The sequence below is a fragment of the Streptomyces ochraceiscleroticus genome, from assembly GCF_000720485.1.
In the GTDB taxonomy this organism is placed as follows: Bacteria; Actinomycetota; Actinomycetes; order Streptomycetales; family Streptomycetaceae; genus Streptomyces; species Streptomyces ochraceiscleroticus.
Window position 1 is genome coordinate 1 of the sequence record NZ_JOAX01000014.1, and the last position, 57,671, is coordinate 57,671.

The window sequence follows — 57,671 nt, forward strand, 5'->3', positions numbered from 1 at the left end:
TATCAGATCCTTGCGGGCCCGATTTTCGCCGGTGCGTTTCGGCCTTTCGGCTTCTTCGCGGTTCCAACCTTACCAGATCCTTTTCGGTGATCCGGCCCCTGTTGGAGCGGGGTTGCTTTCCGGTCCGGCCCTTTCGGGCTTTCCCTTTCGGCGTTTCCGACTTTACCAGATCCTCGTCCGGTCCGTTTCCAGTCCGAATTTGTTTCCGAGCCCTGTCGGCGGGCCCGCCGTGTCAGCGGCAGAATTTCTCTGTCGCGTTTCCGGCGTGTCCACTACTTTAGCGGTTTCCGCTGCCGGTTCATAATCGAGCCGGTCGGTTGAATTTCGGCATGCCGAAATTGTTCCCGAAGGAAGGCCGTGCAGTAATGGGTTGCCGCCGGGCGGCGTGAGTGGCTGCCGGGAGCTGGTTGGCTCCGTGGCAACTCGGAGGACACTACACGAGGCTCCGAGTTCGTTCAAACCCGTGCCTGGCGGCGGTCTGGACAGTACCGTGAGGGCCATGCATACGCGTGCGCTCGTACAGCAGTGGTGGCCCGCCTGACGGCGGCCGACCACAGCGCATGCATGATCACGGCCGCCGCCTCCGGCGGCCGTTCGCGTTTCTCCCTCCCGCAGCCGGCCGGTCGGATCGGTGCGGCGGTCTCCACGTACGCGATCGACTGACAGGTCGTGAGCGACCGAGCAGGCAAGGGGACCGGAAATGACGCGGATCTTCAGTGGTGTGCAGCCGACGGGGCACCTGACGCTGGGCAATTACCTCGGGGCGATGCGGCGCTGGGTCGCGGAGGACCAGTACCGGGCGGACGCGCTGTTCTGCGTGGTCGACCTGCATGCGCTGACCGTCGACCACGATCCGGCGCGGGTGCGGCGGCTCACTCGGCAGGCGGCGACGTTGTTGCTGGCCGCCGGGCTGGACCCCGAGCGGTGCACGGTATTCGTGCAGAGCCAGGTGGATGAGCACGCGCGGCTGTCGTACCTGATGGAGTGCACGGCCACGGACGGCGAGATGCGGCGCATGATCCAGTACAAGGAGAAGGCCGCGCGGGAGCGCGAGCGGGGCGGGAGCGTACGGCTGTCGCTGCTGACGTATCCGGCACTGATGGCGGCGGACATCCTGGCGTACGGGACGGATGAGGTGCCTGTGGGTGAGGACCAGGCGCAGCACGTGGAGCTCACACGGGCTCTGGCGGTCCGGTTCAACCAGCGGTACGGGCAGACGTTCGTGGTGCCGAGGGCGACGCTTCCGGCGGTGGCGGCGCGGGTGATGGATCTGCAGGAGCCGACGGTGAAGATGGGGAAGTCGCGTGCCCGGACGGCGGGGATCATCTATCTGCTGGATGAGCCGGAGGCGGTGCGCAAGAAGGTGATGCGGGCCGTCACGGATGCGGGCAGCGATGTCGTGTACGACCGGGAGGAGCGGCCCGGGATCGCGAATCTGCTGGATGTGCTGGCGGCGTGTACGGGTCGCGATCCGCGGGGGCTGGCGGAGGAATACGACTCTTACGGTGCGCTGAAGAAGGACACGGCTGAGGCGGTGGTGGAGGTGTTGCGGCCGGTGCGGGAGCGGCATGCGGGGTTGGCGGCGGATCCGTCTTATGTGGACGGGGTGCTGCGGGCCGGCGCGGAACGGGCGCGGGGGATGGCTCGGCCGCGGGTGGATGCGGCGTATCGGGCGGTGGGGTTGCTGGCGTAGCGCGGGCGCGTGGGTGGTGGGCGTAGCGGTGCTCGGCTTCCCGCCGGTGGGGGTGCCGCTGCGCCCACCCGTGCCGCCCTGCGGCACGATTGCCCGCAGCTAGGGGGGTAGAGGCGGCGCGGTTGTCCGCAGCGGTGGGGTGGGTCAGCCGTTGCCCGACGCCAGTTCGCGGCTGCGGTCTCGGGCTGCCTCCAGGGCGGCGATGAGGGCGGCGCGTACGCCGTGGTTCTCCAGCTCGCGGATGGCGTTGATGGTGGTGCCGGCCGGCGAGGTGACGTTTTCGCGCAGCTTGACCGGGTGCTCGCCGCTGTCGCGGAGCATCACGGCGGCGCCGATGGCGGCCTGCACGATCAGGTCGTGCGCCTTGTCGCGGGGCAGGCCGAGGAGGATGCCGGCGTCGGTCATGGCCTCGACGAGGAAGTAGAAGTAGGCCGGGCCGGAGCCGGAGAGTGCGGTGCAGGCGTCCTGCTGGCTCTCGGGGACGCGGAGCGTCTTGCCGACGCGGCCGAAGATCTCCTCGGCGTGGGCGAGGTGTTCGTCGGTGGCGTGGGTGCCGGCGGAGATGACGGACATGCCTTCGTCGACGAGGGCGGGGGTGTTCGGCATGACCCGTACGACGGCGGTGTCCGCGGCCAGCCGCTCCTCGAAGTAGGAGGTCGGGATGCCGGCGGCGCCGCTGATGACGAGGCGGTCGGCGGGGACGTGCGGGGCGAGCTCGTCCAGCAGCGTGCCCATGTCCTGCGGCTTGACCGTGAGGATGAGCGTGTCGGCGGCCTTGGCGGCCTCCGCGTTGCTGACGGTCTCGACGCCGTACTTCTCGCGGAGCTGGGCGGCGCGCTCGGGGCGGCGGGCGGTGACCAGGAGGTCGGACGGGGACCAGCCGCCGCGGATCATTCCGCTGAGGAGGGCTTCGCCGATCTTTCCTGTACCGAGTACTGCGACCTTCTGGGTCATGGTGCGGTTCACCTCTACGCTGCGCCGGGCCTGGGCCTTGTCCGTACGGTCATCGTCGCATCGGGCGGGGCGGGCGTGCGGGGGTGTTCCACGTTGTGGGCGAGTGGGCGGCCAGGGGCGGGGCCTGTGAGGGCTGTGGTTACTGGGACGGGAGCGGAGTCTTGGTGATGCGGAAGAGCTGGTTCGGGCGGGTGGCGCAAGGGGTGAGTACGGCCTCGGTGCCCGCAACGGCTTCCGCGGATTTCCCGGATTCACGGGATTTGGGGGTGGCGGGGGCATTGATGGTCAGGCAGCGGTGGGTGGCTTCTGCGCGGAAGGCGTAGGCGGTGCTGCCGTGGGTCGGCGCGTGCTCGGCGTGGAGGCGGGTGGCGCCGCCGCAGTCGTTCTGGGGTTCCAGCAGGCCGGCGGCGGGGCCCTCGTAGCGCGCAGCCAGGCAGCCCTTGCCCTGGTCGGGGCGGAACCATTCGATCCGGTACAGCCCGCCGCCCGCCGGGATCAGCCTGGTCCGCTGCGGGGCCACCTCGTCGCACGGCCGCTGCACGGCCACGAGGGAGTCGTACCGGCCGTCCGGGACGTGCCCGTCGGTCAGGCACAGGTCCGGAGCGCTCAGGGGGTGGAGGAGTACCGGGCCGGTGGGGAGGGGCGGGGCGGCGGTGCCCGGCGCCCGGTCGGAGGAGGCCGGCGTCCAGACGGTGGCGATGGTGAGGGCGGCGGCGGTCAGCAGGGCCGTGAGGGCAAGGAGGGCGGGGGTGCGTCGGGCTGCGCGCCATGCGGTGCGGAGACCTGGCTTCGGGGACGGTGGTGGCGGTGGGGACGGCGCTACCGGCGAGGGCGGCGTGCCGGTCCGGGAGCGGTCGGCGAGCAGGTTCCGGGCCCGGGCCCAGTCCGCGGCCCGGTCGCCTTCCCCGCAGGCCCGGACGAAGGCGGCCAGCAGTTCGGGGCGTGGCAGCGACCGGCCGGTCAGCGCGTTGGCCAGGGTGCTGCGCGGCAGGGGTTCGCCCTGGCCTGCGGCCTTCTCCTCGAGCTGGCGGTAGGTCAGGCCGGAGCGTTCCTTCAGGCGCCGCATCGCTTCGCTGAACTCGGCCGCATCCTGCGCCGCGTACGGCGCTGAGCCCTCCCCATTACCCATGGCGTCATAGTGCCCGGGACATGACGACTGGCCAATGGTCCCGTGGGTTCTGCTTGATTCCGTTGGATCAGCGCGTCCGGCGGCGGAGGGTGGCGGCGCCCAGGGAAAGCACCAGGAGGGCGCAGCCGGTGACGATCGCGGCGTCGCGGAGGAAGGCGCCGGTGGGGTCGGAATGGCGGAGTACTTCATTCATGGCGTCGACCGCGTACGACATCGGGAGGACGTCGGAAAGGCCGGAGAGTACCGGCTGCATTTCGTCGCGCGGGGTGAAGAGGCCGCAGAGCAGGAGCTGCGGCAAAAGGACCGCCGGCAGGAATTGGACGGCCTGGAATTCGGAGGCGGCGAAGGCCGAGACGAAGAGGCCGAGGGCGGTACCGAGGAGGGCGTCCAGGACGGCCACCAGGAGCAGGAGCCAGGGGGAGCCGGTGACGTCCAGGTCCAGCAGCCATACGGACAGGGCGGTGGCGAGCGCCGATTGGACGACGGCGAGCAGGCCGAAGGCGAGGGCGTAACCGGCGATCAGGTCGGTCTTGCCGAGCGGCATGGCGAGGAGGCGTTCGAGCGTGCCCGAGGTGCGTTCGCGCAGGGTGGCGATGGAGGTCACCAGGAACATCGTGATCATCGGGAAGATGCCGAGGAGCGAGGCGCCGGTGGCGTCGAACGTGCGGGGGTTGCCGTCGAAGACGTAGCGGAGCAGGGCGATCATCGCGCACGGGACGACGAGCATGAGGGCGATGGTGCGGGGGTCGTGACGGAGCTGGCGCAGGACGCGGGTGGTGGTGGCCGCGGTGCGGGATGCGGAGGCCGCGGGGTGCGCCGCGGGGGCGGGGTGCGGGTGGGCAGGAACGGCGTCACTGGACGCAGCAGGCACAGCCGCGGGAGCGTCAGCCGTGGCCTCGTCCACCAGCCTCAGGAAAGCCGCCTCCACCGACGGAGTCCCCGTGCGGGCGGTCAGTTCGTCCGGGGAGCCGTCCGCCAGGATGCGGCCCTCGCGCATGAGGAGGAGGCGGTCGCAGCGTTCGGCCTCGTCCATGACGTGGGAGGAGACGAGCAGCGTCACGCCGCGGTCGGTGGCGAGGGTGTGGAAGAGATTCCAGAGGTCGCGGCGGAGGACGGGGTCGAGGCCGACGGTCGGCTCGTCCAGTACCAGCAGTTCCGGGTCGCCGAGGAGCGCCACCGCGAGGGAGACGCGGCTGCGCTGGCCGCCGGAGAGGTTCCCGGCGAGTACGTCGGCGTGCGAGGCCAGGGCCACGTCGTCGATGGCGCGGTCGACGGCCGCCCGGCGCGCCGCGCGGGCGGTCCGCCCGGGGTGCAGGATCTCGGCGAAGTACGCGAGGTTCTGGCGGACGGTGAGGTCGTCGTACACGGACGGGGACTGGGTCACGTAACCGATCCGGGGGCGCAGCGACGCCTCGCCGGCGGGCCGGCCGAGGACGTCGAGCGTGCCGGTGACGTGTGCCTGGGTGCCGGCGATGGCGCGCATGAGCGTGGTCTTGCCGCAGCCGGAGGGGCCGAGGAGGCCGGTGACCTGGCCGCGCGGGACGTCGAAGGCGAGCGCGTCCAGGACGGTCCGGCCGCCGCGGACCACTGAGAGCCCGCGGGCGCGTACAGCGGGGAGGGCCGGGACGCCGGCTTTTCCGGCCTCGGTGGCCTCGCTCGTCCTGCCGGTCCCGCCGGTCTCACCGGACGCGTAATTCACCATGTGTTGAATATGCGCCTGTCCGGAACCGGGCGTCAACCCCCGCTCGCGGGGAACCTGCCGTGGGAGGCGGACGTTCGGTAAAGGTGCACGTTGTGTCACTGGCTGGGGCCGCCGAGCGTTCGACGGGTCCGGCGTGCGGTGGTTCGGGGCGTTCTCCGGCGGCCGCCGGAGCACTCGGAGAAGATCGTTCCGCTCCGATAACACCGCGTTAACCTGACGGTTACACGCCGACTTGCCCTGGGGCAGCCGTCTTTGGACACAATGGAATTGACTGTCCACGGGCGCCGGAGGAGGCGACGATGGGGAAGCCGGGTACCGCGATACGCCCTGCCCTGGCCATTCTCATTGCCGCACTGCTGGCCCTGCTGACCACGGCCGGCTTCGCCTTCGCGGAGCCCGCGCAGAACGGCACCGGGACACGGGCGGCCGCGTCCGCGAACGACGGCTCCATACCCGGCACACCGGCCGCGCCGGCCACCCCCGCCGCCGAGCCCAAGCACACCGCCATGAAGGGCGGGAGCGAGGGCGAGGTCGGCCCCGAGACCGCTCACCTCCGGCGGGCCGTCCGCATCTCTGCCGGACCGCCCACTCCCCCCGATCCGCGTGCCCTGTGCGTGTGCTGCCGCACCGTACCGGCGGACGAACACGAACCGACCGTTCCGCTCACCCGCGCGCACGCCAAATCACTGCAGAGAACCGGTCAAATACCCCTCACTCTCTGTGTTTTCCGCTGCTGAGGGATGTCAGAACGGGCTTCCCCCCTGCCCGCGCACCGCACCACACGGGCGTACCCGCCACAGCACGGCTGACCGGAACCGGCTCCTGACCGGTCCCGGTGTCGGCCGCTGACCTGGCGTACCCACGCCCGCTCGTACGGATCCAGCCATCCATCCGCAACAGCTCCTGCCTGCAGCACGCTCTGCCGGCGGGTACCAGCTGGAGGCATCCTCATGCGCAATTTCGTCCAACGGATCTCCCCCTCCCGTCTCGGCCCCCCGGGCGCCGACGGACCGCCGGGCGACCCCGCTCCCCGGCGCGGCACCTTCCGCGCGGACTTCACCGCCTCGCTCGTCGTCTTCCTCGTCGCCGTACCGCTCTGCGTCGGCGTCGCCGTGGCCTCCGGCGTACCCGCCGAACTCGGCCTGGTCACCGGCATCGTGGGCGGTCTGCTCACCGGCTTCCTGCCCGGCAGCAGCCTCCAGGTCAGCGGCCCGGCCGCGGGCCTGACCGTGCTCGTCTACGAGGCGGTGAAGGAGTACGGCGTCGGCGCGCTCGGCATCATCGTCCTCGTCGCCGGCCTGCTCCAACTGGCCATGGGCGCACTCAAGCTCGGCCGGTGGTTCCGCGCGATCTCGGTCGCGGTGGTGCAGGGCATGCTCGCCGGCATCGGTCTGGTACTGATCGCGGGTCAGGTGTACGCCCTCGCGGACGCGAAGGCGCCCGGCAGCGGCCTCGCCAACCTGGGCGGGCTGCCCGACCTGTTCATCGACACGGTCGGCTCGAACTCGGCCCTGGCCGCGCTCGCGATCGGCGTCGGCACGATCGCCGTCCTCGTCCTGTGGCCCCGCTGGAAGAAGGGCGCGAAGATCCTGCCCGCGCCGCTCGCCGCGGTCGCCCTCGCCACGCTCGCGGTCTTCGCGTTCGACCTGCCGGTCGCCCGCGTCGAGGTACAGGGCCTGCTGGGCGCCATCCAGCCGCCGGGCGCCGACGACTTCGCGCGCGTCGCGCAGTTCGGCGTCATCGGTACGGTGCTCGCCTTCACGCTCATCGCGTCCGCCGAGTCGCTGTTCAGCGCGGCGGCCGTGGACCGGCTGCACGACGGGCCGAAGACGGACTACGACAAGGAGCTGATGGCCCAGGGCGCGGGCAACGCGGTCTGCGGTGTGCTCGGCGCGCTGCCGATGACCGCGGTCATCGTGCGCAGCTCCGCCAATGTGTCGGCCGGCGCGAAGACCAAGCTCTCCCGCATCCTGCACGGCGTCTGGCTGCTGGTGTTCGCTGCGGCCTTCCCGGCCGCGCTGGGCGTCATCCCGGTGGCGGCGCTGGCCGGTGTCCTGGTGCACGCGGGCTGGAAGCTGATGCCGCTGAAGGAGATCCGTCCGCTGTGGCGTGAACACCGTGGCGAGGCCATCGTGCTCGCGACGACCGCCATCGCCATCGTGGTCACCAACATGTTCGAAGGCGTCCTGATCGGTCTGCTCATGGCGGTCGCGAAGACCGCCTGGGAGACCTCGCACGTGCACCTGGAGGTGTCCGGCGACGGCGTCGACGGTGGTCCCGGCAGCCAGGCCCACAGCCTCGTGGTGGCCAAGTCGGTGCAGGGCGGCGGTTCCGTCGCGGCCCCGGTACTCGACGAAGCGGAGCCCGCGACCGCCACGGCGGCGGGACCGGTCCGCGTACGCGCCGTCGGCAACGCCACCTTCCTGCGGCTGCCGCGCCTCCTCGACCAGTTGGAGGCGCTGCCCGCCGACCGCGAGATCCAGCTCGACCTCTCGGGCCTGCGTCACCTCGACCACGCCTGCGAGGCGGCGCTCCTCGGCTGGGCCGAGCAGCGCCGCCGTGAGCTGACCGAACCGGCCGGTGTGAGCATCGACCACATGCCGGTGCGCGGGGCCGTCTCCTGACCCGCCACCGCTGAAGCAGGGCCCTCGACGGCCCTCGTCCTGGGTCGTCCCCCTGGTGGCGGAACGCGTTCCCGCCGCCAGGGGGATACAGGAATCCGTATGACCTCATAAGGTCAGCGCAACCTCTCCTGTCCCCCACACCACCCCAGGACTCTCCGTGAAACGCCGGCCCCTGCGCGCCTGCGGCGCGACCGCCGCCCTGTCCGTGGCCCTTCTGCTGTCCGCCTGCACCCACGACCTCGCGGCCGGCCCCGCCGGTACCACGGCCGTGGACGGCCGGGACACGCTCGGCGACCCGCTCTTCCCCGCCCTCGGCAACGGCGGCTACGACGTACGCCATTACGCGCTCGGCCTGGACTACGACGTCCGGCACGGCAGCCTCGACGCCACCGCCCGCCTCACCGCGAAGACACGGCAGCGGATGGCCTCCTTCTCCCTCGACCTGCACGGCCTGAAGGTGACGGGCGTTCAGGTGGACGGCGAGCGGGCGGAGTTCTCCCGCCGGGGCGACAAGCTGCGGGTCCGGCCCGCGAGCGCGCTGCCGAAGGGGCGCGCCTTCCGGACGACGATCGCGTACGAGGGGCACCCGACGGACTTCGCCGACCCCGACGGGTCGAAGGAGGGCTGGGTCCGCACGGCGGACGGGGCGTTCGTGGTGGGCGAGCCGGCCGGGTCGCAGACCTGGTTCCCCGGCAATCACCACCCGAGCGACAAGGCCACGTACGACATCACGGTCACCGTCCCCAAGGGCTACACCGCCGTCGCCAACGGTGAGTTGAAGGAGCGCGCGGCGGCGAAGGGCGGGGCGGCGCGGACCTTCCGCTGGCACAGCGGGGAGCCGATGGCGTCCTACCTCGCGACCGCCACCATCGGGAAGTTCCGCGTGCGCACCGGCCGTACGAAGCAGGGCGTGCCGCTGTACGTGGCCGTGGACCCGAAGGAGGCGGCGAAGAGCGCCGGGCCGCTCGCGCGCCTGCCGGAGATCGTGAGCTGGGAGAGCAAGGTCTTCGGTCCGTACCCCTTCTCCTCCGCCGGGGCCATCGTCGACCACCCGCCCCGGAGCGTCGACTACGCCCTGGAGACGCAGACCAAGCCGATCTACTCCGGGGCGCCGGACGAGGTGACCGTGGTGCACGAGACGGCGCACCAGTGGTTCGGCGACTCGGTGACGCCCAAGACCTGGCAGGACATCTGGCTCAATGAGGGCTTCGCGACGTACGCGGAGTGGCTGTGGGCGGAGCGCGACGGGGGCAGGTCACCGCAGCAGCAGTTCGACGCGCGCTACCGGCTGCCCGCGGGCGACCCGCTGTGGGACTTCCCGCCCGGCCGCCCGGGCAAGGCCGAGAACGTGATGGACACCCCGGTGTACGAGCGCGGCGCGATGGTCCTCCAGCAGTTGCGGAACGCGGTCGGCGACCGGACGTTCTTCCGCATCCTGAAGGAGTGGCCCGCCGCGCACCGGCACGGCAACGCCGGGTCGAAGGACTTCATCGCCTTCTGCGAGCAGCACGCGCACAAGGACCTGACGGGTCTGTTCGACGCCTGGCTGTACGGGGAGGGGAAGCCGGGCCGGACGTACTGACCGCTCACCGCTGGGGCGGTCAGCGGCGCTTCTTGCCCTTGGAGCCGGCCTTGGCGCCGCCCTTCGCGCCCTGTTTGCGGGCCGCGGGGTTGCCCGTACGGGCGGTGCGCCGACGGGCGTGGCGCTCGCGGGCCGCCTCGTACTCCGCGCGGTGCAGCTTCTCGCCGGGCGCCTCGACGATCGCGCGGCAGAAGTAGGCCAGCAGCGAGCCGATGAAACCGATCAGCATCAGGCTCTGCGCGGACTTCTCGGCCTTCTCGGCCGCGCGGTCGGCAGCCGGCTCGCGGCGCCGGACGAACCCCTCCCACGTACGGCGGAAGGCGAGCGCGCTGCACACCGCGAAGCAGACCACGATCAGGACGTTCACCAGCGAGCCGACCTCGGCGACGGCCAGGCCCTCGAAGGCGAAGCGCAGTACGAAGGCGCCGAGCGCGGCGAGCACGAGCGCGCCGAGGGCCACGCCCGCGCGGCGCAGCGCGTAGCCGCCGTCGTGGTGGACCCAGGTCGTGCCGAAGAACCGGATGGCGACCGGCTCGGGGCCGGCCGGCTCGTCGGCCGGGCGCTTGTGCTCGTCGCTCATGCCTCGATTATCCCCGGCGGCCCCTCGGGCGGGCCCGCGCCCCGTCCGGCGGCCGGCCCGTCCGTCGGCCCGCGTCCCCGCCTTCGGCGGTCAGCTCGTGCAGCGCTGGGCGACGAAGCCGTCGCTCCCGGTCTGCACGTACGCGTCCGAGACGTACTCGCCGCTGCCGATGCAGTCCCAGATGTCGCTGCTGCCGTACGGGCCGCTGACCCGCTCGCCGTGGCGCTGGCAGCGGATCGGCACCGAGGAGCCGGCCTGGAGCGTGCGGACGACCGCGGCGCTGGTGCTCGGGCCGCTGCGGACGTTGAGGCGGTAGCCCGGCGCGACGGGATAGCTGCGGTAGGCCGCGACGGTGCCGGCCGCTTCGGCCGCGCTCTCGGCGGTGTTCTCCTGTGTGCTCATGGCGCACTCCCCCCGTGAAATGTCATGTGAATACGGGGCTCAGGCTAGCAAGCCGTACCCGGGCCGTAACCGGCGTCCACCGGGTATCCACTAGGCTCCGAGCGTCGCATCTGCGGCCGATTGCGCGGCCGAATACACGGGGGTGGGGAGATGCCGCCGCTGCGGAGTTCCGGCGCCGGACCGGAAGCGGAACATCCGGAATACGCGGGGAACTACCGGCTGGAAATGCCGCTCGGTTCGGGCGGTATGGGCGTGGTGCACCTGGCGCGTTCGGCGTCCGGGCTGCGGCTCGCGGTGAAGGTCGTGCACGCGGAATTCGCCCAGGACCCGGAGTTCCGGGGCCGGTTCAGGCAGGAGGTGGCGGCCGCGCGGCGGGTCAGCGGGGCTTTCACGGCGCCGGTCGTGGACGCCGACCCCGACAGTGAGCGGCCGTGGATGGCGACGCTCTACATTCCCGGGCCCACGCTTTCCGCGCATGTGAAACGGAACGGCCCGCTACCGCTGGACGAGGTACGGAAACTGGGCGCCGGACTGGCGGAAGCGCTGCGCGACATCCACCGCGCCGGCGTGGTGCACCGCGATCTGAAGCCGAGCAATGTCCTGCTGGCGGCGGACGGCCCGAAAGTCATCGATTTCGGCATTTCGCGACCGTCCGACAGCGAAATGCGGACGGAAACCGGCAAATTGATCGGGACGCCGCCTTTCATGGCGCCCGAACAGTTCCAGCGGCCGCGGGAAGTCGGCCCCGCGGCGGATGTGTTCGCGCTGGGTTCGGTCCTGGTGCACGCGGCGACCGGCAGCGGCCCTTTCGATTCGGAGAGCCCGTATCTCGTCGCGTACCAGGTCGTGCACGACGAGGCGGATCTCGCGGGCGTGCCGGAGGAGCTGGCGCCGCTGCTGCGGAGCTGCCTGGCGAAAGACCCGGCGGACCGCCCGACGCCGAGCCAGCTCATGGCCCGGCTCCGCGTCGACCTCCCGACGGAGCTGCACCTGGAGCCGTTGAACGCGCCGGCGGCCGCCGTGCTCGCGGCGCCCGCCACGGGTTCCGGCCCCGCGACGGACCCGTCCGTGGGCCCGGAGTCGCTCCTGGAGCCCGACTCGACGCTCGACGGGCCCGAACCGCGGACCTGGGACGCACCCGCGCCGCGCATACCGTCCCAGCGCGGGCCCGCCGAGGCCGTGCCCACCCACGTGCGCGCGAGGCCGCCCGCAGCCCCGGCCGACGTCCCCACGCCCCGCAGCCGCCGCCGTTGGGCGGTCTGGGCGGCGGTCGCGGCCGTCGTCGTCGGCGGGGGCGGCTTCCTCGGCGTACGGGCGCTGCTCCCGGAGGACGGCCCGGTGCGGCAGTCCGGCCGTACGGAAGCGGCGGAGCCGTTCCACCCCTGGCGCACGGCACTGCTCGAACGTTCCGCCGGGCACCCCGCCGAGATGCCGTTCTGCTCCTTCGCGCCAAAGGGCGCAGCGTCCGCGCCCGCGCTCTTCTGTACCCAGCGCGGCGTACGGGCCGCTCGCCTGGACCCGGAGCACGGCGCGGTGAAGTGGCGGCTGCCCTCGGGGCCCGCCTCCGACACCGACCTGCCGCCCGCCGCGCCCATGCTCTCCGGCGGTCTGCTGTACGCCCTGTCCCCCGACGGCAAGCGGCTGGACGCCTTCGATCCGGCGGCGGACGGCAAGGGCGCCCGCCGCTGGAGCAGGGACGTCTCCGCGTACCACGGGCAGGTCGCCGTCGTGGGCGACGCGGTGCTGCTCACCGCGGCGGACGGAACCGTGACCGCGCTGGACAGCCGGACGCACGAGCAGCGGTGGAGCCGCCCGTTCCCCGGGCACGCGCTGCCCCGCTTCCACGCGTACGGAGCGGCCACCGGCACCGCGTACACGGTCACCGCGCAGAACGGCGGCCACACCCTCGTCACCGCGGTCGGCCTCGCGCACGGCACGGTCCGCTGGGAGAAGCGGCTGCCCGGGACGCTCACTCCGGCCGGGACCGGCAGCGGCGGCGCACTCTTCCTGACCTCGGCGGCGCTGGACTCCCGCACCAAGGCGGTAGTGCGGTACAACCCCGGCAGCCGCGCGGTGCGGACGTACCGGCTGGCGGCGCCGCTGGACGACGCGCTCGCCACCGTGCGGGACGACACGGTCTATCTGCTCGCCTACGGGGGCACGCTGCAGGCCGTCGGCGCGCGGACGTGGTCGGTGGAGACCTCGGTCAGCCGTGGCTCGCAGCCGGTGGTGGACGGCGACCGGCTGTACTTCAGCGCCGCCGACGGGCGGCTGCTGGCCGTGCACACCCGGCGCGGGGCGCTGCTGGGGCAGACCCGGCCGCGGCTGGCCACGGGGCGCGGCGGCTTCCTGGAGACCGTGCCGGCGCCGGTGGTCGACCCGGGCACGCGCCGGATCTTCGGGTCGGCGCCGGACGGCACGGTCTTCGGAGTGGACGCGGAGGACCCGGGCCGCTGGTAGCGGAGGAGGTGCGTACGTACGCGAAGGACCCCGGCCGCTGGCAGCGGGCCGGGGTCCTCGATGTCGCTGGTGCGGTGGTCAGCCGAGCTTGCTGACGTCCCGGACCGCGCCCTTGTCGGCGCTGGTGGCCATCGCCGCGTACGCGCGCAGCGCCTGCGAGACCTTGCGCTCGCGGTTCTTCGGCGCGTACACGCCGCCCAGCGCCTCGCGGCGGGCGGTCAGCGTGGCCTCGTCCACGGCCAGCTCGATCGTGCGGGACGGGATGTCGATCTTGATTAGGTCGCCGTCCTCGACGAGCGCGATGGTGCCGCCGGAGGCCGCCTCGGGGGAGGCGTGGCCGATCGACAGGCCCGACGTACCGCCGGAGAAGCGGCCGTCGGTGACCAGCGCGCACGCCTTGCCGAGGCCCCGGCCCTTGAGGAAGGAGGTCGGGTACAGCATTTCCTGCATGCCCGGGCCGCCCTTGGGGCCCTCGTACCGGATGACGACCACGTCGCCCTCCTTGACCTGCTTGTTCAGGATGCGCTCGACGGCCTCCTCCTGGGACTCGCAGACCACCGCGGGGCCCTCGAAGACCAGGATCGACTCGTCGACGCCCGCGGTCTTCACCACGCAGCCGTCCTCGGCGAGGTTGCCGCGCAGCACCGCCAGGCCGCCGTCCTTGGAGTAGGCGTGCTCCAGGGAACGGATGCAGCCGTTCTCCGCGTCGGTGTCGAGCGAGTCCCAGCGCTCGGACTGCGAGAAGGCGGTCGCCGAGCGCTTGCAGCCGGGCGCCGCGTGGAACAGCTCGACCGCCTCCGGGGAGGGCGAGCCGCCGCGGATGTCCCACTCCTTGAGCCAGTCGGCCAGGGAGGCGGAGTGCACGGAGGACACGTCCTCGTTGAGCAGCCCGGCACGGTACATCTCGCCCAGGATGGCCGGGATGCCGCCCGCGCGGTGCACGTCCTCCATGTAGTACGTGCCCTGCGGCGCGACGTTCGGCGCGACCTTGGACAGGCAGGGGACGCGGCGGGAGACCTCGTCGATGTCGGTCAGGCCGAAGTCCTGGCCCGCCTCCTGGGCGGCGGCCAGCAGGTGCAGGATCGTGTTGGTCGAGCCGCCCATGGCGATGTCCAGCGCCATGGCGTTCTCGAAGGCCGCGCGGGAGGCGACGTTACGGGGCAGGACGGTCTCGTCGTCCTGCTCGTAGTGGCGCTTGGTGATCTCCACGACCGTGCGGCCGGCGTTCTCGTACAGCGCCCGGCGGGCGGTGTGGGTGGCGAGCACGGAGCCGTTGCCCGGCAGGGCCAGGCCCATGGCCTCGGTCAGGCAGTTCATCGAGTTGGCGGTGAACATGCCGGAACAGGAGCCGCAGGTCGGGCAGGCGTTGTTCTCGATCCGGAGGATGTCCTCGTCGGAGACGTTCTCGTTGACCGCGTCGGAGATCGCGTCGACCAGGTCGAGCTTGCGGACCGTGCCGTTGACCAGGGTCGCCCGGCCGGCCTCCATGGGGCCGCCGGAGACGAAGACCGTCGGGATGTTCAGCCGCATCGCGGCCATCAGCATGCCCGGGGTGATCTTGTCGCAGTTGGAGATGCAGATCAGCGCGTCCGCGCAGTGCGCCTCGACCATGTACTCGACCGAGTCGGCGATCAGGTCGCGGGAGGGCAGCGAGTAGAGCATGCCGCCGTGGCCCATCGCGATGCCGTCGTCCACGGCGATGGTGTTGAACTCCCGGGCGATGCCGCCCGCCTCCTGGATCGCCTCGGAGACGATCCGGCCGACCGGCGCGAGGTGGGTGTGGCCCGGCACGAACTCGGTGAAGCTGTTGGCCACCGCGATGATCGGCTTCCGGCCGATGTCCGCGCCCGCTACGCCCGATGCCTGCATAAGGGCACGGGCACCCGCCATGTTGCGGCCGTGGGTAACGGTGCGGGACCTCAGCTCAGGCACGATGGTCACTCCCTTGGGGTTCGTCGGACTCGCCGCCACGCCGGCGCCTCGCGGGGCCCTGCGCCGGGCCTCCGGCCTACGGCGCAGTCACGTCTCGGCAGTCACATATCAGCAGATCCGAGACTACGCCTCCGATCCAGGATCTGGACAGCCCCGCCGGAATGTGAGACGCGCGATCGCCATGCGGACGCGGCGTGCCACGCCCCGGAGCGCGGCGGGTCACGCCTTCGCTCACGCCTCCGCTCACACCTCCGCGAGGTACCGCTGCAGCGTCGGCGCGACCATCCGGACGATGTCCTCGGGATCGGCCGAGGACAGCGGCTCGACCTGGACGACGTACCGCAGCATCGCGATGCCGACGAGCTGGGAGGCGGCCAGCTCGGCCCGGAGGCGCGGCTCCGGGACCGCCAGCTCCGCCGCCACCCGCTCCAGCATCCGCCGCAGCACGAAGCCGCGCAGCACCTTCGCCGCGGTGTCGTGGGTCATCGCGGAGCGGATCACGGCGATCAGCGGGGCGCGGGTCGCGGGGTTCTCCCAGATGCCGAGGAAGTACCGCGCGAACCGCTCTCCGATGCCGTCGGCGCCGTGCGTCAGCAGGTCGGGGAGGTTCAGCGCGGGCTCGAAGGAGACCTCGATGGCCGCGCCGAAGACCTGCTCCTTCGTGCCGAAGTAGTGGTGCACCAGCGCGGGGTCGACCCCCGCCGCTCTCGCGATGCCGCGGATGGACGCCTTGTCGTAGCCGCGTTCGGCGAATTCCGTACGGGCCGCGGCGAGAATCCGCTCCCGCGCGCCGGGGCCGACCGTGGCCTCCGTACGCGCGGGGCGGCCGCGCCGGCGCGGGGCGGGCCCGGAAGCGCCCGTCCCGGGCGCGCTCACGACCCGTACACCCGGTTCGGCGAGGCCAGGTGCAGGCGCGTGAAGGCGAGGGCCTCGGCGAGGTCGGCCTCGCGTTCGGCGGCGGACATCGCGCGGCGGGTGTTGACCTCGATGACGATGTGCCCGTCGTAGCCGGTGGCGGCCAGCCGCTCCAGCAGCTCGGCGCACGGCTGCTTGCCGCGCCCCGGGACCAGGTGCTCGTCCTTGTTGGAGCCGTTGCCGTCGGCGAGGTGGATGTGGGCGAGCCGGTCGCCCATCCGGTCCACCATGTGCAGCGCGTCGCTCCGGGCCGTCGAGGTGTGCGAGAGGTCGACCGTGAAGTGCCGGTAGTCGTCCTTGGTGGGGTCCCAGTCCGGCGCGTACGCCAGCATCTCGCGGTCGCGGTACCGCCAGGGATACATGTTCTCGACGGCGAACTTCACGTCCGTCTCGCCCTCCATGCGCCAGATGCCGCGCACGAAATCCCGGGCGTAGTTGCGCTGCCACCGGAACGGCGGGTGCACCACGACCGTGGAGGCGCCGAGCTTCTCGGCGGCGTTGCGGGCGCGCTGGAGCTTGGTCCACGGGTCGGTGGACCACACGCGCTGCGTGATCAGCAGACACGGCGCGTGAATGGCCAGCACCGGCACGCCGTGGTAGTCGGACAGCCGGCGCAGCGCCTCGATGTCCTGGCTGACCGGATCGGTCCAGACCATGACCTCGATGCCGTCGTACCCCAGGCGCGCGGCGATCTCGAAGGCCGTCGCGGTCGACTCCGGATACACCGACGCCGTGGACAGGGCGACCTTCGCATCCGGGATGCGCACCACTGGCTCCGTCACGAGGGACAGGGTACGGGCCCGTGCGGTACCGGGGGCAGGCGGTCCGCTATGTCGGACGCGCCCATGACGCACTCATGACGGACTCATGACGCGTTACGGGCGCTCCGCCGGGCGGTTCACGGGCGGCCCGCGGAGCGATCACGGCGGCCTGTACTCACTCCTGCTCGCCGTTCGGCAGATGGTCCAGCCGCCGCAGGATGACACCCTCGCGCAGCGCCCACGGGCAGATCTCCAGCTCGTCCACCCCGAAGAGGTCCATCGCCGCCTCCGCGACCAGCGCCCCGGCCAGCAGCTGGCGGGCGCGCCCTTCGGAGACCCCGGGCAGCTCGGCGCGTTCCTCCGCCGTCATCGTGGCGAGCTTCGGCACCCACTCCTCCAGCGCCTTCCGGCTCAGCCCGCGCTGCACGTACAGCCCCTCCGCCGAGCGGGCCGCGCCGGCCAGCCTGGCCAGTTGCTTGAAGGTCTTGGACGTGCCGACCACGTGGTCCGGCGTGCCGAAGCGTGTGAAGTCGCTCACCACCCGCGCGACGTCGGCCCGCACGCGGCGGCGCAGCGCCCGTACGTCCTCCGGGTCCGGCGGGTCGCCGGGCAGGTCGGTGTTGGTCAGCCGGCCGGCCCCGAGCGGCAGCGAGACCGCCGCGTCCGGGTCCTCGTCCAGGCCGTACGCGATTTCCAGCGAGCCGCCGCCGATGTCCAGGAGCAGCAGCCGCCCGGCGGACCAGCCGAACCAGCGGCGGGCCGCGAGGAAGGTGAGCCGCGCCTCGTCCTCCCCGGAGAGGACCCGCAGGGTGACGCCCGTCTCCTCGGCGACACGGGCCAGCACGTCCTCGCCGTTGGGTGCCTCACGTATCGCCGAGGTCGCGAACGGCAGCACGTCCTCGACGCCCTTGTCCTCCGCCACCTGCATCGCCTCACGGACCGTGGCGACGAGCCGGTCGACGCCCGGACCTGCGACGTTGCCGTCCTCGTCGAGGAGTTCGGCCAGCTTCAGCTCCGCCTTGTGGGAGTAGGCGGGCAGCGGGCGCGCGCCGGGGTGCGCATCCACCACCAGCAGGTGGACCGTATTCGAACCCACATCGAGGACACCGAGTCTCATACACAGAAAACTACTGCGGCCACCTCGCGCCTTTACGCTGGGGACGTGGCGAAGACCAAAAAGGCGAAGCAGGAAAAGGCCCGCAAAAAGATGGAAAAGCAACAAGCGCGCGGGGCGGCGCCCGACGAGGTGACCGACGAGGTCGGCCTCGACTTCGCCCGCGCCTGGGTCACGTTCCCCGACCCGGCCGACGACGAGCAGATCTTCCGGTGCGACCTCACCTGGCTCACCTCCCGCTGGACCTGTGTCTTCGGGAACGGCTGCCAGGGCATCGAGGCGGGCCGCGCCGACGACGGCTGCTGCACGCTCGGCGCGCACTTCTCCGACGAGGAGGACGAGCAGCGGGTCGCGGAGCACGTGGACCGCCTCACGCCCGACATCTGGCAGTTCCACGACGTCGGCACCACGACCGGCTGGGTCGAGGAGGACGAGGACGACGGCGAGCGCCAGACGCGCCGCTGGAAGGGCTCCTGCATCTTCCAGAACCGCCCCGGCTTCGCCGGCGGCGCCGGCTGCTCCCTCCACATCCTGGCCCTCCAGGAAGGCCGCGAACCGCTGGAGACCAAGCCGGACGTCTGCTGGCAGCTCCCGGTCCGCCGCACGTACGACTGGATCGACCGCCCCGACGACACCCGCGTGCTCCAGATCACCATCGGCGAGTACGACCGCCGCGGCTGGGGCCCCGGCGGCCACGACCTGAACTGGTGGTGCACGTCGGCAACCTCCGCCCACGGCGCCTCGAAGCCGGTGTACGAGTCCTACGCCCCCGAACTCATCGAACTGATGGGCAAGGACGCCTACACCCACCTCGCGGAACTCTGCGCGGACCGCCTGGCAACGGAACGCCCGATGGCCCCGCACCCGGCGGACCCGGTACTACTGCCGATGCCGGTGGTACGGGAAAAGACAAGCCCGTTCGGCGCTTGAGGGCCGGGGTCCGGCTTTTCCACAGTCGGCCCGTACCCGACAAAATCCAGCCCGTCCGGCGCTTGAGGACCGGAGGCCCGGGGGCAGCGCCCCCGGTTTCGGGAAGGGGCGGGGCCGGGGCAGCTTCCCTCCCGGCCTCAGCCCGACGGGCCGGCCGTGTCCGACGGGGACGGTGACGGTGTCGGGTCGCTCGGCGGCGGGTCGGACGGTGTCGGAGTCGGCGACGGCGGCGGATCGGATGGCGGCGGATCGGACGGTGACGGGTCGGACGGTGACGGCGTCGGCGTAGGCGTCGGGGAGCTCGGCGGAGCCGTCGGCGTGGGGCGGGGCCCGCCCGGGGCCGGCCGCGTCGCGCCGCGGCCCTCGATCGTGATCACCGCCCCCGCCGGCTCCACGGAGACCCGCGCCCGCCAGTACCCGGCCGGCTCGCGGTCATGGTCGACGTACACCCTGATCGTCGTCGTCTCGCCCGGCTGCAGCACCCCGGCGGTCGTACTGAACTGCAGCCACGGCGCCCCGGTGTGCGCCGCCCAGCGCACCGCCGTCCCGCCGGACGCGGCCAGCGTGATGAGCGTGAGGTCGCCGCTCGGCTGCGCCGCGACGGTCAGCCGCCCCGGCCCGGAGCGGGACCGCGAAGGGCTCGGCCCGGCCTCCCGCAGCCGCTCCCCCCGCGCCCCGATCACCTCCACCGAGACCTCCGGCGTATGCGTACCGGTCCGGGACCGCGGGTCGGGCGTCATCTGCGCGCTGCCGGCCTTCTCGTACGGGCGTCCGCCGATCCGGTCCCCCTCGCTGTCGCCCGCGGTGACGGCCGTGCCGTCGGTCTCACCGGTCACCGGCGCACCCCGGTACGCCGCCCAGAGCGCGAGCACGGGCGCCGCGACCACAGTGGCCACCACGGTCGTGGTCAGCGCCCGGCTGCGCAGCCGGGCGTTACGGGCCGCCCGGTCCTTGGGACCGAGCGGGAACCCGCTGCGGTCGTAGCGGGGTGCAGAACCGTTTACGCCGACCGCCCGTTTCGTGCGCCCCTGCGCCCCCTTCTCCGGCGGCTCCACCGCCCGCCCCGTACGCGACCGCAGCGCCGCCCGCATCGCCACGCGAGCCGCCGCGCGCGGCGCGGTGACCAGCGGGAGCGGCCCCTGCGCCACCGGCTCCGCGCCGGGCCAGGGCCCGTCCGCCGTCGCCCGCTCGGCCGTACGACGGCACTCGTCGCAGCCGTCGACGTGCCGCACCAGCTCCCGGAGCAGGGCGGTGCTCAGCAGCATCCGGCCGTCCCCGGCCGGCCGCGCCACCTCGGGGCAGCGGCCGGTCTCGGCCACGAGGAGCGCGGCGCGGGTGCGCTCCACCTCGCAGGCGGCGGTGGACAGCAGCGCGCGGGCCGCGACCGGCTCCATGCCCAGTACGGCGGCCAGCTCCCGGGAGCCCAGCCCGTGCCGGACGGACAGCTCCAGGGCCTCGCGCTGCTCGGGCGTGGCGCCGGCGGCCTCCGGCCAGGCCAGCGCGGACAGTTCGCGCCGCCGGTCGGACTCCTCGGCGACCGCGGGCCCCTGGGGCGCGCCGGGGTCGGCGAGCCGGCGCAGACAGGCCCAGCGGGCCAGCGCGTACAGCCAGGGGCGGTACAGGCCGGGGTCGGGCGGGCGGCGCCCGTGCTGCCGCTCGGCGAGCGCGAGCACCTCACCGAGCACCTCGGTCGCCGCGTCGTGCTCGCACAGGACGGAGAGGCAGTACGTGAACAGCCCGTCGATATAGGGCTCGTAGCGCTCGGGGGACGGGTCGTGGCGGTCGGGCCCGGCGGTCCGGCCGCCGCGACCCGCCCGCTGTGCCCGCTCCGCGCGGCCGGCGGGGGGCGGGGCGGTGGTGGTGTGCGTGGGGTGTCCGGGCCTGCTGCTCATCACCCGGCGACGGTAGACAGATGGCGCGGACCGGTCAGAGGCGCTCGGCCGGTTTTAATTCTTTCGGGTGACGATCTCCCTCAAAAGGGGACAGGAGTCCGATCCGACCCCTCCCCCACACGCGTACCTGCCGTCCCGGCCCCCCGTGCCCCCTCTCCCATCCCGCACCCCAGGAATGGGCCCTCGGTCCGCCGCCCGGCCGCGTTGTCAGACCCCATGGCTACGGTGGCTTCCATGGCAACCCGTAAATCCCCGGCGAAGGACCGCCCGTCGTACCGTTGCACGGAGTGCGGCTGGACCACCGCGAAGTGGCTCGGCCGCTGCCCCGAGTGCCAGGCGTGGGGCACGGTCGAGGAGGCCGGCGGCAGCCCGGCCGTGCGGACGACCGCGCCGGGCCGGGTCACGACCGCCGCGCTGCCGATCGGCCAGGTCGACGGCCGGCAGGCCACGGCCCGCTCCACGGGCGTGGCCGAGCTGGACCGCGTGCTGGGCGGCGGCCTCGTCCCCGGCGCCGTCGTGCTGCTCGCCGGCGAGCCCGGCGTCGGCAAGTCCACGCTTCTGCTGGACGTCGCGGCGAAGGCCGCGAGCGACGACCACCGCACGCTGTACGTCACGGGCGAGGAATCCGCGAGCCAGGTGCGGCTGCGCGCCGACCGCATCGGCGCCCTCGACGACCATCTGTACCTCGCCGCCGAGACCGACCTCTCCGCGGTCCTCGGCCACCTGGACTCCGTCAAGCCGTCGCTGCTGATCCTGGACTCCGTCCAGACCGTCGCCTCGCCGGAGATCGACGGCGCGCCCGGCGGCATGGCCCAGGTCCGGGAGGTCGCCGGGGCGCTCATCCGCGCGTCCAAGGAGCGCGGCATGTCCACCCTCCTGGTCGGCCACGTCACCAAGGACGGGAACATCGCGGGCCCCCGCCTCCTGGAGCACCTCGTCGACGTCGTGCTCAGCTTCGAGGGCGACCGGCACGCCCGCCTCCGCCTCGTACGCGGCGTGAAGAACCGGTACGGCGCGACGGACGAGGTCGGCTGCTTCGAGCTGCACGACGAGGGAATCACGGGCCTCGCCGACCCCTCGGGCCTCTTCCTGACCCGCCGCGACGAGCCCGTGCCGGGCACCTGCCTGACCGTCACCCTGGAGGGCCGCCGCCCGCTGGTCGCCGAGGTACAGGCGCTGACGGTGGACTCCCAGATTCCCTCCCCGCGGCGCACCACCTCCGGCCTGGAGACCTCCCGGGTCTCGATGATGCTGGCCGTACTGGAGCAGCGCGGCCGGATCTCCGCGCTCGGCAAGCGGGACATCTACAGCGCGACGGTCGGCGGCGTGAAGCTCTCCGAGCCGGCCGCCGACCTCGCCGTCGCGCTCGCCCTCGCCAGCGCCGCCTCCGACACGCCCCTGCCGAAGAATCTCGTCGCCATCGGCGAGGTCGGGCTCGCCGGCGAGGTCCGCCGCGTCACGGGAGTGCAGCGCCGGCTCTCCGAAGCCGCGCGGCTGGGCTTCACGCACGCGCTGGTGCCGACCGATCCGGGCAAGATCCCGGCCGGGATGCGGGTCCTGGAGGTCGCGGACGTCGGCGAGGCGCTGCGCGTGCTCCCCCGCCGCCCGCGCCGCGAATCCCCGCGGAAGGAGGCGCCCGCGGAAGAGACATCCGGGTCCCCGCTGAGCGGCCGCTGAGCCCCGGAGGCTGCCTCCGGTGTGCCGCCCCGCGCCGCCCGCGCAGGACTCCCCTAGGTAAACGGCGCGTCGCCGGTAGACTTTGCCCTGGTCTCGCCCGTCAACGCAGTCCTGCCGCAGATCGCGTCCGCGACGTACGTACGCGGCCAAGGCAACTCCGGGCGGGCTGCGGCACCGACAGACCTTGCGACGGAGGAGTGCAGTGGCAGCCAACGACCGGGCGTCGTCCCCCGGAAGGTCCGGCGGTAGCTCCGGCGGTGACAGTCTGATGCGCGCCTCGCTCAGCGCGGTCGCACCGGGCACGGCACTGCGCGACGGACTCGAACGCATTCTCCGCGGCAACACCGGCGGTCTCATCGTCCTCGGCTTCGACCGGACCGTGGAATCGATGTGTACCGGCGGCTTCGTCCTCGACGTCGAGTTCAGCGCCACCCGCCTGCGCGAGCTGTGCAAGCTCGACGGCGCGCTGGTCCTCGACAAGGACATCACCAAGATCCTGCGGGCGGGCGTCCAGCTCGTGCCCGACGCCTCCATCGCCACCGAGGAGACCGGCACCCGCCACCGCACGGCGCAGCGGGTGTCCATTCAGGCCGGCTTCCCGGTGGTCTCGGTCAGCCAGTCCATGCGGCTGATCGCCCTCTACGTGGACGGCGAGCGCCGCGTCCTGGAGGAGTCCGCCGCGATCCTCTCCCGCGCCAACCAGGCGCTCGCCACCCTGGAGCGGTACAAGCTCCGTCTGGACGAGGTCGCCGGCACGCTCTCGGCCCTGGAGATCGAGGACCTGGTGACGGTCCGCGACGTCTCCGCCGTGGCCCAGCGGCTGGAGATGGTCCGCCGTATCGCCACCGAGATCGCCGAGTACGTCGTCGAGCTCGGCACGGACGGCCGGCTGCTCTCCCTCCAGCTCGACGAGCTGATCGCGGGCGTCGAGCCGGAGCGCGAGCTGGTCGCCCGGGACTATGTCCCCGAGCCGACGGCCAAGCGCTCCCGTACGGTCTCCGAGGCGCTCGCCGAGCTGGACGCGCTCTCCCACACCGAGCTGCTCGAACTGCCCATCGTGGCGCGCGCGCTCGGCTACAGCGGCTCCCCCGAGACCCTGGACTCCGCGGTCTCCCCGCGCGGCTTCCGCCTCCTGGCCAAGGTCCCGCGGCTGCCCGGCGCGGTCATCGACCGCCTCGTCGACCACTTCGGCGGCCTGCAGAAGCTCCTGGCGGCCAGCGTCGACGACCTCCAGACGGTCGACGGCGTCGGCGAGGCCCGCGCCCGCTCCGTCCGCGAGGGCCTCAGCCGCCTCGCGGAGTCCTCGATCCTGGAGCGGTACGTCTGACCCCGCGGCCGCTGAGCGCGGCCGTGCTCAGCGCCGGGGCGTCTCTCAGTCCTTCGCGAGGACGAAGGACGTGCTGTCCGGCTTCAGGCCCGAGACCGTGGCCTCGGCGAGGTAGGTGCCGGGCTTGGCGGACTTGGCGGCGGGGGTGGCGCACTCGGGGGCCGTGGGCTTGCGGTCCCATTCGACGGTGCGGGTGACGGCGGACCCGGCGGGGACCTTCACAAAGGCGCTGCCGGTGTCCGGCGGGCAGTCGTCCGAGGCGTACACATGCGCGTCGCTGTCGGTGTGACTGATCGTCAGCACCGCGGCCTTGCGGCCGAGGTCGACCTTGCAGTCCGCGTCCGAGGTGTTCTTGAGAGTCAGCTCGAAGCGCGGCTTGGCGTCCGGGCCGTACGAATTCTTGACGCTGCGCAGGGCCAGCCGTGTCCCGGAGCCGGTGCAGTCGGCGAGCGCCGAGCCGCCCGGCACGAGCACGCCGCCGCCGCTGCCGGCCCCCGCGCCGGAGCCGGAGCCGGTACCCGCACCGCCGCCTTCGCCGATCGGCGTGCCGGTGCCGGAGCCGCCCGAACCGCCGCTGCCCGCGCCGCCGGAGCCCGCGTCGGCGCCGCCCGTACCGCCACCGTCGCCGGACTCGTCGCGGCCGCCCGGCTTCTGGCTGATGCCGGAGTCGGTGGCGTTGGGTCCCGGGGTGATGGACGTGGCGGGGCCGCCGGCCGAGCCCTTGCTGTTCGAGCTGCCGTCACCGCTGGTGTTGCCCATGTTGACGGCCCACACCACCAGCAGCACGAGGAGCGCAAGGATCGCGCATGCGACCGCCCTCCGCCGCCAGTAGATGGAGGAGGGAAGCGGCCCGATCGGATTGCGCAGAGATCCCACGCGGAAACTGTACGAGAGATCAGCCCGGATGCCAGCCAGTACCCGCCGACGGACCACCGGCTTTTCCCATCATCTGCCCGGTTCTTCCTGGTCAGGAAGGAGAATTGGCCCGGACGAGCGACCGCGGGGCGTCAACCGGCCAACGTGCCCCGTGACTTCACGCGGTCCACTCCTCCTTGTGGCCGAAGCCACGGGAGTTGTCGATCAGACGGAGCCAGGTGGGGCGCAGCTCCCAGAAGGCGGTGTGGTCCATGGCGCCGCGGAGCTTGGGGCTGAGCGCGACGTAGGGGAAGCGGTCGGCGTACGCGCGCCACGCGCGCCGGCGCTCCCCGCCGTCCAGCCGGCGGCACACGCCGCGCCCCTGTACGCCCGTCAGGCCGCTCCAGTCCTGGCCGTCGCGCTGGGCAGTGAAGGCGACCGGTGCCGCCGGCTGCGCGGCGGACAGCGCGCGGCCGTGGCGGGTCGACTCGGAGGTGACGAAGAGGAGGGACGGCGCGGGGTCCTCGGGTCCGGCCTCGGAACCGGCGTCATCCCCGGTGTGCAGCGCGTACAGGACGGCGCACGCCTGGGGGCCGTCGCCGTCCGTGTAGGCGAGGGTCATGGTGGTGTGGTCGGCGAGGGCCTGCAGGATGCCGGGCGGGGGCGTGCTGTCGCTCATGACAGCATCCTCGCGCGCCGGCCGGACGCGCCGCGCGGCGCCCCGGGACGCTCCGGCCCCGCCGCCCCTGGACGCCTCGATCCCGTCCTCCCCGGCGGCCCCGCGCACGCCCCGTTGCAGCAGTGCGGGTACCACGTGCAGGTGCACAACGGGCGGCACGGGCCCGGCGCGTTTCACCGTCGCGGGGCCCCGTGTCAGGATCGGCGGTGCCATGACTTCCACTCCTGCCACCGCCCAGTCCGCCGGCGACGCCGCCGTGGAGCCCGCCACCGGACGCCCCGCCGGGACCCCGGCGCCGCGCCCCGCCGACTCCGCCGCCGCCTCCGCCCCTGCTGCCGCATCCGTCACCGGTGCCGCCACGGATGCCGCCGACGCCGCCGACGCGGCCGGCCGGCGGCTGCACGCACCCGTCAACGACTGGTTCGACGAGCACGCCCGCGATCTGCCGTGGCGCCGCCCCGAGGCGGGTGCCTGGGGCGTGATGGTCAGCGAGTTCATGCTGCAGCAGACGCCCGTCAACCGCGTCGTGCCGGTCTACGAGCAGTGGCTGGCCCGCTGGCCCCGCCCGGCCGACCTGGCCGCCGAGCCGTCCGGCGAGGCGGTGCGCGCCTGGGGCCGGCTCGGCTACCCGCGGCGCGCGCTGCGGCTGCACGCCGCCGCCTCCGCGATAAGGGAGCGGCACGGCGGCGACGTACCGCGCGAGCACGCCCAGCTGCTGGCGCTGCCCGGCGTCGGCGAGTACACCGCCGCCGCCGTGGCCTCCTTCGCGTACGGCCAGCGGCACGCGGTCCTCGACACGAACGTCCGCCGGGTCTTCGCCCGCGCAGTCACCGGCCGCCAGTACCCGCCGAACGCCACCACCGCCGCCGAGCGCAAGCTCGCCCGCGCGCTGCTGCCCGAGGACGAGGCGACGGCCGCGAAGTGGGCCGCGGCCACGATGGAGCTGGGCGCGCTGGTGTGCACGGCGCGCAGCCCGGAGTGCGTGCGCTGCCCGGTCGCCGCGCAGTGCGCCTGGCGGCTGGCCGGCTCCCCCGAGCACGAGGGCCCGCCGCGGCGCGTCCAGACATACGCGGGCACCGACCGCCAGGTGCGCGGCAAGCTGCTGGACGTGCTGCGCGAGGCCGTCGCGCCGGTGCCGCAGGCGAGGCTGGACGCGGTGTGGCACGAGCCGATCCAGCGGGCCCGCGCCTTGGACGGCCTGGTCGCCGACGGCCTGGTGGAACCGCTGCCGGACGGCCTGTACCGGCTCCCGCTGACCTGACCCGTCCTGCCTACGCCCGCCTTGGCGTGCCCGCCCGGCCGGGCCCCGCGGCCCGGCCGGGCGGTGGTCAGCGGGGCGTGACGGCGATGCCCTCCGGCTCGTGCCCGGCGGGGAGGGTGGTCCGGTCCCGCAGTACCGCCGGGTTGATGACGGTCACGGTGTCGGAAGCCTCGTTCGTGACCCACACCCGGCGTCCGTCCGGGGTGATGGCCACGCCCTGCGGGTTCACGCCGACCGGGACCCTGGCCCGGACCCGGCCGCGGGCGACATCGGTGATCACCAGCCGGTTCGCGCCGGAGTCGGCGGCGTACAGGGTGCCGCCGCTCGGACTGACGGCATTGCCGACCGGTGCCTCACCGGCCGGCAGGACGTCGGTCACCCGGTTCGAGGACGTGCTGATCACCGAGACGGTCCCCGACCCCGTGTTGGAGACGAAGACCCGGTCGCCCCTGGGGGTGGCGCTGATCCCGCTGGGGAAGTCCCCGACGCGGATGACGTCGCTGACGCCGAGGCCGGGGCTGATGACCGACACGGTATTGGAGCCGTTGTTGGTGACGTACGCCTTGCCGCCGGGGATGGTGGCGATGCTGTGCGGCATGTGGCCCACGGGCACCTTGGCGATCACCCGGCGGCGCGGGACGCTGACCGCGGTGACGGTGTCCGCGCCGAAATCGGCGGTCAGCACGCGGGCACCGTTCCTGCTGGGCATGGCGGCGTAAGGCCGGTCCCCGACCGGCACGAGGGCGCGCACCCGCCGGCTCTCGGTGCCCACGAAGGCCACGGTGTCGTCCTTGCTGTTGGCCACGTACACGGTGTCGCCGTTCGGGGCCGCCCCCACTCCTGTCGGGCCGTCGCCCACCTGCGAGGCGCCCAGTGGCCGTTCCAGCCGGGCGTCGTACGCGGAGAGCGAGTCCGAGCCGGTGTTGGCCGCGAACGCCAGGACGCGTACGGGGTACCGCGGGTCGCCCGCGCTGCGCGCCTCGGCCGCGCCCCCGGCCTCCTTCACCCCGCAGGTGGCCGTCGGCACGGCCGCGAGCACGAGGAGGACCACGCACCACCGCCTCGGTGTGCGGCGCCGACGGCGGCCCGGCGGTCCGGGTCTTCTCGGGCCCTCGATCGCTTCACCGGTCGGGGGGCTGTGGGCGGCGGCGAGGCAGCGCATGACAAAGCGCATCCTTTCGGGCATAGCGGTATAGGTCTCTGTCATGCGACCACAGATACCGACAATGGCATATGCCCATACCGCCGAATGCCGCGTTCGGTGGAACCCCCCTCCCAGGAGGCCCGTCCTCCCCCTGGAGGAGGACCTCGCCGCCGCTCCCGTCCCCCGTAAGGAGGAGCGCGGCGCCGCTGTTACACAACCGACGGATTTCCGTGCATCCGCTGTGCGGCAGCCGCACATGGTGCCGCAACACCCCCTCCGTAGCTTCGTCTTCGTGCTGGAGACGGACCACCGTGTGCCGAGGCGCTCGGCCGGTCCACGACCACCCGGCACGGACAACGTGGGGAACGCAGGCGGAGATCGGAGGCGTCGGCATGGCGACCAGCGGCGGCAAGGTACTGGACTTTGAGGAATACGTGCGCACCCGGCAGGACGCCCTGCTGCGGAGCGCCCGGCGTCTGGTGCCCGACCCGGTCGACGCGCAGGATCTGCTGCAGACGGCCCTGGTCCGCACGTACGGGCGCTGGGACGGCATCGCCGACAAGTCGCTCGCCGACGCCTACCTGCGCCGCGTCATGATCAACACGCGGACCGAGTGGTGGCGGGCGCGCAAGCTCGAGGAGGTGCCGACCGAGCAGCTCCCGGACGCGAGCGTGGACGACGGCACCGAGCAGCGCGCCGACCGCGCCCTGCTGATGGACATCCTCTCGGTACTGGCTCCCAAGCAGCGCAGCGTTGTCGTCCTGCGACACTGGGAGCAGATGAGTACGGAGGAGACCGCGGCGGCGCTGGGCATGTCCACGGGGACGGTCAAGAGCACGCTGCACCGGGCGCTGGCCCGGCTGCGCCAGGAGCTGGTGAACCGCGAGGCCGACGCGCGCGTACTGGAGCGTGACGACCAGGAGCGGGAGCGGTGCGCGGCCTGACCGGCCGCGGAGCCGCGGGTCCCCGGGCCGGCGGCGGGTGACAGGCATGGTGAGCAGGAGCGGTGTGACCAGAGGCGGCGGAGCCGACGGCGGACCGGCCGAGGGGCGGCCGGCCGCTTCCTCGCGCCTGCCCGGGGGCTGGTGGCGCGCGGCCGGTACGGCCCTCGCGGGGACCGCGGCGGTGGCGCTGCTGATGGCCGGGTGCGACGCGGCCGGTGACGGGGTGCGGTCGGAGGGCTCGGCGAGTGACAACCCCGTGCCGTCCCGGGCCCGCAGCGCGACGCCGACGCCCTCCCCCTCCTCCTCCGTGGCGTACAAGAAGGTCGACGCGCGGGCGCTGCTGCGCAAGGACCCCACGGTCGGCGCCGAGGTGAAGAAGACCCTGGCCAAGCCGTGCACGGCGGACGAGTATCCGATAGACGTCACCTACGCCTCGCTGACCGGCGGGCAGAGTGCCGACGTCATCATCAACGTGATGACCTGCGCGGACTCCGTCGGGATCGGCTCGTATGTGTACCGCAAGGACGACAAGGGCTATGAGAACGTCTTCAGCAACGAGCAGCCGCCGGTCTACGCCGGGGTGAGCAAGGGCGAGCTGGAGATCACCAGGCAGACGTACGACACCGGTGACGCGGTGTGCTGCCCCACCGGCGAGGATGTGCTGACGTACCGCTGGGCGAAGCACCGCTTCAGCGAGTACTCCCGCTACCACACCGACTACAGCAAGACCGTGGACGGCAACGAAGCCAGCGCCACACCATCGGAGGACTGAGAACCGGCATGGCCGAGACCCATGTGCTCTTCGTCGAGGACGACGACGTCATCCGGGAGGCCACCCAGCTCGCGCTGGAGCGCGACGGCTTCCGCGTGACGGCGATGCCCGACGGGCTGTCGGGCCTGGACGCCTTTCGCGCGACCCGGCCCGACATCGCGCTGCTGGACGTGATGGTGCCGGGCCTGGACGGCGTCAGCCTGTGCCGGCGCATCCGGGACGAGTCGACGGTCCCGGTGATCATGCTGTCCGCGCGGGCCGACTCCATCGACGTGGTGCTCGGCCTGGAGGCGGGCGCCGACGACTACGTCACCAAGCCGTTCGACGGCGCGGTACTGGTGGCCCGTATACGGGCGGTGCTGCGGCGCTTCGGACACGCCAGCGGCCCGGACAGCCGCAGCAATGCGGGCAAGGACGCGGCGGCGCCCGCGGCCGACGGGCCACTGCGCTTCGGTGACCTGGAGGTCGACACCGAGGGCATGGAGGTACGCAAGGGCGGCGCGCCCGTGGCGCTGACGCCGACCGAGATGCGGCTGCTGCTGGAGTTCTCCGACGCGCCGGGCACGGTGCTCTCCCGCGACCGGCTGCTGGAGCGGGTGTGGGACTACGACTGGGGCGGCGACACCCGGGTCGTGGACGTCCACGTCCAGCGGCTGCGCGGCAAGATCGGCCAGGACCGGATCGAGACGGTCCGCGGCTTCGGCTACAAGCTGAGAGGCTGACCCGCCGGTGGTCGGCCTCGCCCTGCGTACGGGACTGCGCTGGAAGCTCAGTGCGGCGATCGCGCTCGTCGGCGCGCTGGTCGCGATCGCGCTGAGCCTCGTCGTGCACAACGCCGCCCGCGTCTCCATGCTCGACAACAGCCGCGACGTGCAGATCGAGCGGCTGAACTTCACCCAGCGGATCTACGAGACCACCAGCCGGCTCCAGTTCGGCGCCCGCATCGACGACCCGAAGCTGCCCAAGGCGCTGCGCGCCGAGGTCGCCGAGGGCCGGCGCGCCACCTACCTGGAGGACAACGGGGAGGCCGCGCCGGAGGTGTGGGCCGCGGCGCCGCTGGACGACGGCCGGGTGCTGTCCCTCCACAACGACTACCCCGACCGCTTCACCGTCCTGGACGACCTGGACCAGGCGCTGTTCATCGGGTCCATCTCGGTCGTCGCGGCGGGCTGCGCGCTGGGCGTGCTGGTCGGCGGCCGGCTCTCGCAGCGGCTGCGAAAGGCGGCAGCGGCGGCCCGCAAGCTCGCCGAGGGCGACACGTCCGTCCGCGTACGGGACGAGATCGGCGGCCGGGTACGGGACGAGACGGACGAGCTGGCGCATGCCATGGACGCCATGTCGGACGCGCTGCAGACCCGTATCGAGGCCGAGCGGCGGGTCACCGCCGACATCGCGCACGAGCTGCGCACGCCGGTCACCGGGCTGCTCACGGCGGCCGAGCTGCTGCCCCCGGGCCGCCCCACCGAGCTCGTACGGGACCGGGCGCAGGCCATGCGGACGCTGGTGGAGGACGTACTGGAGGTGGCCCGGCTGGACGGCTACGCCGAGCGGGCCGAGCTGCAGGACGTGGACCTCGGGGAGTTCGTCCGGCGGCGGGTGCGCGCGCTGGGGCCCGACATCGAGGTCGAGATCGTGCGGGACGCGGAGGTCAGCACCGACCCGCGCCGACTGGAGCGGATCCTCGGCAACCTCATCGCCAACGCCTCCCGGCACGGCAGGCCGCCGGTCGAGGTCACGGTCGAGGGACGGGTGATCCGGGTCCGCGACCACGGGCCCGGCTTCCCCGAGGCGCTGCTGCGCGAGGGCCCGAGCCGCTTCCGTACGGGCAGCAGCGACCGGGCGGGGCGCGGCCACGGCCTGGGCCTGACCATCGCGGCGGGCCAGGCGCGGGTACTGGGCGCGCGACTGACCTTCCGCAACGCGGAGCCCGCCGTCGACGGCACGACCGGCGCCGTCGCGGTCCTCTGGCTCCCGGAGAACGCTCCGACGGCGACGGGCAGCTTCCCGGTGATCCAGCTCCCGGGCCCGCCGGACTGACCGGCGGGCCGGGCCGGGGCATCAGACGCCCTGCGGCTGCTTCGCGTCGTCGGCCGGCGCGGCGTCCTGCGGCGCGTCCGCCGGCTTCGCCGGGCCGCCGCGCAGCGGGACCTCCTTGAGGAACCACGCCGCGGCGAAGCCGATGACGCTGATGGCAGCGCCCCACAGGAAGACCAGGTGGGTGCCGTCGGCGACCGCGTGCAGGTACGCGTCCTTCATCTGGACCGGGAGCTGTGCCAGGCCCTTCGGGTCGAGCTGCGCACCGCCCGCCATGGCGTTGCCGCCGGCCGCGCCGACCCGCTCGGTCATGGTGCTCTGCACCTGGTGGGTGAAGAGCGCGCCGAAGATCGCCACGCCGAAGGAACCGCCGATCGTGCGGAAGAGCGTGGCGGAGGACGAGCCGACGCCCATGTCCTTCATCTCGACGCTGTTCTGCGCGATCAGCATGGTCGTCTGCATCAGGAAGCCCATGCCGGCGCCGAGGACGGCCATGTAGGCGCCCGAGGTGAAGCGGCTGGTGCCGGTGTCCATCAGGGACAGCAGGAAGAGGCCCGCGGTGATCAGTGCGCCGCCGCCGACCACGAAGATCTTGTACCGGCCGCTGGTCGTGGTGACCCGGCCCGCGACCAGCGAGACGGCCATCATCGCCAGCAGCATCGGCAGGAGCAGCAGTCCGGAGTTGGTGGCCGAGGCTCCCTGGACGGTCTGCTGGAAGAGCGGCAGGAAGGTCATCGACCCGAACATCACGAAGCCGACCAGGAAGCCGATCACGGTGACGAGTGAGAAGTTACCGTTGCGGAAGATGTGCAGCGGCAGCACCGGCTCGCTGACCTTGCGCTCCACCAGGACGAAGGCGGCGAGAGAGACCACGCCGAGCGCCCCGAGGCCGATGATCTGCGCCGAATCCCAGTCGTACTCCGTGCCGCCCCAGGTGGTGATCAGGACGAGCGCGGTGATGCCGACGGTGAGCAGCGCGGCGCCGACGTAGTCGATGCGCGCCTGGGTGCGCTTCTTCGGCAGGTGCAGTACGGCGGTGACCATGGCCAGGGCTATCGCGCCGAGCGGCAGGTTGATGTAGAAGCTCCAGCGCCAGCCGAGGTGGTCGGTGATGGTGCCGCCGACCAGCGGTCCGCCGATCATGGCGACGGCCATGACGCCGGCCATCATGCCCTGGTACTTGCCGCGCTCGCGGGGCGGGATGAGGTCGCCGATGATCGCCATGACGCCGACCATCAGTCCGCCGGCGCCCAGGCCCTGCACCGCGCGGAAGGCGATGAGCTGGCCCATGTCCTGGGCCATGCCGGAGAGCGCCGAGCCGATCAGGAACAGCACGATGGACGCCAGGAAGACGCCCTTGCGGCCGTACATGTCGCCGAGCTTGCCCCAGATCGGGGTGGAGGCGGCGGTGGCGAGGGTGTAGGCGGTGACCACCCAGGAGAGGTGGTCGAGGCCGCCGAGCTCGCCGACGATCGTCGGCATCGCGGTGCCCACGATCATGTTGTCGAGCATCGCGAGCAGCATCGCGATCATCAAGGCGAAGAGCACCACGCGCACGCTCGCGGGCTGTTTCCCGCCGCGCTCGGTCGGTGCGGTGGCCTGGGTGGCGGCCATCGTTCCCCCGTTCGTTTACTTACTTGCCGCCCGGCAAGTTTGGTTTACGATCAGGAAGGTAAACGGTAACTAGCCGGTCGTCAAGTAAGTTAAGGACGGGGCGGGGCTGACCAGGGATAGCCTGCGGGGGCGCCAGTACCGACGACGTAGGAGAGCACCATGGGCACAGCACGCGCGCGCAGGGGCGACACCCGGCAGCGCATTCAGGACGTGGCCCTGGACCTCTTCGCGCAGCAGGGGTACGACAAGACCTCGCTGCGGGAGATCGCCGAGCACCTCGACGTCACCAAGGCCGCCCTGTACTACCACTTCAAGACCAAGGAAGACATCGTCATCAGCCTCTTCGAGGACCTGGCCAGGCCCTGCGACGAGCTGATCGCGTGGGCCGCCGACCGGCCGCGCACGCTGGAAACGAAGACGGAGGTGCTCCGCCGCTACAGCGAGGCGCTGCGCGACGCCGCGCCGCTCTTCCGCTTCATGCAGGAGAACCAGGCCACCGTCCGCGATCTGAGCATCGGCGAGTCGTTCAAGGCGCGGATGCTCACGATGGTCGGGCTCCTCAAGGAGCCGGACGCCGAGCTGACGGACCAGGCCCGCTGCGTCACCGCGCTGGTATCGCTGCATTCGGGCATGTTCGCCATGCAGAACGTCGAAGGCGACCCCGAGGAGAAGCGCAGGGCCATCCTCGAAGTCGCCTTGGAATTGGTCACCGCGGCGCATGGGCCGGGCGCACCTCAGAAGTGATTCACCGCACTCGGAAGTGATTCACCGCACTCGGTCTCACATGTGCAGGTGCTCGCCCTGCAGGAACTTCATCGGCTCGATACCGGTGCCGTAGTCCGCGCCGGTACGGACCTCGAAGTGCAGGTGCGGGCCGGTGGAATTACCGGTGCTGCCGGAAAGCGCGATCTGCTGACCCGCGGACACCTTCTGGCCCACCTGGACCTGGATCTGCGAAAGGTGCGCGTACTGCGTGTACGTCTTGCCGCCGTGCTTGATCACAATGGCATTGCCGTACGCGGGGCCGTCACCGCCGCCGTTCGGGCCCGCCTTCACGACGGTGCCCTCGTGCGCGGCCTTCACCTTCGTACCGGTGGGCACCACGAAGTCCTGACCACTGTGCTTGTGCGACCAGTGGCTGCCGGCCAGGCCGAACTTCTCGCCCATGCCGTACTTGTCCACCGGCTTCTCCCAGCCGTTGGTCTTCTGCAGCTGCCGCTCGGCACGCTCGTGCCGGTCGGCGGCGGCCTTGGCGCGGTCGGCCACGGCCTTCTTCTCCGCGTCGATCGCCTTCTTCTGCGCGTCGGCCTGCGCGCTCACCGTGCTGCCCACGTCCGTGGAGAGGCCCTGGAGCGATACCGCGCCGCCGTCCATCGCCGAAGCAGCACCGGCACCCAGCGCGAGGGAGGCGCCCATTCCGGCCACGAGAACAGTGGCACGGGTACGCAGGGCGGGCTTCTTCGAATACCGGGTGAGGGAGAACTTCGACATACGGGGATTACCTCCGAAAGAATTGACTCCCGGCCGGGACCAACCGGGATCGCTATTCATTGGTAACCGCCGCTCGCGGGCCTGCCAAGAAGCCTTTCTACTACCTCACCCCGTATTGAAAGCCACGGGAATCAGCCCCTTGCGCTACCCGGCTCCGCCGCCCCAAAACATCCCCGTCCGGCCTGCGCGAAAGCCGATTCACTAGCCGGGATTCGGTCGCCACCAGTCATTTCCTTGATCCTCGACTTCCCGGGCGCAGGTCCCGCCCACCCCCCTGCCAAAAGTCCCGGGTCCCCGGGGAAACGGGTCCCGCAGTACTGTCCGGCGCCTTTCCTATGGCCTTTAGTAGGCCCGGAATCCGCTGTGCGGCATGTCACCGAACCCCCCGTTCCGTCCGCTTTGCGCGAGGCCCTTGGTATGTCCGTTTCGGGACCAAGGGCCTGTGATCCCGGTAACGTAATAGGCCGCATCCGGCCCGGCGGAAAGAAGGGGGAGGGCCTGGTATGGACCCCTCGGCACTCGGCGCGCGGCTGGCGTCGTCCATCGTCGCGCCGCTCGTGAAGCGGCTCTTCGTGAAGGAGGGGCCCGGCGCGGGCCTGGCGGAGAAGCCGGTACGGGTGTCGGCGCTGGTGTCGTTCACGGGCGAGAAGCGCACGCTCACCGAGGGCGATCTGCGGAAGATCGCCGAGGAGCTGGTCACACGCGCGGTGCGCGCGGCCGGGCCCGGCGAGCGGCCCGTCCCCGCCGACGAGGAGAGTGCCGTCGCCGACGCGCTCGCGCGGACCCTGTACGGCCTGGGCGAGCTGGCCATGGACGACGTACAGGCCGTCCAGCTCGGCGCCCCCGCGCTCGCGGAGCGGCTGCGGCGGGCCAACGGGGCCCGGCTCGACGCGCTCTCCCGGGACGCCGGACTGCTGCACGACGCCCTGCTCGGCGTGGCCTGCCTGCACATCGTGCACTTCTTCACCCAGCGCTCGACCTTTGTCGCGCGCACCCTCGTCCAGCACAGCCGGAGCCTGGACCGGCTCGTCACGCTGACCGACGAGCTCATCGCGCGGAATCCCTCACCACGGGCCGCGGACACCGCCTTCGAGCGGGACTACCTCGCCTACCTCGGCAAGAAGCACGGCCGGCTGACGATCTACGGCATCGACCTGGCACATTCCCCGGACCGGTGGCCACTGGACGCGGCGTACATGAGCCTGGAGGCGACGTACGCGGACCGCGCGCTCCCCGCCGCCGAGGACACGTTCTTCACCGGCCTGGACGACGCCCCGGCCCCGCACGCGCCGCCGGTCCCCGCCGACCACGCGCTCGCCGGGCACAGCCGGGTCCTGCTGCGCGGCGTGGCGGGCTCCGGCAAGAGCACGCTGGTGCAGTGGCTCGCGGTCTCCTGCACCCCGGCGGGCGACGCGGTCGCGATGCCGCACCTCTACGGGCGCATCCCCTTCGTCCTGCCCCTGCGGACGCTCCAGCGCGCCGGCGCGGACCTCCCCACGCCCGACCGCTTCCTCGCGGCCGTCGGCTGCCCGGTGTCCGGCGCGCAGCCGGACGGCTGGGCGCACCGGGTCCTGACGAGCGGGCGCGGGCTGGTCCTCGTGGACGGGCTGGACGAGATACCGGAACGGGAGCGGGACCGGACCCGGCGCTGGCTGCGCGACCTCCTCGACGCGTTCCCGCACAACCTGTGGATGGTGACCTCGCGCCCCTCCGCCGTGCGCGAGGACTGGCTCGCGGCCGACGGCTTCACGGAGCTGACGCTCGCGCCGATGAGCCGGGACGGCGTGGCCCTGTTCATCGGGCGCTGGCACGCGGCGGCCCGCGCGGACGCCCCGGCGGACGAGGACCGGCTGGCCGCGTACGAACAGTCGCTGCTGCACGCCGTACGCACCAAGGCGGACCTGGCGCGGCTGGCCACCAACCCCCTGATGTGCGGGCTGATCTGCGCGCTCCACCGGGACCGGCGCGGCTACCTGCCGCACGGGCGCAAGGAGCTGTACGACGCGGCGCTGACGATGCTGCTCTCGCGCCGCGACCGCGAGCGCGACATGGACGGCCCGGACGGCATCGAGCTGAGCGACGAGCCGCAGATCCAGCTCCTCCAGCGGCTCGCGTACTGGCTGATCCGCAACGGCCGGACGGAGCTGGACCGGGAGCACGCCGAGCGCATCATCGCGGACGCGCTGCCGGCCGTGCCCGCGGCGGCGGCCCAGGGCGACGCGGCCGCGGTCTTCCGGCACCTGCTGCTCCGCAGCGGCCTGCTGCGCGAACCGGCCCCGGGCGCCGTCCACTTCGTGCACCGCACCTTCCAGGACTACCTGGGCGCGCGGGCCGCGGTCGAGGAGTGGGACATCGGACTGCTGATCGCCCACGCACACGACTCCCAGTGGGAGGACGTGATCCGGATGGCGGTCGCCCACGGCCGGCCGCGCGAACGGGCGGAGATCCTGCGGGAATTGCTGGCTCGCGCGGACGCCGCGAGCGGCGCGGACGAGCGTACGGTACGCACCCGCATCCAGCTCCTCGCGCTGGCCTGCCTGGAACACGCCTCCGAACTGGACCCGGTGGTCCGCCGGGCCGTGGAGGAACGGACGGCGGAGCTGCTGCCGCCCCGCTCCGCGGAGGAGGCCCGGGAGCTGGCGGCGGCGGGATCGCTGGTACTGGAGTTCCTGCCGGGCCCGGAGGGGTTGAGCGACGACGAGGCGGTCGCGGTCACGGTGGCCGCGTCGAATGTGGAGTCGGACCGCGCACTGCCCGTACTGGCGCGCTTCCGGGACCATCCGGCGCTCCGGGTCCGCTCGCAACTCGTCTGGGCGTGGCACCGGTTCGACGCGGAGCGGTACGCGGAGGAGGTCGTCCGGCACCTCGATCCGGACGGGCTGCGGTTCAGCGTGCACAACGACGAACAGCTGCGCATTCTGCTCGGGTTGGGCGGCCGCGAGCGGATCGACGTACGGGGCGAGGTGTCGCAGGAGGCGCTCGCCTCGTACGCCCGGGAGGCCGGGGTCACGGTCCTGCGCATCGCGTCCGACCACATCACCGACCTCGGTTTCCTGCGGGACGTGCCGGGACTCAGGGACCTGACCTTGTCCGCCGCACCGGTCAGCGATCTGTCCCCGCTCTCCGGCCTCCCCCTCGAGCGGCTGTCGCTCTTCGACCTCCCCGGCGCCCACGACCTGCGCCCGCTCGCCTCGCTGACCGGCCTCCGCCACCTGACGGTGCACCTGCCGAACACCCCCTGGCACGTCGACGAGCTGCCGAAGGGCGCGCCGCTGCGGCTCCTGCGACTGGGCGGCAGCGCGTCCCGCGACTGGTCCGCCCCTGTCGGTCTGCAGGCGTGGCCGGACCTCCGGGAACTCCTGCTCGACCCTCCTGCCTTCCCACAGGACGCCGCCGGCTGGGCGGAGATCGCGGCGCTGGAGTCACTGAGGTGGCTCAGCATGGACGCCGACTGCCTGGCCGCCTGCCCGGCCGGGTTCACGATGCCCGGGCTCACCGACCTCAGACTCTTCTCGCGTACAGGGGAGCAGCCCGACCCGGAAGCCGTGACTCGCCACTTTCCGGGACTGCGGAATCTCTACACCACCGGGCCGGGTAACCCCCTCTCCCGCATCGCCTTCACTCCCCTACCCTGAGTCCCCAACCGCGTTGCCCGCGCTCACCAGTTACCGGGGGACACCGCCGCATGGATCCCACGACCGCCGCCGCCCGTCTCACTCCCGAAGCCGTCACGCCGCTCGTGAGAGCGCTGTTCGTGAGCGCGGAGGAGGCGGCGGAGGCGGGCGTGCCGGCCGACCGGCCGGTGCCCCTCGCGCGGCTCGTCGCCTTCCGCGGGGAGAAGCCGGCGCTCAGCGGGGAGGACCTCGAAGCGCTCGCCGGGCGGCTCGTGGCGATCGCCGCCCCCGACGAGGCGGCGGCGCGTCCGGTGGCCGGCGCGCTGGCGCACACGCTCGGGGTACTCGGCGCGAGCGGGCTGGACGACTGGCAGGCCGTACAGCTCCCGCCCGCCGACTTCGCGCGCCGGCTGCGCGTCGCCGCACCGGAAGCGGAGCACGGGCTGGCCCCCGACGGCAGCGCGCTGCTCACGGTCGTGCTCGACGCCGTGGCCGTACACCTCCTGTACTTCCTCACACAGCGGTCGGACTTCGTCGCGCGCACGCTCGTGGAGGAGACCCGGCGGCTGGCGGAGCAGGCCGCACCCGGGCCCCGGCCCGACGAGGCATCAGTACCCGCGGCGCCCGCCGACGACGCCGCCTTCGAGGAGCGGTTCGCGCGGGACACCACCGTGCTCCACAACCACCTCACGATCTTCGGCATCGACCTCGCGCACTCGCCGGACAGCTGGCCGCTGGACGCGGCCTACCTGGGGCTGCAGTGCGAGCGCGGGCAGCCACGGCTGCCCGCGGCACCGCACGAACAGCGCGACCCGGGGCCGCAGGCCCCGCCCGTCCCCGCCGAGCAGGCGCTTGCCGGGCTGGACAAGGTGCTCGTACGGGGCGTCGCGGGGTCCGGCAAGACGACGCTGCTGCAGTGGCTGGCGGTCGCCACGGCGCGCGGCGAGCCGCCCGAGGCACTGGCCGCGGAGCTGCACGGCCGGGTACCGTTCCTGCTGCCCGTACGCCGCTTCGCGTCCCGCTCCGGCATCCCGTCGCCGGACGGCTTCCTGGCGGCCATGGGATACCCGGGCGCGGACGCGCAGCCCCCCGGCTGGGCGGAGCGGGTGCTGCGGGCCGGCCGCGGGCTGCTGCTGGTCGACGGCGTGGACGAGGCGCCGGAGGACGACCGCGAGCGGCTCCGGCTGCGGCTGCGCGACTGGGCGGAGCAGTACCCGGGCAACGTCTGGGTGGTGACCTCCCGGCCGTCCGCCGTGCCGGAGGACTGGCTGGCCGCCGACGGGTTCACCGAGCTGCGGCTGGCACCGATGAGCCGCGAGGACGTCGCGGCGTTCATCCAGCGCTGGCACCGCGCCGCGGCCCAGCAGTCGCCCGCCGACCTGGACCGGCTCGGGCACTACGAGCGGACGCTGCTGAACGCCGTACGCATCACCCGGGACCTGGGGCGGCTGGCGACCAACCCGCTGATGTGCGGGCTGCTGTGCGCGCTCCACCGGGACCGGCGCGGCTATCTGCCCAGCGGGCGCAAGGAGCTGTACGACGCGGGGCTGTCGATGCTGCTGGAGCGGCGGGACCGGGAGCGGGCGATGGTGGCCACCGACGCCATCGACCTGCCGCGGCAGCCGAAAATACAGCTTCTGCAGAAGCTGGCGCGCTGGATGCTGGTCAACGGCCGGTCCGAGATGGACCGCGACGTCGCCGTGGACACCCTGGCCCAGCACCTGCCCGCCATTCCCGACGCGGCCCGCCAGGGCGACGCCGAGGACGTCTACCGGCATCTGCTGAACCGCACGGGTCTGCTGCGCGAAACGACGCCCGGCACGGTGGACTTCGTACACCGGACGTTCCAGGACTATCTGGCCGCGCGGGCCACCGTGCAGCAGCACGATTTCGCCCTGCTGCTGGACCACGCGCACCACACGGAGTGGGAGGACGTCATCCGGATGGCGGTCGCCCTCGCCCGGCCCGACGAGTGCGCGACGCTGCTGAACGGGCTGCTGGCGCCGCACGCGGGCGTACGCGCCGCGGATGCCCGGCACCGCAAGCTGCTGGCCGCCGCCTGCCTGGAGCACGCCACGGAGCTGGACCCGGAGGTCCGGGGGCGGGTGCAGCGCTTCACGCGCGACATGATGCGGCCGACCACCGCGGCCGGGGCCCGCGCGCTGGGCTGGATCGGGCCGATCGTCCTGGAGATGCTGCCGGACCCGGCCAAGGCCACCAACGCCGAGGCGTACCTCCTCGCCCTCACCGCCACCTCCATCGGCGACGACATGGCCATCGACTACCTCACCGGGCTGCGGGAGCGGCCGCACCTGGACGTGCGGGCGCAGCTCGCGAGCGCCTGGCGGCGGTACGACACCGAGCGGTACGCGCGGGAGATCATCGCCCACCTCGACGACGCCGAGCTGTACTTCCCGGTGTCCGACCTGGAGGAGCTGCACGCGCTGCGCCGGCTCGGCGGCCGGCCGCACCTCCAGATCGCCGGACGGTTCACGCCCGACCAGCTCATCGAGGGCATCGTCGCCGAGCGGCTGACCCGGCTGTGGCTCTCCTACGACCTGGGCGTCCCGATGGACTGGCTGGCCGCCTTCCCGCGCCTGGACACACTCCTGGTGGGCAGCAGGCTGCCGCGCCCGGCCGGCGTGCCGGAGGGCATAGAGGTCGTGGAGCTCTAGGGGCTTGCGACGGACCTTCGAGGAGCACCCCCGGCATACGCAAAACACCGCTGCCCCGGAACCACGCGGTGGTTCCGGGGCAGCGGCGGTGAGCTGCGGTGGCGCTTACGCGTCCTTGCTCAGGTTCGGGCCCGAGCCGGCGGACTCGATCGGCGGGGCGTCGGGCAGGGCCGACTTCTCCTCGCCGCGGAAGGTGAACTTGGCGTTCTCCCCCTCGCCCTCGACATCGACGACCACGATGTGGCCCGGACGCAGCTCGGTGAAGAGGATCTTCTCCGAGAGGGCGTCCTCGATCTCGCGCTGGATCGTCCGGCGCAGCGGGCGGGCGCCCAGCACCGGGTCGTAACCGCGCTTGGCGAGCAGCGACTTGGCCTCGGCGCTGAGCTCGATGCCCATGTCGCGGTCCTTGAGGCGCTCGTCCACCTTGGCGATCATCAGGTCGACGATCTGGATGATGTCTTCCTCGGTGAGCTGGTGGAAGACCACCGTGTCATCGACACGGTTCAGGAACTCCGGCCGGAAGTGCTGCTTGAGCTCTTCGTTGACCTTGTTCTTCATCCGCTCGTAGCCGGACTTGACGTCACCCTGGGCGGCGAAGCCCAGGTTGAAGCCCTTGGAGATATCCCGCGTGCCGAGGTTCGTCGTCATGATGATGACGGTGTTCTTGAAGTCCACGACCCGGCCCTGGGAGTCGGTCAGGCGACCGTCCTCCAGGATCTGCAGCAGGGAGTTGAAGATGTCCGGGTGGGCCTTCTCGACCTCGTCGAAGAGGACCACGGAGAACGGCTTGCGGCGGACCTTCTCGGTCAGCTGGCCACCCTCTTCGTAGCCGACGTAGCCGGGAGGCGAACCGAAGAGCCGGGAGACCGTGTGCTTCTCGCTGAACTCCGACATGTCGAGGGAGATCAGCGCGTCCTCGTCGCCGAAGAGGAACTCGGCGAGCGTCTTGGACAGCTCGGTCTTACCGACACCGGACGGGCCCGCGAAGATGAACGAACCGCCGGGGCGCTTCGGGTCCTTCAGGCCGGCACGCGTACGCCGGATGGCCTGCGAGAGCGCCTTGATGGCGTCCTTCTGGCCGATGACGCGCTTGTGCAGCTCGTCCTCCATGCGGAGGAGACGGGAAGACTCCTCCTCGGTGAGCTTGAAGACCGGGATGCCCGTGGCCGTGGCCAGGACCTCGGCGATCAGCTCGCCGTCGACCTCGGCGACGACGTCCATGTCGCCGGCCTTCCACTCCTTCTCCCGCTTCGCCTTCGCGGCCAGGAGCTGCTTCTCCTTGTCGCGCAGGCCCGCGGCCATCTCGAAGTCCTGCGAGTCGATCGCGGACTCCTTCTCCCGGCGCACGTCGGCGATCTTCTCGTCGAACTCGCGGAGGTCCGGCGGCGCGGTCATCCGGCGGATGCGCATCCGGGAACCGGCCTCGTCGATCAGGTCGATCGCCTTGTCCGGCAGGAAGCGGTCGGAGATGTACCGGTCGGCGAGCTGAGCCGCCTGGACCAGCGCCTCGTCCGTGATCGAGACGCGGTGGTGCGCCTCGTAGCGGTCGCGCAGGCCCTTGAGGATCTCGATCGTGTGCGGCAGCGACGGCTCCGCGACCTGGATCGGCTGGAAACGGCGCTCGAGGGCCGCGTCCTTCTCCAGGTGCTTGCGGTACTCGTCGAGCGTGGTCGCACCGATGGTCTGCAGCTCACCGCGGGCCAGCATCGGCTTCAGGATGCTGGCGGCGTCGATCGCGCCCTCGGCGGCACCCGCACCCACCAGGGTGTGGAGCTCGTCGATGAACAGGATGATGTCGCCGCGGGTGCGGATCTCCTTGAGCACCTTCTTCAGGCGCTCCTCGAAGTCACCGCGGTACCGGGAGCCGGCGACCAGGGCACCGAGGTCGAGGGTGTAGAGGTGCTTGTCCTTGAGGGTCTCGGGCACCTCGCCCTTGACGATGGCCTGGGCCAGGCCCTCGACGACCGCCGTCTTGCCGACGCCGGGCTCGCCGATGAGGACCGGGTTGTTCTTCGTACGGCGGGACAGCACCTGCATGACCCGCTCGATTTCCTTCTCGCGCCCGATGACCGGGTCGAGCTTGGTCTCCCGAGCGGCCTGCGTGAGATTGCGGCCGAACTGGTCCAGGACGAGGGAGGTCGAGGGCGTGCCCTCGGCGGGGCCGCCCGCGGCGGCCGTCTCCTTGCCCTGGTAGCCGGAGAGCAGCTGGATGACCTGCTGCCGCACCCGGTTCAGATCGGCGCCCAGCTTCACGAGGACCTGGGCGGCGACGCCCTCCCCCTCGCGGATCAGGCCGAGCAGGATGTGCTCGGTGCCGATGTAGTTGTGGCCGAGCTGAAGGGCCTCACGGAGCGACAGCTCCAGGACCTTCTTGGCACGGGGGGTGAAGGGAATGTGACCGGACGGGGCCTGCTGGCCCTGGCCAATGATCTCCTCCACCTGCTGGCGGACCGCCTCGAGCGAAATCCCGAGGCTCTCCAGGGCCTTAGCGGCGACACCCTCACCCTCATGGATCAGGCCCAGGAGAATGTGCTCGGTGCCGATGTAGTTGTGGTTGAGCATCCGGGCTTCTTCCTGAGCCAGGACGACAACCCGCCGCGCGCGGTCGGTGAACCTCTCGAACATCGTTAATCGCTCCTCAGAGCGGTCAGGCAGTTAGGGGTCGGTCCCCTCCCTGTCCTTCCGCATGCTAGTCCCGCGGGGCGGGACAGCTCATTCCAACTGCCGACACCCGTCCTTGGCCTCCTGCCCCGAACAGCCGACATCTGCTCCAACCCGATGGTGCGAGACGATGTTCCCGCAGGCCAGGCATATACGCCCCATGCCAGTACGCCCATGGCGAACGCGGCCTTGCCCGACACGCCCGCGCTTCTCGCGCGGCCGTCGCGTACATCCCGCTCAGAGCGCCGATTCATCGTCCCTCCCCTCGCGAAAAGTCTTACCCGCTGCCTCTGACAGTCCATCCGCGCGGCCCGCCTTACTCCGCTACGGGCGAACACCCTTGCGCCGTTTTACGCGCCCGCACGCCCGTCCTATACCCATCGGACGAGCACGGTACGTATCCACACCTCAACCCAGCGTAACTTCTGAGCATTTCGGGAGTTGCACCGGTCATGGCCCTCGCGCTCCCGCGCCCCCGCGATCCGCTGCTCGCCGCAGGCCCTGCGGCGCGGCAGTGGTACGAGCAGGCGCTGGGCTGGCCGACGGCCGGCGGGGAGCCGCTCCGGCTGCGCACGGGAATCCGCTTCGACGTCCTGGAGATGCCCGCGGACGCCGGATTCGCCACGCTGCGCCGTGCCGGGCGCACGGGCCCGGTCGCGCTCGGCAGGAGCCAGGGGCGCCCGTACAGCTCCCAGGAGCCCGGAGAGCCGGTCCTGCGCCTTCTGGTGGCCACCGGCGCGGCGGACGAGCTGCCAGGGGTGCTGGAGTGGCTGGAGTGGGGCTCGGTGGGCCTGGAGCTGACCGCTCTCGGCTCCGGCGACCTGATGCCCGCGCCACCGCCTGTGGCGCCCTGGACGCCGGCCGCGCGAGAGGCGACGGCGCCGGTCCCGGCAGCGGGGCCTGGGCTGCCTGCGGGGGTCGGTCCGTGGGGGGCCGCGTGGGTACGGCCTCCGGAGCCGGGCTGCGATGTCGAGGCGACGCTGCCCTCCACGGGGAGCGGGGCAGGTCTCGGGGGCGGTGGTGGGGTTCCCCGTACATCACGTATGGGGCGCGCCCCCGACCTCGTACGGCTCGTGAGCGTGGCGGCGACGGAATGCCACCGGGCCCGGTTGCTGCGCGTAAGAAAAGGTCGAACGGATCGCTTCCGCGGTGATCAGCCGTTGGCCTTCTCGTACGCCTCGCGGACGGTCGCGGGGACGCGGCCGCGGTCATTGACCTCGTAGCCGTTCTCCTTGGCCCACTTACGGATCTCAGCGGTGTCCTTGTTGCCGGACGAGGCGGCACGCGCCTTGCCACGGCCGCTCGCGGCACGACCGGTACGGCGGCCGGCCTTCACGAACGTCTCAAGGGCGTCGCGCAGCTTCTCCGCGTTGCCGTTGCTGAGGTCGATCTCATAGGACTTACCGTCGAGCGCGAACGTCACCGTCTCGTCGGCCTCGCCACCGTCGAGGTCGTCGACAAGAAGAACCTGAACCTTCTGTGCCACCGGTTTCCCTTTCATCGAATGTGGATTACGACGGAAAGCAAACCGCTTTTCCGGGAAAAACACAAACCCCCGGGTCGGGTTCAGATGCGACAGGTCCGGGGAACACCGGCTTCGACAGCTATGAGATAGGGGCGCGATTCGGACATAGAAGGCTGATCACAGGTGCAGAAGCATGCGACTGTTGCCTAGGGTGTTGGGCTTCACTCGTTCGAGACCGAGGAACTCGGCGACGCCCTCGTCATAGGAACGCAGCAGCTCGCTGTAGACATCGCCGTCGACCGGAGTCTCGCCGATCTCCACGAAGCCGTGCTTGGCGAAGAAGTCGACTTCGAAGGTCAGACAGAAAATACGGCGCACTCCCAGCCAGCTTGCTGTACGGAGCAGCTTGTCCAGGACCAGATGTCCCACGCCCGCGCCCTTGAGCTGCGGGGCGACGGCGAGGGTACGGACCTCCGCGAGGTCTTCCCACATGACGTGCAGTGCGCCGCAGCCCACCACCTCGGCGTCCTCGTCGCGCTCGGCCACCCAGAACTCCTGGATGTCCTCGTAAAGCGTGACGGTGGCTTTGTCCAGCAGGATCCCGTCACGCGAGTAGGAGTCGATGAGGCGGCGTACGGCGGGCACATCACTGGTCCGGGCCCGGCGGACGGTGACGCCATTCGATAGCGGTGGCATGCAAGGACGCTATCGTTCCGACTCGCCCGCTCCGGAGCCGGGTTCCGCGACTTCCTCCGGTGTCCCCGCTTGGACGACGCGCATGGCATCGCTGAGGGCCTGCCGCTGTTCCTGCGACATCATCCCGAAGAAGGCGACGAGGGCGGCCGCGGGGTTGTCGCTCACGGACCACGCTTCGTTCATCAGTGCGGCCGAGTAGGCGGCGCGAGTGGAGACCGCCTCATATCTATAGGCCCGGCCTTCCGCTTCTCGCCGTACCCAGCCCTTCTGGTGAAGGTTGTCCAATACGGTCATCACCGTGGTGTACGCGATGGACCGTTCCTTCTGCAGATCTTCGAGTACTTCCCGAACGGTTACCGGCCGGTTCCACTGCCAGACCCGCGTCATGACGGCATCTTCCAGTTCACCCAAACGTCTCGGCACACGAGAACAATAGTGGGAGATGTCCAGAATGCCGCGTGTTCGCGTCGGCGAGCGACCGATTCATCGCAGAAAAAGGCGTACGGCCCGGGATGTGCAATCCCGGGCCGTACGTCACATTCGCGAAGCTCGAAGACCGGAGCGGATCACACCGCTCCGATGCGCGCGGTTCAGGCGCCGTGCGCCTTCGGCTCCTGGCGGGCGGACTCGGCGCTCTGGAGAACGGCGTCCACGGCCGCGTCCTCCTTGGCCTTGTTCGCGCCGCCCTGGCTCTTGATCATCGTCACGATGACCGCGGTGAAGGCAATGGCCATCACTACGGGGGGCAGCAGCGCCGATACGTAATCCATGCCGAGGGCCTCCTTGTGCGACGAGGGTTCCAGAGTACGCGCCGTGCTCAGGCCGTCCGGGCCGCGGGGGGCGGGGAGGGCCTGCGGCGGGGCGGGAAGACCTCGCCGGGGGTGGGTACGGGACGGCCGCGGCGGCCCGGCTGCGGGCCCGCCGGACCGGGCTGCGGGGGCTTCGACGGCGGCTGCTGACCGGGCTGCGGGACGGGCGGGCGCTCCGGCTCGTCGGCCAGCCGGCCGCCGGGCAGGGCGCGCAGCCGGGCGCGCACGGAGGGCTCGGCGGCCTGCTCGGCGGCCTGCTCGCAGCGGCGCAGCAGGGCCGTGCGGCGGGCCCGCTCGGCCGGTCCCGCGTCCACCGAGCGCAGCACCCGGAGCGCGCCGAGGTCGTCCGGGCCCGGGGCGTATCCGGCCGCCAGGGCCTCCTGGAGCCGCCCCAGATAGCCGTGTACGGAGCCCGGGAGCGCGTCGCGGTACCGGGCGAGGTCGGCGAAGAGGAAGGCGCGCAGCCGGCCGCCTTCGCGCTCCGCCTCGTCCAGCGCCTCGGCGAGCCGGAGGCACTCCTGGACCTGTTGCGCGCGCCGCGGATCACGGGTCGCGGGGACGGCACCGGCGGGAGCGGGGACGGGGACGGAAGCGGGCTGGAGGGCGGTGGCGAGGGCGCGGCGGAGCACGCGCAGTTCGTCCGCGCTGAACGCCATGCCGCCGCGGTATCCGTATGGCGTGGGCATGGGCCCGACTTTAATTACTAAACGGACAAAAACCCTGGTATTTGGAATTCCCGGGTGCGGCGCACGGGAGAGTGCTAGGGACGCGCCTTACGGGGCGCCGCGGGGCGCCCCGTATTCAGTTCCGCTTCTGCACTGCTCAGTGCCGCTTCATTGCCGCCCGACGTTGCGCTCGTACACCAGGCGCAGCCCGATGAGGGTGAGCCAGGGTTCGTGCATGTCGATCGTGGAGGACTCGCCCAGCACCATCGGAGCCAGCCCGCCCGTGGCGATGACGGTCACCTCCTCCGGGTCCTCGGCCAGCTCCCGCGCCATCCGCTGGACGACGCCGTCGACCTGGCCGGCGAAGCCGTACAGGATGCCGGACTGCATCGCCTCGACGGTGTTCTTGCCGATGACGCTGCGCGGCCGGGCCAGCTCGATCTTGCGGAGCTGCGCGCCCCTGACGCCCAGCGCGTCCACCGAGATCTCGATGCCCGGCGCGATCACGCCGCCCACGTACTCACCGCGCGCGCTCACCGCGTCGAACGTGGTGGCCGTGCCGAAGTCCACGACGACCGCCGGGCCGCCGTACAGCTCCACGGCCGCGAGGGAGTTGATGATGCGGTCGGCGCCGACCTCCTTGGGGTTGTCCATGAGGATCGGCACGCCGGTCTTCACGCCCGGCTCGACCAGTACGGCCGGCACGTCGCCGTAGTAGCGGCGGGTGACCTCGCGCAGCTCGTGCAGGACCGAGGGGACCGTCGAGCAGATCGAGATGCCCTCGATGCCGTCGCCCAGCTCCTCGCCGAGCAGCGGGTGCATCCCCATCAGGCCGTTGAGCAGCACGGCCAGCTCGTCGGCGGTACGGCGGGCGTCGGTGGAGATCCGCCAGTGCTCGACGATCTCCTCACCGTCGAACAGGCCCAACACTGTATGGGTGTTACCGACGTCGATGGTCAGCAGCATCAGGCCCCGGCCTCCCCGGCTCCCTCGTCCGCGCCGCCCTCGCGCAGGTCCAGGCCGATGTCCAGGATCGGCGAGGAGTGCGTGAGGCTGCCGACCGCGAGGTAGTCCACGCCGGTCTCCGCGTACGTACGGGCGTTGCCCAGGGTCAGGCGGCCGGAGGACTCCAGCATCGCGCGGCCCGCGACCAGCTCCACGGCCTCCCGGGTCTGCTCCGGCGTGAAGTTGTCCAGCAGGATCAGGTCGGCGCCCTCGGCGAGGATCGGCGGGATCTGGTCGAGGCGGTCGACCTCCACCTCGATCGGCACGCCGGGGAACTCGGTCCGTACGGCCTTGAACGCCTCGGCGACGCCGCCGGCGGCCACGACGTGGTTGTCCTTGATGAGCGCCGCGTCCGAGAGCGACATGCGGTGGTTCACGCCGCCGCCGCAGCGCACGGCGAACTTCTCCAGGGACCGCAGGCCCGGCGTCGTCTTACGGGTGTCGCGCACCCGCGCCTTCGTGCCCTCCAGGGCGTCCGCCCAGGCACGCGTCGCGGTGGCGATGCCGGAGAGCCGGCACAGCAGGTTCAGCGCGCTGCGCTCCCCGGTGAGCAGATCGCGCGTGCGGGCCGTGACCGAGATCAGCTTCTGCCCCGCCTCGACCCGGTCACCCTCCTCGACGTGCCGCTCGACCGCGAACTCGTCCGTGCACACGACGGAGAGCACCGCCTCGGCGACCCGCAGCCCCGCGACCGTACCGGCGTCGCGCGCGGTGAAGTCGGCGGTGGCGACGGCGTCCTCGGGGATGGTCGCGACGGTGGTGACGTCCACGCCCTGGTCGAGGTCCTCCTCGATGGCCAGGTGCGCGATGTCCTCGACCTGTACCGGGTCCAGCCCCTCGTTCACCAGCAGGGCGGCCAGGTCCGGGTCCAGGCCGCACTCCAGCGGGTCCAGCTCGTACGCGTCGTCGCCGGAGCCGCAGCCGCAGGCGTCGCCGCAGCCACCGCCTGCGCCGGTGTCCGGGTTCTGCCCCGGCATGCCGATCTGGAGAAGGGGAAGGTCGTCGGGCGTGCTCACGGGTTCGGCTCCGTTTCGGGATGGGTGGCGGGGAAGTCGGCGGAGTCCGTGACCCGGAATTCCACCGTGTGGGGCGGGCGGAAGGTGACCACGGAGTGGCGCTGCCAGACCTCGTCGTTCCGGTCGGGGTGGTCCTCCCGCCAGTGGCAGCCACGGGTCTCCTCGCGCGCCCGGGCACCGGAAACCAGGGCACGCGCGACCAGCAGGAGGTTGGTGGCCTCCCATGCTTCCACGCCGGGCTCGGCGGACTTGCCCTCCTCGGATTCCGCCGACGCCCTGGAGGTCAGCCGTACGAGCGCCTTGTAGGCCCCCGCGATGCTGTCGGCGGACCGCAGCACTCCGACACCCGCCGTCATGATCCGCTGGATCTCGAAACGCGTCTCGGGCGCGAGCAGCGGTACGGGCGGGCCCTCGGGCAGCCGCGGCTCCCCGGGGCGCGGCAGCGGCCGCGGCCCGATGTCGGCCGCGATGCGTTCCGCGAAGACCAGGCCCTCGAGGAGGGAGTTGGAGGCGAGCCGGTTCGCGCCGTGCACGCCGGTGCAGGCGACCTCGCCGCACGCGTACAGGCCCGGCACGGTCGTCCGGCCGTGCAGATCGGTCCGTACGCCACCGGAGGCGTAGTGCGCGGCGGGTGCGACCGGGATCGGCTCGGTGACCGGGTCGATGCCGTGGCTGCGGCAGGCCGCCAGGATGGTCGGGAAGCGCTGCTCCCACATGGCCGCACCGAAGTGCCGCGCGTCCAGGTACATGTGCTCGGTGCCCTGCTCCTGGGCGCGGCGCATGATGCCCTTCGCCACGATGTCGCGCGGCGCCAGTTCGGCGAGCTCGTGCTGCCCCACCATGAAGCGGACACCGTCACCGTCCACGAGGTGGGCGCCCTCGCCGCGCACCGCCTCGGAGATCAGCGGCTGCTGCCCCTCGGCCTCCGGGCCCAGGTAGAGCACGGTCGGGTGGAACTGTACGAATTCGAGGTCGGAGATCTCGGCGCCGGCCCTGAGGGCCAGCGCGACCCCGTCGCCCGTGGAGACGGACGGGTTGGTCGTCGCCGAGAAGACCTGGCCCATGCCGCCGGTGGCGAGCACCACGGCCGGGGCGTGCACGGCGCCCACGCCGTCGTGCTGGCCCTCGCCCATCACGTGCAGGGTGACGCCCGCCGTACGGCCTTCGGCGTCCGTGAGGAGGTCCAGGACGAGCGCGTTCTCGATGGTGCGCAGGCCCTTGGCGCGTACCGCCTCGACCAGCGCGCGGGAGATCTCCGCGCCGGTGGCGTCGCCGCCCGCGTGCGCGATCCGGCGCCGGTGATGGCCGCCCTCGCGGGTCAGCGCGATGCCTGCGCCGTCCTCGTCCGGGTCGAAGCGCGCGCCCGTGGCGATCAGCCGCCGAACCGCGTCCGGGCCCTCGGTGACCAGCGTGCGGACCGCCGCCTCGTCGCACAGCCCGGCGCCCGCCACGAGCGTGTCGTCGCGGTGCTGCTCCGGGGTGTCGCCCTCGCCGAGGGCCGCGGCTATGCCGCCCTGCGCCCAGCGCGTGGAGCCGTCGTCCAGCCGGGCCTTGGTGACCACGACCGTACGGTGGCCGGCCGCCGCGCAGCGCAGCGCGGCGGTCAGCCCTGCGACGCCGGAGCCGACCACGACGACGTCCGCGTCGATGGCCCAGCCGGGCGCGGGGGCGTCGAGTCGTATGCCGGGCCCGGTCACCTCGGTCATCGGGGCGCTCCTGCGGTCATCGTGGCTCTCCTGCTGACGGGGGTCCGCTCTGCGGTACGGCGGGCCCGAAAGTGAGGCGGATGTTGTCGATGAGGCGGGTGGTACCGACCCGTGCGGCGACGACCAGCACCGCCTCGCCTTCGTACCCGCCCTTGTACGGCCCGTCGTCCGGGGCCCGCTCCGCGTCCGGGAGCACCGTGAAGCCGTCCGGGTCGACCAGCTCCAGGTAGTCCAGCTCCAGCGGCGGGTCGAAGCGCGCCGCGTCCTCCAGGACGGCGCGGGCCGCCGCACGGGCCACGGCCGGGCCCTGCGGGCTGCCGGCGGACGCCACGTAGGCGAGGGCGTGCGCGTCGGCCGCCGCCCGGTCCTCGCCCATCGCGGCCAGGCCCACGGCACGCGCCTCGGAGTGCGTACCGGACCCGGCGCGCACCCGCAGCGCCTCTTCGGCGGCCAGCCGGTCGCGGGCCGCGAACAGGGCGCGCGAGAGGGCCAGCGCGGTCCGGCGCTCCTCGGGCGAGAGGTAGCGGTTACGGCTGGAGAGCGCCAGCCCGTCCTCCTCCCGTACGGTCGGCACGCCGACGATCTCCACGGGGAAGTTCAGGTCGCGCGCCATACGGGTCACTATGGCGAGCTGCTGGGCGTCCTTCTGGCCGAAGAAGGCCACGTCCGGTGCCGTGAGGTGGAGCAGCTTGGCGACGACGGTGGCCATGCCGTCGAAGTGGCCGGGGCGCGAGGCGCCTTCCAGCACGTCACCCATGGGGCCCGCGCTGATGCGCACCTGGGGCTCGCCGCCCGGGTAGACCTCCTCGACCGACGGCGCGAAGACCGCGTCGGCGCCGGCCGACCCGGCCACCACGATGTCGGCGTCCAGCGTGCGCGGGTAGCGGTCCAGGTCCTCGCCCGCGCCGAACTGCAGGGGATTCACGAAGACGGTGACCACGACCTGCCCCTCGGGGCCGACGTGCGCGCGTGCCGTACGGACCAGCGTCGCGTGGCCCTCGTGCAGCGCGCCCATCGTCATCACGACGGCACGGCGGCCGCGGCGCGGCAGGGCCCGCAGCTCGGCGGCGGTGCTCACCAGGCGGGGGCGGCCGACGGGCGCGGGAGCGGGGGCGGGGGCGGGGGCGGCCGACGGGATGTGGGCGTCCGTAGCGGCCGGCTGCGCGGTGCTGTTCATCGGGTGCCTCCCTCCGTGCGGTCCGGGTCTCCGGCGAGCACGCCGAGCAGGTCCTCGGCGAGCTCCGGCTTGAGCAGACCGTGCGCGAGCGCCCGGTCCGCCGTCGTACGGGCCATGGCGAGGTATCCGGCGACCGCCTGCGGGGAGTGCTTGCGCAACTCCGCGACGTGCGCGGCGACCGTACCGGCGTCACCGCGTGCGACCGGCCCGGTCAGCGCGGCGTCCCCGGAGCGCAGCGCGTTGTCCAGCGCGGCGCCCAGCAGCGGTCCGAGCATCCGGTCCGGTGCGCCGACCCCGGCCGCGCGCAGCAGCTCCAGGGACTGGGCGACCAGCGTGACGAGGTGGTTGGCACCGATGGCCAGGGCCGCGTGGTACAGCGGCCGGGCGGCCTCCTCGATCCACTCGGGCTCGCCGCCCATCTCGATGACCAGCGCCTCGGCGGCCATCCGCAGCTCCTCGGGCGCGGTGACCCCGAAGGAGCAGCCGGCCAGCCGCTGGACGTCCACGGAGGTGCCGGTGAACGTCATGGCGGGGTGCAGCGCCAGCGGCAGCGCGCCGGCCCGGGTGGCCTCGGCCAGCACGCCGGCGCCGAACCGTCCGGAGGTGTGCACGAGGAGCTGTCCCGGCCGCACGGCGCCGGTCTCCGCGAGCCCGGCGACCAGGCCGGGCAGCGCGTCGTCGGGGACCGTCAGCAGCACCAGCTCGGCGCGCGCGAGGACCTCCTCCGGCGTCACGAGCGGCACGTCGGGCAGGAGCGCGGCGGCGCGCCGCCGGGAGGCGTCGGAGACGCCGGAGACGGCGACCGGGTGGTGCCCGGCGAGCTGCAGGGACGCGGCGAGCGCGGGCCCTACGCGGCCTGCCCCGACGACACCGACGGTGAGCCGGGCGGGGCGGTCCTGGGCCTCGGTAAGGGGATTCTCATTCACGCGGCAATGGCCTTCCGTTCCAGTCCGCGGGGGGTACCGGACGTTTCCTGGTCATGCTACGCGGTGTTCCGCGCGCGCCCCGAGGGACGGACGGCAGGTGAGACGGGCATCTCGTGGCCGCACCGAAACTCCCCTCGCCGCCCGGGGGGCGATACGGGAGGATCGGGCCGCGTACACGCGGTACGCGAGCGGGGCCGAGGAGGGCGGGCAGCACATGACCGACCAGGACGACCGGACGCGCCGGCTCGCAGCCTGGCGCGGCTGTGACCGGGCACTGATGCGCAGCGCCGGCGACGAGACCGTCGCCGAGCGGCTGGCCCGGCTGACCGCCGACGCGCCCGGAGCGTACGACCTGGACACCCCGGTGGACTTCTACGCCGACGAGGAGAGCGCCGTCGGCACCCTGGAGCGGCGGACAGCGGAGCTGCTGGGCACCGAGGCCGCCGCGTTCTTCCCCACCGGCGCGATGGCGCAGCAGGTCGCGCTGCGCTGCTGGGCGGGGCGTACGGGCAGCGCCACCGTGGCCGGGCATCCCATGTCGCACCTGGAGGTGCACGAGCGGGACGCGTACGCCGTGGTCAGCGGGTTGCGCATGATCCACCCGACACGGGAGCCCCGGCTGCCGACCGCCGAGGAGGTACGCGGCCTGGACGAGCCCTTCGGGACGCTCGCGCTGGAACTGCCGCTACGGGATGCCGGTTTCGTGCTGCCCTCGTGGGACGAGCTGGTGGCCGTGGCCGACGCGGCCCGGGAGCGGGACGCGGTGGTGCATTTCGACGGGGCGCGGCTGTGGGAGTCGGCGCCGCACTTCGGGCGCCCGCTCCCGGAGATCGCCGATCTCGCCGACAGCGTGTACGTGTCGTTCTACAAGTCACTCGGCGGGATATCCGGCGCCGCGCTGGCCGGCAGCGAGGACTTCGTGGCCGAGGCGCGGGCCTGGCGGCACCGGTACGGCGGCCTGCCGTTCCAGCAGTGGCCGGCCGCACTCGCCGCGCTCACCGGGCTGGACCGGGAGCTGCCGCGCCTCCCGGAGTACGTCGCGCACGCCAAGGTGGTCGCGCGGGCGCTGTCCGAGGGGCTGGCCGAGTGCGGCGTGCCGTGGTTCCGGGTGCATCCCGACCCGCCGCACACCCACGACTTCCAGGTGTGGCTGCCGCACGCCCCCGAGGTGCTGAACGAGGCCGCCCTGCGGCAGGCGGAGGAGACCCGTACGGCGCTCTTCCGCCGCTGGTGGGGCGGAGAAGTGCCGGGCGTCGCGGTGACCGAGATCCACGTGGGTTCAGCCGCGCTGGGCTGGACTGCCGCCTCCGTGCGGGGCGCGCTCCCGGACTTCCTGGCGCGGGTGCGGGCGGTGGCCGACGGGGGCTGAGGCGGGCGTACGGCGCCGGAACAGGGCCCGGACGGCACGCAGGGCCCGGGCCGGCAGTCGGCCTGCGGGCGGAGTGACGACGGCCTCGAAGCGCCGCCAGTCGCGGACGGCGCGCAGCGCCCGTACGTCACCAGTACCGGGCAACGGCGGCCCGGCCTCCCCCCGCTGAGCTGCGCGGTAGACATCGATCATGTGCTGCTGCATCGCGTTCATGCCCTCCACGGTGGGCGGCGCGCGGCCCCCGGGGCACGCCGATTGACGGGAGCCGTCAAACGTCGGCGGGCGCGCCTCCCGGGTCACGCATGATGGGCGTACCGGGCCGGCGACGGCGCGTACGCACAGGGGAGGAACACGTGGGGATCCAGATCGACATCACCGGCCTGCCGGAGGAGCGCCTCGTCTTCGCCCCCTCGCCGCTGGCGGAGCTCGGTACCGCGCTGCACGCGCTCACCGAGCCCGGCCACCACCCCGGGCTGCACGGCTGGACCACGGCGACCTGTGCCGCGTTCAAGCCGGACCTCGCCGACCGGCTGCACGAGGCGGACTTCCTGTGGGGGCCGACCTTCTCCGACATCTCGATGCCGTTCGCGGCGCTCGCCGACACCCACGGCATGCCCGGCGCGACCCTCGCCGAGGACCTGGACCTGCTCGACCGGCTGGACGACGAGCTGTACGTCGCGGCGGCGCTGGAGATCTCCTGCGCCAGCCTCTACAGCCGGGGCGGCCCCTCGCCACTGGTCGACGCGGAGGCGCGGCACCAGGCGCTGGAGCGTGCGGTGGCGCGCGGCCCGCGCCAGGCGGAGTTCGCGCGCCGGCTGCTGGCCGACCCGCCTGCCGTACGGGCCTGGATACGCCGCTTCTTCGAGGACTGCGACCAGGCGTTCTTCGCGGACGTCTGGCAGCGGGTCCGCGTGCAACTGGCGGCCGACGCCCGGCACAAGACCGAGGTGCTGCGCCGCAAGGGCCTGGCCGACGCGCTCACGGAGGTGTCCACGGCCCTCGCGGTGGACGAGGAGCAGCGCCGCATCACGGTCGACAAGCTGAGCAACGGCCGGACCACCGCCGTGGACCCGGAGGTCGGCGCCGGGCTGACGTTCGTCCCGACCTCCTTCGGCTGGCCGCACCTGATGGTGCTGCACGCGCCGGGCTGGCGGCCGGTGATCCACTACCCGGTGGCCGCGCCCGAGCTGTCCCGTACGGCCTCCGTGGAGCTGCTCCAGCAGCGCCTGGAGGCGCTGGCGCACCCGGTGCGCATCCGGATCTGCCGCAATCTCGCCCGGACCGCGTACAGCACCGGCGAACTCGCCGCGGAGCAGGGCATCACCGCGCCCGAGGTCTCCCGGCACCTGGGCGTCCTGAAGAAGGCGGGCCTGATCCAGACCCGCCGCCGCGGCCGGTACGTCCTGCACCAGCTCGACCTCCAGGTCGTCGCCCGGCTGGGCAGCGACTTCCTGGAGGGGGTACTGCGCTGACGCGCCGCCTACGGGTCCTGCCGCTGCCGCATCCGTTCGCGTACGGCCGTCCGCCAGTCTTCGACGACCTCCTCCGGGTCGTACGGCGTGAGGCCCAGCGGCGGGCCCGGCCGCGGGTTCTTCAGCGCCTCGCGGATCTTGTCGTTGAGGTCCGCCACGATGCGCCGCGCCTCGCGCTCGGAGCGGGCGCCGCGCGCCGCGGCGAGCGCGTCCTCCGCCTCCTTGCGCAGCGCGAGCGTGGGCGGGAGGTAGGACACGTTCTCCCGCGCCATCTTGTCCCGGACCCACCACAGCTCGTCGTACGGCTTGTTGAGGCCCTTCAGGGGCTTCCCCGCCCCGGGCAGATCGTCGAACTCGCCCCGCTCGGCGGCTTCCCTGATCTGCCGGTCGACCCAGGTCTCGAAGCTGACGCCCGGTGGCTTGCGGTCGGTCACGGTGCGCTCCCTGGGAGGTAGGAGACAACGGTCCTTCGTTACAGCGTCACAGCGTTACAGCGGTCCTTCGTACAGCGGTCCTTCTATGATGCGCCGCCGCCCGCCCGCACCAGGCCCGTTTCGTACGACAGTACGACCGCCTGGACGCGGTCCCGCAGTTCGAGCTTGGTGAGGATGCGGCCCACGTGCGTCTTGACCGTGGCCTCGGACAGCACCAGCCGGGCGGCGATCTCGCCGTTCGACAGCCCCTGCGCGACCAGCAGCAGCACCTCGCGCTCCCGCTCGGTGAGCCGCCGCAGCTCCGGGCGGCCCTCCTGCGGCGCGGCCGACGGCAGCATCGGCGTGAAGCGGTCCAGCAGACGGCGGGTGGTGGACGGCGCGACCACCGCGTCACCGCTGTGCACCGCGCGGATCGCCCCCAGCAGCTCGTCCGGCGGCACGTCCTTGAGCATGAAGCCGCTGGCCCCGGCCTTGAGCGCGGAGAACGCGTACTCGTCCAGGTCGAAGGTGGTCAGAATGAGCACCTTCGGGGCGTCCTCGGCCGTCCCGTCCGCGCAGATCCGCCGGGTGGTCTCCACGCCGTCCAGGTTCGGCATCCGCACGTCCATGAGGATCACGTCGACCCGGGTGGACCGCAGCACCTCGAGGGCGGCCACGCCGTCGCCCGCCTCCGCGACGACCTCCATGTCCGGCTGGGCCGCCAGCACCATCCGGAAGCCGGTGCGCAGCAGCACCTGGTCGTCGACGAGCATCACGCGGATCGTCATGGCGGGGTCCGTCCCTTCGGGGCATTCGGTCAACAGGATGTGGTGGCGCGCGCCCAAGTGCCCTAACGCGCCGGTGTGAGCGGCAGCACGGCGCTGATACGGAAGCCGCCGCCCGGCCGCGGCCCCGCGTCCAGGCTGCCGCCGACCATACCGACGCGTTCCCGCATGCCGATGAGGCCGTGGCCCTGCCCGTCGGCGCCGCCTTCCTCGTACAGCTCGTGCTGCGCGCCCCGGCCGTCGTCCTCGACGAGCAGCTCCAGGCGCTCCTCCCCGTAGACGAGGCGCACCGTCGCACCGACGCCCGGCCCGCCGTGCTTACGGGTGTTGGTCAGCGCCTCCTGGACGATGCGGTACGCGGTCAGCTCCACGCCGCTGGGCAGCGGTCGCTCCCGGCCGCCGACCGTGAACTCCACCGGCAGGCCCGCGCCACGCACCTGCTCCACGAGGTCGGCGAGCTGTTCGACACCGGGCTGCGGCACGTACTCGCCGCCCTCGGCCCCCTCGCCGGTCCGCAGCACGCCGAGCAGCCGGCGCATCTCGGCGAGCGCCTGCCGGCCGGTGCCGGAGATGGTCTCCAGCGCCTGCTGGGCCTGCTCGGGCGCGGACTTCAGTACGTAGGCGGCACCGTCGGCCTGCACCACCATCACCGAGACGTTGTGCGCGACGACGTCGTGCAGCTCGCGGGCGATCCGGGCGCGCTCGGCCGCCACCGCCATCCGCGACTGCGTGGCGCGCTCCTTCTCCAG

48 protein-coding genes and 1 pseudogene (1 of these 49 running past the window's edge) are annotated in these 57,671 nt (G+C 72.5%); 19 read left to right on the forward strand and 30 right to left on the reverse strand.

The window, feature by feature from the left end; translation table 11 throughout:
• The first annotated feature begins 700 nt into the window (after positions 1-700).
• Positions 701-1,693, forward strand: coding sequence for a tryptophan--tRNA ligase (trpS, locus tag IG84_RS0118725; protein ID WP_031058379.1), 993 nt, complete (start codon positions 701-703; stop codon positions 1,691-1,693).
• Positions 1,694-1,837: 144 nt separating this feature from the next.
• Here the strand turns inward: trpS and proC are convergent, their stop codons facing one another.
• The 4 genes and pseudogenes from proC to IG84_RS41845 all read right to left on the reverse strand — a co-directional run.
• On the reverse strand, positions 1,838-2,647 hold the full coding sequence (proC, locus tag IG84_RS0118730; RefSeq protein ID WP_031058382.1) for a pyrroline-5-carboxylate reductase: 810 nt from the start codon (positions 2,645-2,647) through the stop codon (positions 1,838-1,840).
• A gap of 139 nt (positions 2,648-2,786) precedes the next feature.
• On the reverse strand, positions 2,787-3,776 hold the full coding sequence (locus IG84_RS0118735) for a helix-turn-helix domain-containing protein (RefSeq protein ID WP_031058385.1): 990 nt from the start codon (positions 3,774-3,776) through the stop codon (positions 2,787-2,789).
• Positions 3,777-3,843: 67 nt separating this feature from the next.
• A complete protein-coding gene (locus tag IG84_RS41840) occupies positions 3,844-4,647 on the reverse strand; it encodes an ABC transporter permease (RefSeq protein ID WP_051862005.1) in 804 nt (267 codons plus the stop codon).
• A gap of 177 nt (positions 4,648-4,824) precedes the next feature.
• Positions 4,825-5,478 (reverse strand): annotated as a pseudogene (locus IG84_RS41845) (ABC transporter ATP-binding protein); the annotation flags it as partial.
• A gap of 299 nt (positions 5,479-5,777) precedes the next feature.
• On the opposite strand from IG84_RS41845, the gene IG84_RS0118745 reads away from it, so the two are divergent.
• From IG84_RS0118745 to IG84_RS0118755, 3 genes are all read left to right on the forward strand, one after another.
• The gene (locus tag IG84_RS0118745; RefSeq protein ID WP_031058389.1) at positions 5,778-6,215 is read left to right on the forward strand and encodes a hypothetical protein; all 438 of its coding nucleotides are present in this window, start codon (positions 5,778-5,780) and stop codon (positions 6,213-6,215) included.
• Between the two features lie 213 nt (positions 6,216-6,428).
• Entirely contained in the window at positions 6,429-8,102 is a 1,674-nt protein-coding gene (locus IG84_RS38070) for a SulP family inorganic anion transporter (protein WP_063761816.1), read from the forward strand.
• Between the two features lie 157 nt (positions 8,103-8,259).
• Positions 8,260-9,684 (forward strand): M1 family metallopeptidase, encoded by a 1,425-nt coding sequence (locus IG84_RS0118755; RefSeq protein ID WP_031058392.1) that lies wholly within the window; start codon positions 8,260-8,262, stop codon positions 9,682-9,684.
• A 19-nt stretch (positions 9,685-9,703) separates the two neighbouring features.
• On the opposite strand, the gene IG84_RS0118760 is transcribed toward IG84_RS0118755, so the two are convergent.
• On the reverse strand, positions 9,704-10,264 hold the full coding sequence (locus IG84_RS0118760; RefSeq protein ID WP_031058394.1) for a membrane protein: 561 nt from the start codon (positions 10,262-10,264) through the stop codon (positions 9,704-9,706).
• A 90-nt stretch (positions 10,265-10,354) separates the two neighbouring features.
• Positions 10,355-10,666, reverse strand: a complete 312-nt coding sequence (locus IG84_RS0118765; RefSeq protein ID WP_031058395.1) for an SH3 domain-containing protein — start codon at positions 10,664-10,666, stop codon at positions 10,355-10,357.
• Between the two features lie 150 nt (positions 10,667-10,816).
• Between IG84_RS0118765 and IG84_RS0118770 the strand changes: the two genes are divergently transcribed.
• On the forward strand, positions 10,817-13,126 hold the full coding sequence (locus IG84_RS0118770) for a protein kinase domain-containing protein (RefSeq protein WP_031058398.1): 2,310 nt from the start codon (positions 10,817-10,819) through the stop codon (positions 13,124-13,126).
• Positions 13,127-13,204: 78 nt separating this feature from the next.
• On the opposite strand, the gene ilvD is transcribed toward IG84_RS0118770, so the two are convergent.
• From ilvD to IG84_RS0118790, 4 genes are all read right to left on the reverse strand, one after another.
• Complete coding sequence (gene ilvD / locus IG84_RS0118775) at positions 13,205-15,058, reverse strand: dihydroxy-acid dehydratase (RefSeq protein ID WP_031058400.1); 1,854 nt, start codon at positions 15,056-15,058, stop codon at positions 13,205-13,207.
• Positions 15,059-15,301: 243 nt separating this feature from the next.
• Positions 15,302-15,934 (reverse strand): TetR/AcrR family transcriptional regulator, encoded by a 633-nt coding sequence (locus tag IG84_RS0118780; RefSeq protein WP_031058402.1) that lies wholly within the window; start codon positions 15,932-15,934, stop codon positions 15,302-15,304.
• Entirely contained in the window at positions 15,931-16,755 is an 825-nt protein-coding gene (locus IG84_RS0118785) for a sugar phosphate isomerase/epimerase family protein (RefSeq protein ID WP_211266484.1), read from the reverse strand. The genes IG84_RS0118780 and IG84_RS0118785 overlap by 4 nt, the downstream gene beginning before the upstream one ends.
• 154 nt (positions 16,756-16,909) lie before the next feature.
• Positions 16,910-17,851: a Ppx/GppA family phosphatase gene (locus IG84_RS0118790; protein WP_031058407.1), complete on the reverse strand. Its 942-nt coding sequence runs from the start codon at positions 17,849-17,851 to the stop codon at positions 16,910-16,912.
• A 45-nt stretch (positions 17,852-17,896) separates the two neighbouring features.
• Here IG84_RS0118790 and IG84_RS0118795 point away from each other — a divergent pair, with 45 nt between their 5' ends.
• Positions 17,897-18,778, forward strand: coding sequence for a DUF3109 family protein (locus IG84_RS0118795; protein ID WP_078649012.1), 882 nt, complete (start codon positions 17,897-17,899; stop codon positions 18,776-18,778).
• A 137-nt stretch (positions 18,779-18,915) separates the two neighbouring features.
• Here the strand turns inward: IG84_RS0118795 and IG84_RS0118800 are convergent, their stop codons facing one another.
• Positions 18,916-20,670 carry an RNA polymerase sigma factor gene (locus IG84_RS0118800; RefSeq protein ID WP_031058413.1) on the reverse strand — a complete coding sequence of 585 codons (1,755 nt, stop codon included), beginning with the start codon at positions 20,668-20,670 and terminating at the stop codon, positions 18,916-18,918.
• A 234-nt stretch (positions 20,671-20,904) separates the two neighbouring features.
• Here IG84_RS0118800 and radA point away from each other — a divergent pair, with 234 nt between their 5' ends.
• Positions 20,905-22,347 (forward strand): DNA repair protein RadA, encoded by a 1,443-nt coding sequence (radA, locus tag IG84_RS0118805; RefSeq protein ID WP_031058416.1) that lies wholly within the window; start codon positions 20,905-20,907, stop codon positions 22,345-22,347.
• A 202-nt stretch (positions 22,348-22,549) separates the two neighbouring features.
• The gene (disA, locus tag IG84_RS0118810) at positions 22,550-23,674 is read left to right on the forward strand and encodes a DNA integrity scanning diadenylate cyclase DisA (RefSeq protein ID WP_031058418.1); all 1,125 of its coding nucleotides are present in this window, start codon (positions 22,550-22,552) and stop codon (positions 23,672-23,674) included.
• Positions 23,675-23,719: 45 nt separating this feature from the next.
• On the opposite strand, the gene IG84_RS0118815 is transcribed toward disA, so the two are convergent.
• Both IG84_RS0118815 and IG84_RS0118820 read right to left on the reverse strand, forming a co-directional pair.
• Complete coding sequence (locus IG84_RS0118815; protein ID WP_031058421.1) at positions 23,720-24,550, reverse strand: hypothetical protein; 831 nt, start codon at positions 24,548-24,550, stop codon at positions 23,720-23,722.
• A gap of 157 nt (positions 24,551-24,707) precedes the next feature.
• Complete coding sequence (locus IG84_RS0118820) at positions 24,708-25,208, reverse strand: pyridoxamine 5'-phosphate oxidase family protein (protein WP_031058423.1); 501 nt, start codon at positions 25,206-25,208, stop codon at positions 24,708-24,710.
• Positions 25,209-25,419: 211 nt separating this feature from the next.
• On the opposite strand from IG84_RS0118820, the gene IG84_RS0118825 reads away from it, so the two are divergent.
• Positions 25,420-26,469: an HhH-GPD family protein gene (locus tag IG84_RS0118825; protein ID WP_078649013.1), complete on the forward strand. Its 1,050-nt coding sequence runs from the start codon at positions 25,420-25,422 to the stop codon at positions 26,467-26,469.
• A gap of 67 nt (positions 26,470-26,536) precedes the next feature.
• Here the strand turns inward: IG84_RS0118825 and IG84_RS0118830 are convergent, their stop codons facing one another.
• On the reverse strand, positions 26,537-27,520 hold the full coding sequence (locus tag IG84_RS0118830; RefSeq protein ID WP_051861984.1) for a YncE family protein: 984 nt from the start codon (positions 27,518-27,520) through the stop codon (positions 26,537-26,539).
• 485 nt (positions 27,521-28,005) lie between these two features.
• Here IG84_RS0118830 and IG84_RS0118835 point away from each other — a divergent pair, with 485 nt between their 5' ends.
• From IG84_RS0118835 to cseC, 4 genes are all read left to right on the forward strand, one after another.
• On the forward strand, positions 28,006-28,557 hold the full coding sequence (locus tag IG84_RS0118835; protein ID WP_030260466.1) for a SigE family RNA polymerase sigma factor: 552 nt from the start codon (positions 28,006-28,008) through the stop codon (positions 28,555-28,557).
• A gap of 64 nt (positions 28,558-28,621) precedes the next feature.
• Positions 28,622-29,329, forward strand: coding sequence for a hypothetical protein (locus tag IG84_RS0118840; protein WP_425424035.1), 708 nt, complete (start codon positions 28,622-28,624; stop codon positions 29,327-29,329).
• 8 nt (positions 29,330-29,337) lie between these two features.
• Positions 29,338-30,051 (forward strand): two-component system response regulator CseB, encoded by a 714-nt coding sequence (cseB, locus tag IG84_RS0118845; protein ID WP_031058433.1) that lies wholly within the window; start codon positions 29,338-29,340, stop codon positions 30,049-30,051.
• Between the two features lie 7 nt (positions 30,052-30,058).
• Positions 30,059-31,366, forward strand: coding sequence for a two-component system sensor histidine kinase CseC (cseC, locus tag IG84_RS0118850; RefSeq protein WP_031058436.1), 1,308 nt, complete (start codon positions 30,059-30,061; stop codon positions 31,364-31,366).
• A 21-nt stretch (positions 31,367-31,387) separates the two neighbouring features.
• On the opposite strand, the gene IG84_RS0118855 is transcribed toward cseC, so the two are convergent.
• Positions 31,388-32,977, reverse strand: coding sequence for an MDR family MFS transporter (locus tag IG84_RS0118855; protein ID WP_051861986.1), 1,590 nt, complete (start codon positions 32,975-32,977; stop codon positions 31,388-31,390).
• Between the two features lie 159 nt (positions 32,978-33,136).
• Here IG84_RS0118855 and IG84_RS0118860 point away from each other — a divergent pair, with 159 nt between their 5' ends.
• A complete protein-coding gene (locus IG84_RS0118860) occupies positions 33,137-33,721 on the forward strand; it encodes a TetR/AcrR family transcriptional regulator (protein ID WP_031058440.1) in 585 nt (194 codons plus the stop codon).
• A 36-nt stretch (positions 33,722-33,757) separates the two neighbouring features.
• Here IG84_RS0118860 and IG84_RS0118865 read toward each other — a convergent pair whose 3' ends face one another.
• Positions 33,758-34,468, reverse strand: coding sequence for a M23 family metallopeptidase (locus IG84_RS0118865; RefSeq protein WP_031058443.1), 711 nt, complete (start codon positions 34,466-34,468; stop codon positions 33,758-33,760).
• Between the two features lie 503 nt (positions 34,469-34,971).
• Between IG84_RS0118865 and IG84_RS0118870 the strand changes: the two genes are divergently transcribed.
• Together IG84_RS0118870 and IG84_RS0118875 are read left to right on the forward strand one after the other, a co-directional pair.
• Positions 34,972-38,103, forward strand: a complete 3,132-nt coding sequence (locus tag IG84_RS0118870; protein WP_051861987.1) for an NACHT domain-containing protein — start codon at positions 34,972-34,974, stop codon at positions 38,101-38,103.
• Positions 38,104-38,153: 50 nt separating this feature from the next.
• A complete protein-coding gene (locus IG84_RS0118875) occupies positions 38,154-40,757 on the forward strand; it encodes an NACHT domain-containing protein (protein ID WP_031058447.1) in 2,604 nt (867 codons plus the stop codon).
• A 105-nt stretch (positions 40,758-40,862) separates the two neighbouring features.
• Here IG84_RS0118875 and IG84_RS0118880 read toward each other — a convergent pair whose 3' ends face one another.
• Entirely contained in the window at positions 40,863-43,382 is a 2,520-nt protein-coding gene (locus tag IG84_RS0118880) for an ATP-dependent Clp protease ATP-binding subunit (protein ID WP_031058449.1), read from the reverse strand.
• Between the two features lie 488 nt (positions 43,383-43,870).
• Here IG84_RS0118880 and IG84_RS0118885 point away from each other — a divergent pair, with 488 nt between their 5' ends.
• Entirely contained in the window at positions 43,871-44,641 is a 771-nt protein-coding gene (locus IG84_RS0118885) for an SCO3374 family protein (protein WP_037800567.1), read from the forward strand.
• On the opposite strand, the gene IG84_RS0118890 is transcribed toward IG84_RS0118885, so the two are convergent.
• From IG84_RS0118890 to IG84_RS0118935, 10 genes are all read right to left on the reverse strand, one after another.
• Entirely contained in the window at positions 44,572-44,904 is a 333-nt protein-coding gene (locus IG84_RS0118890; protein WP_030260437.1) for a histone-like nucleoid-structuring protein Lsr2, read from the reverse strand. The genes IG84_RS0118885 and IG84_RS0118890 overlap by 70 nt on opposite strands.
• A 156-nt stretch (positions 44,905-45,060) precedes the next feature.
• Positions 45,061-45,579, reverse strand: coding sequence for an amino-acid N-acetyltransferase (locus IG84_RS40705; protein WP_063761818.1), 519 nt, complete (start codon positions 45,577-45,579; stop codon positions 45,061-45,063).
• Between the two features lie 9 nt (positions 45,580-45,588).
• Positions 45,589-46,002 carry a BlaI/MecI/CopY family transcriptional regulator gene (locus IG84_RS40710; RefSeq protein ID WP_107053915.1) on the reverse strand — a complete coding sequence of 138 codons (414 nt, stop codon included), beginning with the start codon at positions 46,000-46,002 and terminating at the stop codon, positions 45,589-45,591.
• Positions 46,003-46,169: 167 nt separating this feature from the next.
• Positions 46,170-46,349: a hypothetical protein gene (locus IG84_RS0118905; protein WP_030260426.1), complete on the reverse strand. Its 180-nt coding sequence runs from the start codon at positions 46,347-46,349 to the stop codon at positions 46,170-46,172.
• Between the two features lie 47 nt (positions 46,350-46,396).
• Positions 46,397-47,074, reverse strand: coding sequence for a hypothetical protein (locus IG84_RS0118910; protein ID WP_169749885.1), 678 nt, complete (start codon positions 47,072-47,074; stop codon positions 46,397-46,399).
• A 147-nt stretch (positions 47,075-47,221) separates the two neighbouring features.
• The gene (locus tag IG84_RS0118915; RefSeq protein ID WP_031058461.1) at positions 47,222-48,019 is read right to left on the reverse strand and encodes a type III pantothenate kinase; all 798 of its coding nucleotides are present in this window, start codon (positions 48,017-48,019) and stop codon (positions 47,222-47,224) included.
• A complete protein-coding gene (gene nadC, locus IG84_RS0118920; protein ID WP_211266487.1) occupies positions 48,019-49,035 on the reverse strand; it encodes a carboxylating nicotinate-nucleotide diphosphorylase in 1,017 nt (338 codons plus the stop codon). Before nadC ends, IG84_RS0118915 begins: the two co-directional genes overlap by 1 nt.
• Before the next feature lie 35 nt (positions 49,036-49,070).
• The gene (locus tag IG84_RS0118925; protein WP_031058466.1) at positions 49,071-50,771 is read right to left on the reverse strand and encodes an L-aspartate oxidase; all 1,701 of its coding nucleotides are present in this window, start codon (positions 50,769-50,771) and stop codon (positions 49,071-49,073) included.
• Positions 50,772-50,796: 25 nt separating this feature from the next.
• The gene (gene panC, locus IG84_RS0118930) at positions 50,797-51,957 is read right to left on the reverse strand and encodes a pantoate--beta-alanine ligase (protein WP_078649019.1); all 1,161 of its coding nucleotides are present in this window, start codon (positions 51,955-51,957) and stop codon (positions 50,797-50,799) included.
• Entirely contained in the window at positions 51,954-52,883 is a 930-nt protein-coding gene (locus tag IG84_RS0118935; RefSeq protein WP_031058470.1) for a Rossmann-like and DUF2520 domain-containing protein, read from the reverse strand. Before IG84_RS0118935 ends, panC begins: the two co-directional genes overlap by 4 nt.
• A 214-nt stretch (positions 52,884-53,097) precedes the next feature.
• Between IG84_RS0118935 and IG84_RS0118940 the strand changes: the two genes are divergently transcribed.
• Positions 53,098-54,252 carry a threonine aldolase family protein gene (locus IG84_RS0118940; RefSeq protein WP_037800569.1) on the forward strand — a complete coding sequence of 385 codons (1,155 nt, stop codon included), beginning with the start codon at positions 53,098-53,100 and terminating at the stop codon, positions 54,250-54,252.
• Between the two features lie 359 nt (positions 54,253-54,611).
• Entirely contained in the window at positions 54,612-55,724 is a 1,113-nt protein-coding gene (locus IG84_RS0118945) for a DUF5937 family protein (protein ID WP_031058475.1), read from the forward strand.
• An 8-nt stretch (positions 55,725-55,732) separates the two neighbouring features.
• On the opposite strand, the gene IG84_RS0118950 is transcribed toward IG84_RS0118945, so the two are convergent.
• The 3 genes from IG84_RS0118950 to IG84_RS0118960 all read right to left on the reverse strand — a co-directional run.
• A complete protein-coding gene (locus tag IG84_RS0118950; protein ID WP_031058478.1) occupies positions 55,733-56,158 on the reverse strand; it encodes a DnaJ family domain-containing protein in 426 nt (141 codons plus the stop codon).
• A gap of 83 nt (positions 56,159-56,241) precedes the next feature.
• On the reverse strand, positions 56,242-56,925 hold the full coding sequence (locus tag IG84_RS0118955; RefSeq protein WP_031058481.1) for a response regulator: 684 nt from the start codon (positions 56,923-56,925) through the stop codon (positions 56,242-56,244).
• A gap of 62 nt (positions 56,926-56,987) precedes the next feature.
• A protein-coding gene (locus IG84_RS0118960) for a sensor histidine kinase (protein WP_031058485.1) crosses the window boundary here: on the reverse strand, positions 56,988-57,671 show its 3' portion. It continues 522 nt past the right edge of the window; 684 of the gene's 1,206 nt are visible here — the last part of the coding sequence; the start codon falls outside the window, past its right edge; it ends in the stop codon at positions 56,988-56,990.

Excerpts from the sequence above, each read along its gene's own strand:
- trpS (WP_031058379.1), top strand. The coding sequence starts at position 701 with ATGACGCGGATCTTCAGTGGTGTGCAGCCGACGGGGCACCTGACGCTG.
- proC (WP_031058382.1), bottom strand. The coding sequence starts at position 2,647 with ATGACCCAGAAGGTCGCAGTACTCGGTACAGGAAAGATCGGCGAAGCC.
- IG84_RS0118735 (WP_031058385.1), bottom strand. The coding sequence starts at position 3,776 with ATGGGTAATGGGGAGGGCTCAGCGCCGTACGCGGCGCAGGATGCGGCC.
- IG84_RS0118745 (WP_031058389.1), top strand. The coding sequence starts at position 5,778 with ATGGGGAAGCCGGGTACCGCGATACGCCCTGCCCTGGCCATTCTCATT.
- IG84_RS38070 (WP_063761816.1), top strand. The coding sequence starts at position 6,429 with ATGCGCAATTTCGTCCAACGGATCTCCCCCTCCCGTCTCGGCCCCCCG.
- IG84_RS0118760 (WP_031058394.1), bottom strand. The coding sequence starts at position 10,264 with ATGAGCGACGAGCACAAGCGCCCGGCCGACGAGCCGGCCGGCCCCGAG.
- IG84_RS0118765 (WP_031058395.1), bottom strand. The coding sequence starts at position 10,666 with ATGAGCACACAGGAGAACACCGCCGAGAGCGCGGCCGAAGCGGCCGGC.
- IG84_RS0118770 (WP_031058398.1), top strand. The coding sequence starts at position 10,817 with ATGCCGCCGCTGCGGAGTTCCGGCGCCGGACCGGAAGCGGAACATCCG.
- IG84_RS0118790 (WP_031058407.1), bottom strand. The coding sequence starts at position 17,851 with ATGAGACTCGGTGTCCTCGATGTGGGTTCGAATACGGTCCACCTGCTG.
- IG84_RS0118800 (WP_031058413.1), bottom strand. The coding sequence starts at position 20,670 with ATGAGCAGCAGGCCCGGACACCCCACGCACACCACCACCGCCCCGCCC.
- radA (WP_031058416.1), top strand. The coding sequence starts at position 20,905 with ATGGCAACCCGTAAATCCCCGGCGAAGGACCGCCCGTCGTACCGTTGC.
- IG84_RS0118820 (WP_031058423.1), bottom strand. The coding sequence starts at position 25,208 with ATGAGCGACAGCACGCCCCCGCCCGGCATCCTGCAGGCCCTCGCCGAC.
- IG84_RS0118825 (WP_078649013.1), top strand. The coding sequence starts at position 25,420 with ATGACTTCCACTCCTGCCACCGCCCAGTCCGCCGGCGACGCCGCCGTG.
- IG84_RS0118835 (WP_030260466.1), top strand. The coding sequence starts at position 28,006 with ATGGCGACCAGCGGCGGCAAGGTACTGGACTTTGAGGAATACGTGCGC.
- cseB (WP_031058433.1), top strand. The coding sequence starts at position 29,338 with ATGGCCGAGACCCATGTGCTCTTCGTCGAGGACGACGACGTCATCCGG.
- IG84_RS0118855 (WP_051861986.1), bottom strand. The coding sequence starts at position 32,977 with ATGGCCGCCACCCAGGCCACCGCACCGACCGAGCGCGGCGGGAAACAG.
- IG84_RS0118860 (WP_031058440.1), top strand. The coding sequence starts at position 33,137 with ATGGGCACAGCACGCGCGCGCAGGGGCGACACCCGGCAGCGCATTCAG.
- IG84_RS0118865 (WP_031058443.1), bottom strand. The coding sequence starts at position 34,468 with ATGTCGAAGTTCTCCCTCACCCGGTATTCGAAGAAGCCCGCCCTGCGT.
- IG84_RS0118870 (WP_051861987.1), top strand. The coding sequence starts at position 34,972 with ATGGACCCCTCGGCACTCGGCGCGCGGCTGGCGTCGTCCATCGTCGCG.
- IG84_RS0118875 (WP_031058447.1), top strand. The coding sequence starts at position 38,154 with ATGGATCCCACGACCGCCGCCGCCCGTCTCACTCCCGAAGCCGTCACG.
- IG84_RS0118880 (WP_031058449.1), bottom strand. The coding sequence starts at position 43,382 with ATGTTCGAGAGGTTCACCGACCGCGCGCGGCGGGTTGTCGTCCTGGCT.
- IG84_RS0118885 (WP_037800567.1), top strand. The coding sequence starts at position 43,871 with ATGGCCCTCGCGCTCCCGCGCCCCCGCGATCCGCTGCTCGCCGCAGGC.
- IG84_RS40705 (WP_063761818.1), bottom strand. The coding sequence starts at position 45,579 with ATGCCACCGCTATCGAATGGCGTCACCGTCCGCCGGGCCCGGACCAGT.
- IG84_RS0118905 (WP_030260426.1), bottom strand. The coding sequence starts at position 46,349 with ATGGATTACGTATCGGCGCTGCTGCCCCCCGTAGTGATGGCCATTGCC.
- IG84_RS0118910 (WP_169749885.1), bottom strand. The coding sequence starts at position 47,074 with ATGCCCACGCCATACGGATACCGCGGCGGCATGGCGTTCAGCGCGGAC.
- IG84_RS0118915 (WP_031058461.1), bottom strand. The coding sequence starts at position 48,019 with ATGCTGCTGACCATCGACGTCGGTAACACCCATACAGTGTTGGGCCTG.
- nadC (WP_211266487.1), bottom strand. The coding sequence starts at position 49,035 with ATGCCGGGGCAGAACCCGGACACCGGCGCAGGCGGTGGCTGCGGCGAC.
- panC (WP_078649019.1), bottom strand. The coding sequence starts at position 51,957 with ATGAACAGCACCGCGCAGCCGGCCGCTACGGACGCCCACATCCCGTCG.
- IG84_RS0118940 (WP_037800569.1), top strand. The coding sequence starts at position 53,098 with ATGACCGACCAGGACGACCGGACGCGCCGGCTCGCAGCCTGGCGCGGC.
- IG84_RS0118955 (WP_031058481.1), bottom strand. The coding sequence starts at position 56,925 with ATGACGATCCGCGTGATGCTCGTCGACGACCAGGTGCTGCTGCGCACC.